Annotated in this window: 43 protein-coding genes (1 of these 43 running past the window's edge); 10 read left to right on the top strand and 33 right to left on the bottom strand. The window is 72.7% G+C overall.

What is annotated here, in order from left to right:
* Window positions 1–173: 173 nt before the first annotated feature.
* A complete protein-coding gene (locus ACZ4A5_RS01435; RefSeq protein WP_467576932.1) occupies window positions 174–3239 on the top strand; it encodes a bifunctional [glutamine synthetase] adenylyltransferase/[glutamine synthetase]-adenylyl-L-tyrosine phosphorylase in 3066 nt (1021 codons plus the stop codon).
* 28 nt (window positions 3240–3267) lie between these two features.
* On the opposite strand, the gene ACZ4A5_RS01430 is transcribed toward ACZ4A5_RS01435, so the two are convergent.
* The 6 genes from ACZ4A5_RS01430 to ACZ4A5_RS01405 all read right to left on the bottom strand — a co-directional run bounded on the left by ACZ4A5_RS01430 (window position 3268) and on the right by ACZ4A5_RS01405 (window position 10364).
* On the bottom strand, window positions 3268–4128 hold the full coding sequence (locus tag ACZ4A5_RS01430) for a phosphatase PAP2 family protein (RefSeq protein ID WP_467576929.1): 861 nt from the start codon (window positions 4126–4128) through the stop codon (window positions 3268–3270).
* A gap of 36 nt (window positions 4129–4164) precedes the next feature.
* The gene (locus ACZ4A5_RS01425; protein WP_467576926.1) at window positions 4165–5298 is read right to left on the bottom strand and encodes a LacI family DNA-binding transcriptional regulator; all 1134 of its coding nucleotides are present in this window, start codon (window positions 5296–5298) and stop codon (window positions 4165–4167) included.
* 25 nt (window positions 5299–5323) lie between these two features.
* Window positions 5324–6979: a glycoside hydrolase family 13 protein gene (locus ACZ4A5_RS01420; RefSeq protein WP_467576923.1), complete on the bottom strand. Its 1656-nt coding sequence runs from the start codon at window positions 6977–6979 to the stop codon at window positions 5324–5326.
* Window positions 6980–7105: 126 nt separating this feature from the next.
* The gene (locus ACZ4A5_RS01415; protein WP_467576920.1) at window positions 7106–7954 is read right to left on the bottom strand and encodes a sugar ABC transporter permease; all 849 of its coding nucleotides are present in this window, start codon (window positions 7952–7954) and stop codon (window positions 7106–7108) included.
* The gene (locus ACZ4A5_RS01410) at window positions 7951–8925 is read right to left on the bottom strand and encodes a carbohydrate ABC transporter permease (RefSeq protein ID WP_467576917.1); all 975 of its coding nucleotides are present in this window, start codon (window positions 8923–8925) and stop codon (window positions 7951–7953) included. The genes ACZ4A5_RS01415 and ACZ4A5_RS01410 overlap by 4 nt, the downstream gene beginning before the upstream one ends.
* Before the next feature lie 134 nt (window positions 8926–9059).
* Window positions 9060–10364, bottom strand: coding sequence for an extracellular solute-binding protein (locus ACZ4A5_RS01405; protein ID WP_467576915.1), 1305 nt, complete (start codon window positions 10362–10364; stop codon window positions 9060–9062).
* Window positions 10365–10687: 323 nt separating this feature from the next.
* On the opposite strand from ACZ4A5_RS01405, the gene ACZ4A5_RS01400 reads away from it, so the two are divergent.
* The 4 genes from ACZ4A5_RS01400 to ACZ4A5_RS01385 all read left to right on the top strand — a co-directional run bounded on the left by ACZ4A5_RS01400 (window position 10688) and on the right by ACZ4A5_RS01385 (window position 16918).
* Complete coding sequence (locus tag ACZ4A5_RS01400; RefSeq protein WP_467576912.1) at window positions 10688–12085, top strand: alpha-amylase; 1398 nt, start codon at window positions 10688–10690, stop codon at window positions 12083–12085.
* 129 nt (window positions 12086–12214) lie between these two features.
* Complete coding sequence (pulA, locus tag ACZ4A5_RS01395) at window positions 12215–14809, top strand: pullulanase-type alpha-1,6-glucosidase (protein WP_467577251.1); 2595 nt, start codon at window positions 12215–12217, stop codon at window positions 14807–14809.
* 437 nt (window positions 14810–15246) lie between these two features.
* On the top strand, window positions 15247–15462 hold the full coding sequence (locus ACZ4A5_RS01390) for a hypothetical protein (protein ID WP_467576909.1): 216 nt from the start codon (window positions 15247–15249) through the stop codon (window positions 15460–15462).
* A gap of 352 nt (window positions 15463–15814) precedes the next feature.
* Window positions 15815–16918: a helix-turn-helix domain-containing protein gene (locus ACZ4A5_RS01385; RefSeq protein ID WP_467576906.1), complete on the top strand. Its 1104-nt coding sequence runs from the start codon at window positions 15815–15817 to the stop codon at window positions 16916–16918.
* Between the two features lie 6 nt (window positions 16919–16924).
* On the opposite strand, the gene ACZ4A5_RS01380 is transcribed toward ACZ4A5_RS01385, so the two are convergent.
* The 11 genes from ACZ4A5_RS01380 to ACZ4A5_RS01330 form a co-directional block, all read right to left on the bottom strand.
* Entirely contained in the window at window positions 16925–17623 is a 699-nt protein-coding gene (locus tag ACZ4A5_RS01380) for a TetR/AcrR family transcriptional regulator (protein ID WP_467576903.1), read from the bottom strand.
* A gap of 89 nt (window positions 17624–17712) precedes the next feature.
* Complete coding sequence (locus ACZ4A5_RS01375; protein ID WP_467576900.1) at window positions 17713–19656, bottom strand: hypothetical protein; 1944 nt, start codon at window positions 19654–19656, stop codon at window positions 17713–17715.
* A 170-nt stretch (window positions 19657–19826) separates the two neighbouring features.
* Window positions 19827–20618 (bottom strand): tyrosine-protein phosphatase, encoded by a 792-nt coding sequence (locus tag ACZ4A5_RS01370; RefSeq protein WP_467576898.1) that lies wholly within the window; start codon window positions 20616–20618, stop codon window positions 19827–19829.
* A gap of 31 nt (window positions 20619–20649) precedes the next feature.
* Entirely contained in the window at window positions 20650–21258 is a 609-nt protein-coding gene (locus tag ACZ4A5_RS01365) for a rhomboid-like protein (RefSeq protein WP_467576896.1), read from the bottom strand.
* A 79-nt stretch (window positions 21259–21337) separates the two neighbouring features.
* Entirely contained in the window at window positions 21338–24457 is a 3120-nt protein-coding gene (locus tag ACZ4A5_RS01360) for an alpha-N-acetylglucosaminidase (RefSeq protein ID WP_467576894.1), read from the bottom strand.
* Window positions 24458–24566: 109 nt separating this feature from the next.
* On the bottom strand, window positions 24567–25226 hold the full coding sequence (locus ACZ4A5_RS01355; RefSeq protein ID WP_467577248.1) for a LuxR C-terminal-related transcriptional regulator: 660 nt from the start codon (window positions 25224–25226) through the stop codon (window positions 24567–24569).
* Window positions 25227–25255: 29 nt separating this feature from the next.
* Window positions 25256–26533 (bottom strand): sensor histidine kinase, encoded by a 1278-nt coding sequence (locus ACZ4A5_RS01350; RefSeq protein WP_467576891.1) that lies wholly within the window; start codon window positions 26531–26533, stop codon window positions 25256–25258.
* Window positions 26534–26750: 217 nt separating this feature from the next.
* On the bottom strand, window positions 26751–27317 hold the full coding sequence (locus tag ACZ4A5_RS01345) for a winged helix-turn-helix domain-containing protein (protein ID WP_467576889.1): 567 nt from the start codon (window positions 27315–27317) through the stop codon (window positions 26751–26753).
* 397 nt (window positions 27318–27714) lie between these two features.
* On the bottom strand, window positions 27715–28680 hold the full coding sequence (locus tag ACZ4A5_RS01340) for a DUF6891 domain-containing protein (RefSeq protein WP_467576886.1): 966 nt from the start codon (window positions 28678–28680) through the stop codon (window positions 27715–27717).
* A gap of 120 nt (window positions 28681–28800) precedes the next feature.
* Entirely contained in the window at window positions 28801–29793 is a 993-nt protein-coding gene (sph, locus tag ACZ4A5_RS01335) for a sphingomyelin phosphodiesterase (protein ID WP_467576883.1), read from the bottom strand.
* Between the two features lie 330 nt (window positions 29794–30123).
* Window positions 30124–30495: an arsenate reductase family protein gene (locus ACZ4A5_RS01330; protein ID WP_467576880.1), complete on the bottom strand. Its 372-nt coding sequence runs from the start codon at window positions 30493–30495 to the stop codon at window positions 30124–30126.
* A 118-nt stretch (window positions 30496–30613) separates the two neighbouring features.
* On the opposite strand from ACZ4A5_RS01330, the gene ACZ4A5_RS01325 reads away from it, so the two are divergent.
* Window positions 30614–30883 carry a hypothetical protein gene (locus ACZ4A5_RS01325; RefSeq protein ID WP_467576877.1) on the top strand — a complete coding sequence of 90 codons (270 nt, stop codon included), beginning with the start codon at window positions 30614–30616 and terminating at the stop codon, window positions 30881–30883.
* Window positions 30884–31002: 119 nt separating this feature from the next.
* Here ACZ4A5_RS01325 and glnA read toward each other — a convergent pair whose 3' ends face one another.
* On the bottom strand, window positions 31003–32412 hold the full coding sequence (gene glnA, locus ACZ4A5_RS01320) for a type I glutamate--ammonia ligase (RefSeq protein ID WP_467576874.1): 1410 nt from the start codon (window positions 32410–32412) through the stop codon (window positions 31003–31005).
* Window positions 32413–32665: 253 nt separating this feature from the next.
* Between glnA and ACZ4A5_RS01315 the strand changes: the two genes are divergently transcribed.
* Complete coding sequence (locus tag ACZ4A5_RS01315) at window positions 32666–33133, top strand: RDD family protein (RefSeq protein WP_467576872.1); 468 nt, start codon at window positions 32666–32668, stop codon at window positions 33131–33133.
* A gap of 130 nt (window positions 33134–33263) precedes the next feature.
* Here ACZ4A5_RS01315 and ACZ4A5_RS01310 read toward each other — a convergent pair whose 3' ends face one another.
* The 4 genes from ACZ4A5_RS01310 to lipB all read right to left on the bottom strand — a co-directional run bounded on the left by ACZ4A5_RS01310 (window position 33264) and on the right by lipB (window position 36332).
* Window positions 33264–33944, bottom strand: coding sequence for a DUF4191 domain-containing protein (locus tag ACZ4A5_RS01310; RefSeq protein WP_398867330.1), 681 nt, complete (start codon window positions 33942–33944; stop codon window positions 33264–33266).
* A 10-nt stretch (window positions 33945–33954) separates the two neighbouring features.
* On the bottom strand, window positions 33955–34203 hold the full coding sequence (locus ACZ4A5_RS01305) for an SCO2195 family GlnR-regulated protein (RefSeq protein ID WP_398867329.1): 249 nt from the start codon (window positions 34201–34203) through the stop codon (window positions 33955–33957).
* 219 nt (window positions 34204–34422) lie between these two features.
* Window positions 34423–35388 (bottom strand): lipoyl synthase, encoded by a 966-nt coding sequence (lipA, locus tag ACZ4A5_RS01300; RefSeq protein WP_467576870.1) that lies wholly within the window; start codon window positions 35386–35388, stop codon window positions 34423–34425.
* A gap of 161 nt (window positions 35389–35549) precedes the next feature.
* Complete coding sequence (gene lipB, locus ACZ4A5_RS01295) at window positions 35550–36332, bottom strand: lipoyl(octanoyl) transferase LipB (protein WP_467576867.1); 783 nt, start codon at window positions 36330–36332, stop codon at window positions 35550–35552.
* 309 nt (window positions 36333–36641) lie between these two features.
* Between lipB and ACZ4A5_RS01290 the strand changes: the two genes are divergently transcribed.
* Complete coding sequence (locus ACZ4A5_RS01290; protein WP_467576863.1) at window positions 36642–38093, top strand: regulator; 1452 nt, start codon at window positions 36642–36644, stop codon at window positions 38091–38093.
* A gap of 255 nt (window positions 38094–38348) precedes the next feature.
* Here the strand turns inward: ACZ4A5_RS01290 and ACZ4A5_RS01285 are convergent, their stop codons facing one another.
* The 3 genes from ACZ4A5_RS01285 to ACZ4A5_RS01275 all read right to left on the bottom strand — a co-directional run bounded on the left by ACZ4A5_RS01285 (window position 38349) and on the right by ACZ4A5_RS01275 (window position 41289).
* A complete protein-coding gene (locus ACZ4A5_RS01285; protein WP_467576860.1) occupies window positions 38349–39674 on the bottom strand; it encodes an NAD(P)/FAD-dependent oxidoreductase in 1326 nt (441 codons plus the stop codon).
* Between the two features lie 172 nt (window positions 39675–39846).
* Complete coding sequence (locus ACZ4A5_RS01280) at window positions 39847–40746, bottom strand: TIGR01777 family oxidoreductase (RefSeq protein ID WP_467576857.1); 900 nt, start codon at window positions 40744–40746, stop codon at window positions 39847–39849.
* Between the two features lie 21 nt (window positions 40747–40767).
* Window positions 40768–41289, bottom strand: a complete 522-nt coding sequence (locus ACZ4A5_RS01275) for a DUF4240 domain-containing protein (RefSeq protein WP_467577245.1) — start codon at window positions 41287–41289, stop codon at window positions 40768–40770.
* Window positions 41290–41475: 186 nt separating this feature from the next.
* On the opposite strand from ACZ4A5_RS01275, the gene ACZ4A5_RS01270 reads away from it, so the two are divergent.
* Complete coding sequence (locus ACZ4A5_RS01270) at window positions 41476–42405, top strand: SDR family oxidoreductase (protein WP_467576855.1); 930 nt, start codon at window positions 41476–41478, stop codon at window positions 42403–42405.
* Between the two features lie 122 nt (window positions 42406–42527).
* Here ACZ4A5_RS01270 and ACZ4A5_RS01265 read toward each other — a convergent pair whose 3' ends face one another.
* The 6 genes from ACZ4A5_RS01265 to ACZ4A5_RS01240 all read right to left on the bottom strand — a co-directional run bounded on the left by ACZ4A5_RS01265 (window position 42528) and on the right by ACZ4A5_RS01240 (window position 50636).
* The gene (locus ACZ4A5_RS01265; RefSeq protein ID WP_467576851.1) at window positions 42528–43514 is read right to left on the bottom strand and encodes a helix-turn-helix transcriptional regulator; all 987 of its coding nucleotides are present in this window, start codon (window positions 43512–43514) and stop codon (window positions 42528–42530) included.
* A gap of 301 nt (window positions 43515–43815) precedes the next feature.
* Complete coding sequence (locus tag ACZ4A5_RS01260; RefSeq protein WP_467576849.1) at window positions 43816–44439, bottom strand: GntR family transcriptional regulator; 624 nt, start codon at window positions 44437–44439, stop codon at window positions 43816–43818.
* A gap of 186 nt (window positions 44440–44625) precedes the next feature.
* Window positions 44626–46413: a 2-oxoglutarate dehydrogenase, E2 component, dihydrolipoamide succinyltransferase gene (sucB, locus tag ACZ4A5_RS01255; protein ID WP_467576845.1), complete on the bottom strand. Its 1788-nt coding sequence runs from the start codon at window positions 46411–46413 to the stop codon at window positions 44626–44628.
* Between the two features lie 49 nt (window positions 46414–46462).
* On the bottom strand, window positions 46463–47851 hold the full coding sequence (gene lpdA, locus ACZ4A5_RS01250; protein ID WP_398867319.1) for a dihydrolipoyl dehydrogenase: 1389 nt from the start codon (window positions 47849–47851) through the stop codon (window positions 46463–46465).
* Window positions 47852–48150: 299 nt separating this feature from the next.
* Window positions 48151–49677, bottom strand: coding sequence for a leucyl aminopeptidase (locus ACZ4A5_RS01245; RefSeq protein WP_467576842.1), 1527 nt, complete (start codon window positions 49675–49677; stop codon window positions 48151–48153).
* Window positions 49678–49838: 161 nt separating this feature from the next.
* Entirely contained in the window at window positions 49839–50636 is a 798-nt protein-coding gene (locus tag ACZ4A5_RS01240; RefSeq protein WP_467576839.1) for an adenosylcobinamide-GDP ribazoletransferase, read from the bottom strand.
* A 71-nt stretch (window positions 50637–50707) separates the two neighbouring features.
* On the opposite strand from ACZ4A5_RS01240, the gene ACZ4A5_RS01235 reads away from it, so the two are divergent.
* Window positions 50708–51445: a hypothetical protein gene (locus ACZ4A5_RS01235; RefSeq protein WP_467576837.1), complete on the top strand. Its 738-nt coding sequence runs from the start codon at window positions 50708–50710 to the stop codon at window positions 51443–51445.
* Here ACZ4A5_RS01235 and ACZ4A5_RS01230 read toward each other — a convergent pair.
* Both ACZ4A5_RS01230 and ACZ4A5_RS01225 read right to left on the bottom strand, forming a co-directional pair.
* The gene (locus ACZ4A5_RS01230) at window positions 51370–52134 is read right to left on the bottom strand and encodes a hypothetical protein (protein WP_467576834.1); all 765 of its coding nucleotides are present in this window, start codon (window positions 52132–52134) and stop codon (window positions 51370–51372) included. The genes ACZ4A5_RS01235 and ACZ4A5_RS01230 overlap by 76 nt on opposite strands.
* On the bottom strand, window positions 52131–52677 hold the 3' portion of the coding sequence (locus ACZ4A5_RS01225) for a phosphatidylglycerol lysyltransferase domain-containing protein (RefSeq protein ID WP_467576831.1). Its footprint extends 1223 nt past the window's final position; only the last 547 of its 1770 coding nucleotides appear in the window; its start codon lies off the right edge, out of view; the stop codon is at window positions 52131–52133. Before ACZ4A5_RS01225 ends, ACZ4A5_RS01230 begins: the two co-directional genes overlap by 4 nt.

The following is a 52677-nucleotide window of genomic DNA, read 5'->3' as shown; positions in this document are numbered from 1 at the left end:
CCAGCCACCCCCCCCCCCCCCCCCCTTCCCTCCCCCCCCCCTCCCCCCCCCCCCCCCCCCCCCCCCCCCCCCCCCCCCCCCCCCCCCCCCCGCGGCCTCGATCGCCGGACGGGCTGACATGCCGTACCGCGGCCGGGAAGCGCAACGGACCAGGCCGGGGAGAGGAAGAGTCCATGACCGTGCCGCAGGGGCGTCGCAGTAGTTCGTACAGCCGGCTGCTGCGCCACGGTTTCACCGACACCGCCGCAGCCGAACGCCTCCTCGACACCCCCGCCCTCGCGGCCGTCCGCTCCGACCCCCTGCTCCTCGACGCGCTCGGCGCCACCGCCGATCCCGACCTCGCCCTCCAGGGGCTCGTACGGCTCGTCGAGGCCACCGGCAGCGCCGAGCGGCAGACGCTGCTGGACACCCTCGTCACCGCCAAGCCCCTGCGCGACCGGCTGCTCGGGGTGCTGGGCGCCTCCGAGGCGCTCGGCGACCACCTCGCCCGGCACCCCGGCGACTGGCACGCCCTCCTCACCTATGAACCGGCCGACCTCAACCCCACGACACCGGAGTTCGAGAAGGCCCTCACCGAGGGGGTGCGCGGTGAGCGGGGCGCGGGGCTCGCGCCCGCCGACGCGCTGCGCGCCGCCTACCGGCGCTGCCTGCTGACCATCGCCGCCAGGGACGTCTGCGGCACCGCCGATATCGCCCAGACCGCGGCCGAGCTCGCCGACCTCGCCACGGCCACCCTCCGCGCCGCCCTGGACATCGCGGCCGAGGAGCGCCCCGAGGACGCCGCGGCCTGCCGGCTCGCCGTCATCGGCATGGGCAAGTGCGGTGGCGGCGAGCTCAATTACGTCTCCGACGTCGACGTCATCTTCGTGGGGGAGCCCCGCGGCGGCACCGCCGAGGGCGCCGCCGTGCAGGCCGCGACCCGGCTCGCCTCGCGGATGATGCGCGTCTGCTCGGACGTCACCCCCGAGGGGACGATCTGGCCCGTCGACGCCAACCTCCGCCCCGAGGGGCGCAACGGCCCGCTGGTGCGCACCCTCTCCAGCCACCTCGCCTACTACCAACGCTGGGCCAAGACCTGGGAGTTCCAGGCCCTCCTCAAGGCCCGCCCCGTCGCCGGTGACGCGGCCCTGGGGCAGGAGTACGTGGACGCCGTCTCCCCGCTCGTCTGGCAGGCCGCCGAGCGGGAGAACTTCGTCGCGGACGTCCAGCAGATGCGCGGCCGCGTCATCGCCTCCATCCCCGCAGGCCAGGTCGACCGCGAGCTCAAGCTCGGGCCCGGTGGCCTGCGCGACGTCGAATTCGCCGTCCAGCTCCTGCAGTTGGTGCACGGACGCAGCGACGCGACGCTGCGCGGCGGCGGCACCCTCGACGCCCTGACCGCGCTCGCGGCGGGCGGCTACGTCGGGCGCACCGACGCCGCCGCGCTCGACGCCGCGTACCGCTTCCTGCGCACCCTCGAACACCACATCCAGCTCTACCGGCTGCGCCGCACCCACCTCATGCCCGAGGAGGAGGCCGACCGGCGCCGCCTCGGCCGCTCCCTCGCCCGCGCCTTCCAGTGGCCGCCCGGCACCGAACCGGTCGCCGAGCTCGCCAAGGTCTGGAAGAAGCACGCCCGCGAGGCCCGCCGGCTGCACGAGAAGCTCTTCTACCGCCCGCTGCTCGACGCCGTCGCCCAACTCGAGCCCGGCGAGATCCGGCTGAGCGCCAAGGCCGCCGGCCACCGCCTGGAGGCCCTCGGCTACGCCGACCCCGCCGCCGCCCTGCGCCACCTGGAGGCGCTCGCCTCCGGGGTGAGCCGCAAGGCCGCGATCCAGCGCACCCTGCTGCCCGTGCTCCTCGGCTGGTTCGCGGACTCCGCCGACCCCGACGCCGGGCTGCTGAACTTCCACAAGGTCTCCGACGCCCTCGGCCGCACCCCCTGGTACCTGCGGCTGCTGCGCGACGAGGGCGCCGCCGCCGAGAACCTCGCCCGGGTGCTCTCCGCCGGCCGCCTCGCCCCCGACCTGCTGCTGCGCGCCCCCGAGGCCGTCGCCCTCCTCGGCGACCCCGAAGGGCTGCGCCCGCGCGGCCGGGAGGCCCTGGAGCAGGAGGTGCTGTCCGCGGTGGGCCGCGCGGAGGGCGCCGAGGCGGCGATCGTGGCCGTGCGCGGGGTGCGCCGCCGCGAGCTCTTCCGCACCGCCGCCGCCGACATCATCGGCGCGTACGGACCCGCCGGGAGCGGCAACGGCACCTCCGTGCACGGCCGCGAGCTCGAGATCAAGGACACCCACCTGCGGGTCGACACCGTCGGCACCGCCGTCTCCGACCTCAACGCCGCCGCCGTCGCCGGTGCGCTGCGCGCCGCCGTGCGCGCCGAGTGGGGCGACACCCTCCCCGCCCGCTTCGCGGTCATCGGCATGGGCCGCTTCGGCGGCCACGAGCAGGGCTACGGCTCGGACGCCGACGTGCTCTTCGTCCACGAGCCCCGCGAGGGCGTCGGCGACGAGGAGGCCGCCCGCGCCGCCGCCGCCGTCGCCAGCGAGATGCGCAGGCTCCTGCAACTGCCCACCACCGACCCGCCGCTGCTCGTCGACGCCGACCTGCGGCCCGAGGGCAAGTCCGGGCCCATCGTGCGCAGCCTCGCCTCCTACGCCGCCTACTACCGCCGCTGGTCGCTGGTGTGGGAGAGCCAGGCCCTGCTGCGCGCCAGGCCGGTCGCCGGTGACGCGGGGCTGGGGGAGCGGTTCGTCGAGCTGATCGACCCGCTGCGCTACCCCGTCGAGGGTCTCGGCGAGGACGCCGTACGCGAGATCCGCAGGCTCAAGGCCCGCATGGAGTCCGAGCGGCTGCCGCGCGGCGCCGACCCCACCACCCACACCAAGCTGGGGCGCGGCGGCCTGTCGGACGTGGAGTGGACCGTGCAGCTCCTTCAGATGCGCCACGGCTGGGCCGAGCCCGGACTGCGCACGACCCGCACCCGCGAGGCCCTTCACGCGGCCTGCGCGGCCGGGCTGCTGAGCGCGGAGGAGGCGGCCATACTGGATGACGCGTGGGTGCTCGCGACGAGCGTCCGCAATGCCGTGATGCTCGTACGCGGCCGGGCCGGCGACACCTTCCCCTCGCACAGCCGCGAGCTGGCCGCCGTCGGCCGCTACCTCGGCTACGAGCCGGGCCACGTGGGGGAGATGCTCGACGACTACCGCCGCGTCACGAGACGGGCCCGGGCAGTCGTCGAGGAGCGCTTCTACGGGTCCTGACGTCTTCCCCGGACCCTGGCGCCGGTACTCAGTCCGACGCCGTGGCCACGTGGCGGGCCAGGCGGTACGGGAACGTGCGGTACCAGCCGTAGGACAGCGCGAAGCCGAACGCCAGGCAGAGCAGGCCGCCCACCGCGTCCAGCCAGAAGTGGTTCGCGGTGGACACGATCACCACCAGCGTCGCCACCGGATACAGCGCGCCCAGCACCCGCACCCACACGGGCCGGGCGAGCATCGCGATGGTGACGCCGCACCACGCCGACCACCCGATGTGCATCGACGGCATCGCCGCGTACTGGTTCGACATGTCGGCCAGATTGCCCGACGCCATCGAGCCCCACGTGTGGTGCACCACGACCGTGTCGATGAAGCCGCCGTTGTTCATCAGCCGTGGCGGGGCCAGCGGATAGAGGTAGTAGCCGAGCAACGCGACGCCGGTGGTGGCGAAGAGGACCAGCCGGGCCGCGGCGTAACGCCCGGGGTGCCAGCGGTAGAGCCACACCAGCACTCCGATGGTGAGCACGAAGTGCAGCGTGGCGTAGTAGTAGTTCATCCCCACGATCAGCCACGTCACGGAATTGACCGCGTGGTTGACGGAGTGCTCGACGGCGATGTGCAGGGAGTGCTCGGTGCGCCAGACCCAGTCGGCGTTGCGCAGCGCCGCCGCCCTTTGCTCGGGCACGGCATTGCGCACGAGCGAATACGTCCAGTAGCTCACCGCGATGAGCAGCACCTCGAACCACAGGCGCGGCCGACGCGGTGAACGCGGTTTCCACGAGCCGGGTTTTCGCTGAGTGGCACGTTCCGCCGACGGCCGGTCCGCTCGCTCCTCGGTGGGTGGCGGGGCGGCCGCGCGGCCTTCCAGTTGCCTTACTGTCGCTTCACCCATAGCCAACCAGTCTGCCAGACGGCCGCCTGAGGCAGATCATCCCCAAGACTGGTCTTCGCCGCTTTGCGCCTGATTCGGCGGCACCGTACGAGCGCCCGTACGCGCGTCTGTGCGGGCCTGTTCGGGCAGGGGCGTGTTCGCTCCGCCACGGGCCGTGCCCGGCGCCGAAGCCGTTGAACCCCGGACCACCAACTCCGGCAGGAACACGAATTCGCTGTGCGGCGCGGGCGTACCGCCGACCTCCTCCAGCAGCGCCCCCACCGCCGCCTGCCCCATCGCCTGCACCGGCTGCCGGATCGTGGTCAGCGGCGGGTCGGTGAAGGCGATGAGGGGCGAGTCGTCGAAGCCGACCACCGAGACGTCCCGCGGGACCTCCAGGCCGCGCCGGCGGGCCGCGCGCACCACGCCCAGCGCCATCATGTCGCTCGCGCACACCACGGCCGTGCAGCCGCGGTCCAGGAGCGCCGAGGCGGCCGCCTGACCGCCCTCCAGGCTGAAGAGCGAGTGCTGCACCGACTCCGCCGCCTCGGCCTCCGCCACCCCCAGCTCCTCCCGCATGGCCGCGAGGAAGCCCTCGATCTTCCGCTGCACCGGCACGTAACGCCGCGGCCCCAGCGCCAGCCCGATCCGCCGGTGGCCCAGTGCGGCCAGATGGGTGACGGCGAGCCGGACCGCGGCCCGGTCGTCGGGGGAGACGAAGGGCGCCCGCACCTTGGCCGAAAAACCGTTGATGAGCACGAACGGCACGCCCTGGGCGCGCAACTGCTCGTAGCGCTGCATATCCGCGGAGGTGTCCGCGTGCAACCCGGAGACGAAGATGATCCCGGCGACCCCCCGGTCCACCAGCATCTCGGTCAGCTCGTCCTCCGTCGAGCCGCCCGGCGTCTGCGTGGCCAGCACCGGCGTATACCCCTGCCGGGTCAGCGCCTGCCCTATGACCTGCGCGAACGCCGGGAAGATGGGGTTGTCCAGCTCCGGGGTGATCAGCCCGACCAGGCCCGCGCTGCGCTGCCGCAGCCGGACGGGCCGCTCGTAGCCCAGCACGTCGAGCGCGGCCAGCACGGACTGGCGGGTGGCGGCGGCCACCCCCGGCTTCCCGTTGAGGACGCGGCTGACGGTTGCTTCGCTGACACCCGCCTGCGCTGCGATATCGGCAAGCCGGGCGGTCACAGGACTGGACCTTACCGGTCGCATCTCAGACTGCCCACCAGACGCAGGAATCGGCGGGGATCCGGACCGTGCCGGCCGCGCTGCGCCCCTCCGGGAAGACGATGGACAGCGCCGACGTCGCCAGCACCGGACGCCCCGGCACCGGCAGCTCCACTTCCTCGCCCAGGGTGTTGAGCGTGCACACGAAGCCGGGCCGCGAGAACGCCAGCACCCCCTCGGGCGCGTCCAGCCAGACCATCTTCCCGTCGCCCAGCCCCGGCAGCTCACGGCGGAGCGTCAGCGCCGAGCGGTACAGCTCCAGCGTCGAGCGCGGGTCGCCCGACTGCGCCGCCACCGACAGCTCCCGCCACCGCTCGGGCTGCGGCAGCCAGCTGCCGCCCGGCCCGAAGCCGTACGGAGCCTCCTCGCCCGACCACGGGATCGGCACCCGGCAGCCGTCCCGGGTGCCGTCCTGGCCGTCGCCCCGGAAGAACGCCGGGTCCTGGCGCACCTCGTCCGGCAGGTCCACGACCTCCGGCAGCCCCAGCTCCTCGCCCTGATAGACATACGCCGAGCCCGGCAGCGCCAGCATCAGCAGCGCCGCCGCCCGCGCCCGCCGCAGGCCCGGCTCACCGGCGCCGTAGCGGGTGGCGTGCCGCACCACGTCGTGGTTGGAGAGCACCCAGGTCGTCGGCGCGCCCACCGACAGCGTGGCGGCCAGCGACTCGTCGATCACCGTGCGCATCGCGTCCGCGTCCCACGCGCACGTCAGGAACTGGAAGTTGAACGCCTGGTGCAGCTCGTCCGGCCGCACATACAGCGCCAGCCGCTCCGAGGTCGGCGCCCACGCCTCGGCCACCCCGATCCGCTCGCCCTCGTAGGAGTCCAGCAGGGCCCGCCACGAGCGGTGGATCTCGTGCACCCCGTCCTGGTCGAAGAACGGCAGCACCTGCGCGCCGATCAGCTTCGCCTGCTCCTTGCGGCCGATGTCCGGCAGCCCCGGAGCCTTGACCATGCCGTGCGCCACGTCGATCCGGAAGCCGTCCACGCCCAGGTCCAGCCAGAACCGCAGCACGGACGCGAACTCCTCCCGGACCTCCTGGTTCTCCCAGTTGAGGTCCGGCTGCTCGGGCGCGAAGAGGTGCAGATACCACTCGCCCGGCGTGCCGTCCGGAAGGCGCGTGCGCGTCCAGGCCGGGCCGCCGAAGACGGACTCCCAGTCGTTGGGCGGGAGTTCACCCGCCACGCCCTTGCCCGGCCGGAAGTGATAGCGCTCGCGGGCCGTCCCCCCCGGACGGTCCGCGAGCGCGGCCCGGAACCACGCGTGCTGCTCGGAGGTGTGGTTGGGCACGATGTCGACGATGACCCGCAGGCCCAGCCGGTGCGCCTCCCGCACCAGGTCGTCGGCGTCCGACAGGTCACCGAACAGCGGGTCCACCGCGCGGTAGTCCGCCACGTCGTAACCGCCGTCCGCCTGCGGCGAGGCGAAGAACGGCGTCAGCCACACCGCGTCCACCCCCAGCTCCGCCAGATACGGCAGCCGCTGCCGGACCCCCCGCAGATCGCCGATGCCGTCACCGTCGCTGTCGGCGAACGAGCGCACGTACACCTGATAGATGACGGCGCTGCGCCACCAGCCCTCCGCGTGCGCGGACGAGGAGTCGGCGGCCGGACGGACGGAGGGCGCGAGATCCTGGGTCATGTACTTCCCTAGGTCGAAAAGTGCGGTCACGGAAACAGGCGGTGCGAAGGGCCGTACGGAGTGGTGCGGGCGGTACGAAGGTGTCAACGCGCGTCCGGCGCGTCCGGTGACGCACCCCGGGCCGGGTCAGCCCTTGGTGCCACCGGCGGTCAGCCCGGCGACCAGGTGCCGCTGGGCGAGGAAGAAGACGGCGGCCGCGGGAACGGTGATCAGGACAGCCGCGGCCGTCATCAGACCCCACTCGGCCTTCTGCTGGCCGACGAAGGTCTGGAGCCCGACCGCGAGGGTGTAGTGCTCCTCGCTGCTCATGAACTGGGTGGCGAAGGCGACTTCGCCCCAGGCGGTGATGAAGGAGTAGAAGGCGGTGACGGCCAGGCCGGGCCGGGCGAGCGGCAGGATCAGCCGCCAGAAGGTGCCGAACGGGCTCAGCCCGTCCACCCGGCCCGCCTCGTCGATCTCGGCGGGAATGGTGTCGAAGTACCCCTTGAGCATCCAGGCGCAGAACGGAACGGACACCGAGCAGTAGGTCACGATCAGACCGGTGTAGGAGTCCAGGAGTCCGAGCTCACCCAGAATGTTGTACAGCGGCACGATCAGCACCGCCATCGGGAACATCTGCACGATCAGGAAGGTCCACATCAGCGGCCTGTGGCCAGGGAAGCGCATCCGCGACACGGCGTAGCCGGCCGTCGCCGCGACGAACACCCCGAGCAGGGTGGCGCCCACCGCCACGATCACCGAATTCCCGAACCAGGTCAGGAACTTGGTGTGCCCCAGGATGTGGGAGTAGTTCGAGAAGCCGAAGCCGACGAGCCGCGTCGGCTCCTGCCAGCCGTCGCGGCCGCGCAGCGAGACGAAGACGACGAACAGCACGGGGAAGACCGCGACCAGGCTCGCGAGGACCAGCGCCGTGTGCAGGGCGGCCGAGGCGCCGCGCGACCGCGAGCCGCGGGCCCGTGGGGTGGTGGAGCTCATCGCGTGGTCTCCTCCTGTCGAGAGAGCATCCGGCGGTAGAAGACGGCGAAGACCAGCAGCAGCGAGAGGATGAGGATGCCGTACGTGGCGGAGCCCGCGTAGTCGCGCACCCCCTGGAAGGCCAGGCGGTAGGCGTAGGTCACCAGGATCTCGCTGTCGGAACTCGCGCCCTGCCCGATCAGCAGATAGATCACCTGGAACATGTTGAACGTCCAGATGACACCCAGCAGGATCACGGTCCCGCTCACCGGCCGCAGGCCCGGCAGCGTCACGTGCCGGAACCGCTGCCAGGGCGAGGCCCCGTCCATCTCGGCGGCCTCGTGCAACTCCCTGGGTATCGCCTGGAGCCCGCCCAGGATCGCCACCATCATGAACGGCACGCCCAGCCATACGTTGACCGCGACGGCCGACACCTTCTGCAGCGTCGAGTCCCCGAGCCAGTCGACGGGGTCCAGGCCGAGCTTGGTCAGGAAGGCGTTGAAGACGCCGTACTTCTCGTTGAACATCAGCCGCCACGAGAACGTCGCGACGAACGCCGGCACCGCCCACGGCAGGATCAGCAGCACGCGGTAGAGCGCCCGGAACCGCATCGGCCGGTTGAGCAGCAGGGCCAGCCCGAGACCGATCGTGTAGTGCAGGAACACGCACGACGCGGTCCAGATCACGGTCCAGCCCAGCCGCGAGTAGAAGTGGCCCTCCTGCCCCGAGAGCACCTTCCAGTAGTTGTCGAGACCGACGGACTTGTACGTCGACGCGATGTGGTTGACGCCGATGGTCCGTCCGACGTTGGCCTCGTTGGCGTCGGTGAAGGACAGATAGATCCCGCGCCCCAGCGGATACCCGACGAGCACCGCCAGCACGACGACCACGGGCAGGACCATGGCCCAGGCGTACCAGTGCGTGTCGAAGGACCGCCGGAGCCGCGTGAACAAGGTCGGAGGGCTACCGGTTTCGGAGACTGCTGCGGTCATGGTGGACGGCTTTCTGACGGGGGCGTGACCGGGGGCGGAGGCGGGCTGGACATGCGGGGGGGGGCTTGCCCCCACGCGGCGGAGCCGCGTATCGGATGCGGCCGGGAAGGGGCGGGCAGGGGAACCCCCGCCCCCTACTGCCGCACCGACCAGTCCTTCAGCAGCGCCCCCTGCCACGCCTTGGCCGTCGCGTCCAGCCCCTCCTTCGGCGACTCCTTCAGCGTCAAGATCTTCGTGTAGTGCTGGAGCCAGTCCGTGAAGAGATCCCCGCCCTGCGGAATCTGCGGCCGCGCGTGCGCCTTGCCCAGCGCCTCGTAGAAGGACTTCCGCACCGGATCCGCCAGCACCTCGGCCGTGTAAGCCGACTTCCGCGTAGGCAGCACCCCGATCGCGGACGACACCGAATCCTGCTGGGCGGCCTCGGTCATGAACCGCGTGAAGAGGTAGGACGCGTCGAAGTTCTTCGCCCCCGCGTAGACGACGAGGTTGTGCCCGCCGACCGGCGCACCCGCCGTGCCCGTGGAGCCCGCCGGGATCGGCGCGATCCCCAGGTTGTCCCTCGACTTGTACGCGTCGCCGCCGAAGATCTCCTTCGTCGCCCACGGCCCGTCGATGAGCATCGCCAGCTTGCCGTTCTTGAAGTCCGTCTTGAGCGCGTTGTAGCCGTCCGTGCCCGCCGGCTTCGGCGCCGCGCCGGACTTCACCAGGTCGACGGCGGTCTCGATGCCCTTGACGGACGCGGCGTCGGAGATGGTGATCTTCTTGTCCGCGACGTCGACCATGTCGCTCTTCTCGCCGTAGAGGAAGGGCAGCGAGTAGTAGCTGTCCGGGCTGAGGCCGATGCCCTCGGCGCCCGTCTTGTCCTTGATCTTCAGGGCGGCTTCCTTGACCGCGGCCCAGTCGGCCGGGGGCTTGTCGATGCCGGCCTTCTGGAAGAGCTCCTTGTTGTAGAGCAGCCCGAGCGTGTCCGTGACCTGGGGGACGCCGTACGTCTTGCCCTGGTACGCGGCGTTCTTCAGCGGCCCGTCGAGGAAGTCCTCGGGCTTGTCCAGCGCGGGCGTGCCGGTGAGGTCCTTGAGGTAGCCGAGCTGGGCGAAGCCCGGGGTCCAGCCGACGTCCGAGCGCAGCACGTCCGGCGCGCCCTTGCCCGTGGACGCCGCGGTCTTGAACTTCTGTTGCGCCTGGTCGAAGGGCACATTGACGTAATCGACCTTGATCTTGGGGTACTTCGCCTCGAAGGCCGACACCAGCTTCTTGAAGGCCGGTGCCTCGTTGGTGGCGTCCGAGGTGTCCCACCAGGTGACCGTCCCGCTCACACTGCCCGGGTCGTTCGCCGCCTTGGATCCGTCGCCGCCGTCGCTGCCGCCGTCACCGCCGCACGCGGTCGCGGTCAGGGCCAGCGCGCCGATGACGGCCGCAACCGATATGCCTCTTCGCATATGGATCTCCTCATCAAGGAGGCCGACCAGTCGCGGACGGCCCGAGCTGTGGAGGAAGTTAACAGGCTGCAATCTCTTGCGAAAGGGTTTGCAAGAACGAAACGGCGAGATTTCCGGGTCGTAACCGGACCGTGTCCCAAGGGTTGACCGGCGGCTACCGGCCTCGTACGGTCTCGTGCGCAGCGGTTGTCGCGGTCGTGCGGACCGGGAGTTGCAGCAAGAAGAGCAAGAACCTTCATCGGCCCGCTGGGTGCGGTGCGTTGCCGTACCAGGCTGTTCTGTCCCGGTTCGTCAGGAACCGGCCACCCCCCTCAGGAGGCGCCATGCCCCCCTTCGTCCTGCCCGGAACCGGCCGCAGAGCACTGCTCGCCGTCGCCGCCCTGGTCGCGGGAACCCTCACCTGCGCCCCGCCCGCGCGGGCGGCGGCCCCCGGTGAACGTGACGTCACCGCCGTGCTCTTCGAGTGGAGTTACGCCTCCGTCGCCAAGGAGTGCAAGGACACCCTCGGCCCGGCCGGCTACGGATACGTCCAGGTCTCCCCGCCCCAGGAGCACGTCCAGGGCCCGCAGTGGTGGACCTCCTACCAGCCCGTCGGCTATCGCGTCGCCGGGCGGCTCGGCGACCGCGCCGCGCTGAAGAACATGGTCGACACCTGCCACGCCGCCGGGGTCAAGGTCGTCGCCGACGCCGTCGTCAACCACATGGCGGCCGGTTCCGGCACGGGCACCGGCGGCACCGCGTATACGAAGTACGGCTACCCGGGCACGTACGAGGACCGGGACTTCCACAGCTGCCGCAAGCCCGTCAGCGACTACCGCGACCGCGGCGACGTCCAGAACTGCGAACTGGTGGGCCTCGCCGACCTCGACACCGGCGCGGAGCGCGTACGCGACCGCGTCGCCGCCTACCTCGACGACCTGCTCTCGCTCGGCGTCGACGGCTTCCGCGTCGACGCCGCCAAGCACATCGCGACCGAGGACCTCGCCGCGATCAAGTCCCGGCTGAGCAGACCCGGCGTCTACTGGAAGCAGGAGACCATCTTCGGCGCGGGCGAGGCGGTCCAGCCGGACGAATACCTGCGCAACGGCGACGTCCAGGAATTCCGCTACGCGCGCGACCTCAAGCGCGTCTTCACCGGCGAGCGGCTCGCCTATCTGAAGAACTTCGGCGAGGGCTGGGGATATCTGCCCGGCGGTCAGGCATCCGTCTTCACCGACAACTGGGACACCGAGCGCAACGGCGACACCCTCAGCTACAAGGACGGGGCGAACTACACCCTCGCCAACGTCTTCATGCTCGCCTGGCCCTACGGTTCCCCCGACGTCCACTCCGGCTACGAGTTCACCGACCGCGACGCCGGTCCGCCCAACGGCGGCTCGGTGGCCGCCTGTTGGCAGAACGGCTGGAAGTGCCAGCACAAATGGCCGGAGATCAAGTCCATGGTGGCCTTCCGCAACGCGACGCGGGGTGCGGCGGTCGGCGACTGGTGGGACAACGGATACCAGGCGATCGCGTTCGGGCGCGGCGAAAAGGGCTATGTGGCCGTCAACCACGAGTCGTTCGCGCTGAGCCGCACCTTCACCTCGTCCCTGCCGGGGGGTGACTACTGCGATGTACAGAGCGGCCGCCGGGTGACCGTCGCCCAGGACGGCACCTTCACCGCCACGCTCGCCCCGAACACGGCACTGGCCCTGCACGTCGGCGCCCGCTCCTGCGCCTGATCCCTGCCGGGCCCTTGCCCGGCGCCCGCCTGGTCCCTGCCTGACCCCCGATCGATTCCCGCCCGGTCTCCGACAGATCCCCGCCCGATCGCCCGGCCCCGCCGACAGTGAAGGAGCCCCATGAGACGCCTGGTCACCGCGGCAGCGGCCCTCGGCTTCCTGCTGCCACTCGCAGCCGCCGCCCCCACCCACGCGAACCCCGCCCCCGCCGCACCCGAAGCCGCCGTGCAGTGGATCGACCGCACCACCGTCGCCTGGCCCAGGAACCTCGGCGACCCCGCCCACCCCCACCGGCTCGTCCACGACACCGGCACCTTCGCCCTCACCCCGCAGCCCGGCGGGCTCACCCCGGGCCAGCGCGCGAAGTACCCCCACCTCGCGGCGTACGACGCCTTCCGCATCGCCCCCGGCGACCGGTCACGCGTCCCCGAAGCGCTCAGAGGCCGACTCGTCGCCGCCACGGACGACATCACCACCGGCGTACAGATCCCCGGCGTCCTCGATGACCTCTACGCCGCGTCGGCCGCCAAGGCCCGGCTCGGCCCGGTCTTCCGCCAGGGCCGCCCCACCCTCTCCCTGTGGGCCCCCACCGCGCGAGCCGTCGCCCTCGAACTCGCGGGCCGCACCGTGCCCATGAGGCGCGACGACACCAGCGGCGTGTGGAGCGTCACCGGCCCCCGCGAGTGGACCGGCAAGCCCTATCGGTACGCGGTCACCGTCTGGGCCCCGACCGTGCGGAAGACGGTCACCAACCTCGTCACCGACCCCTACTCCACCGCCCTCACCGCGGACTCCGCGCGCAGCGTGGTCACCGACCTCGCCGACCCCGCCCTCGCCCCGCCGGGCTGGCGGACGCTCCGCAAGCCCCGCGCCGTGCCGCTGCGCGACGCGCGCATCCAGGAGCTGCACATCCGCGACTTCTCCGTCGCGGACCGCACCTCGGCGCACCCGGGGCAGTACCTCGCCTTCACCGACCGGACCTCGGCCGGCATGCGCCACCTGAAGAGCCTCGCCGAGGCGGGCACCTCCTACGTCCACCTGCTGCCCGCCTTCGACTTCGCCACCGTCCCCGAGAGGCGCGCCGACCAGGCCACGCCCCCCTGCGACCTCACCGCCCTGCCCGCCGACTCCGAGCGGCAGCAGGAGTGCGTGGGGCGGACGGCCGCCCGGGACGCGTACAACTGGGGCTACGACCCGCTGCACTACACCGTCCCCGAGGGCAGCTACGCCTCCGACCCGGACGGCCCGCGCCGCACCCTCGAATTCCGGCGGATGGTCCAGGGCCTGGCCGCCTCCGGGCTGCGCACGGTCATGGATGTCGTCTACAATCACACGGCCGCGTCCGGGCAGGACCCGCGCTCCGTGCTCGACCGCGTCGTCCCCGGCTACTACCAGCGGCTGCTGGACGACGGCACCGTCGCCACCTCCACCTGCTGCGCGAACACCGCGCCCGAACACGCCATGATGGGCAAGCTCGTCGTGGACTCCGTCGTCACCTGGGCCAAGGCGTACAAGGTCGACGGCTTCCGCTTCGACCTCATGGGCCACCACCCCAAGGCGAACATCCTGGCCGTGCGCGAGGCCCTCGACGCGCTCACGCCCGCCAAGGACGGTGTCGACGGCAAGGCGGTCGTCCTCTACGGCGAGGGGTGGAACTTCGGCGAGGTCGCGGACGACGCCCGCTTCGTCCAGGCCACCCAGAGGAACATGGCGGGCACCGGCATAGCGACCTTCTCCGACCGCGCCCGCGACGCCGTCCGCGGCGGCGGCCCCTTCGACCAGGACCCGCGCGTCCAGGGCTTCGCCTCCGGTCTCTACACCGACCCCAACGGCGCGACCCCCGGGACCCCCGAGGAACAGCGCGCCCGTCTCCTGCACGCCCAGGACCTCATCAAGGTGGGCCTGTCCGGCAACCTCGCCGCCTACCGCTTCACGGACTCCACCGGCCGGAGCGTCAGCGGCGCGGACGTCGACTACAACGGCGCGCCCGCCGGCTACGCCGCCGCCCCCGGCGACGCCCTCGCCTACGTGGACGCGCACGACAACGAGACCCTCTACGACGCCCTCGCCTTCAAACTCCCGCAGCGCACCACGCCGTCCGACCGGGCCCGCATGCAGGTCCTCGCCATGGCCACCGCCACGCTGTCCCAGGGCCCGGCGCTCTCCCAGGCCGGTACGGACCTCCTGCGCTCCAAGTCGCTGGACCGCAACTCCTTCGACAGCGGTGACTGGTTCAACGCGATCCACTGGGACCGCGCCCACGGCAACGGCTTCGGCCGCGGCCTGCCCCCGGCCGCGGACAACGCGGCCAAGTGGCCCTACGCCCGCCCCCTCCTCGCCGATCCGGCCCTGCGCCCGGGCCGCGCGCCCGTCGAGGCGGCCTCCGCCGCCTACCGCGACCTGCTGCGGATCCGCACGACGGAGCGGGCGTTCAGCCACACCACGGCCGCCGGGGTCCAGGCGGACCTCTCCTTCCCGCTCTCCGGCAAGGACGAGACACCGGGCGTGATCACGATGCGGCTCGGCAACCTGCTCGTCGTCCTGAACGCCACCCCGGGCCGCCTCACCCAGCGCGTCCCCACCCTCGCCGGAACGCCGTACGCCCTCCACCCGCTCCAGGCCCAAGGGTCGGACCCGGTGGTCAAGTCGGCGTCGTACGACGGCACATCGGGCACCTTCACGGTGCCGGGGCGCACGGTGGCGGTGTTCCGGCGCGCGGGCTGATCGGCGCATGAGTCAGGAGCAGGGTAGTCGTCGGCGGATGCGCTGTGGGCAACTGCCGTTAATTGTCCGGTGTATCCCTGGAGTTGACCGATGAAGTCATGAGGATGAACAGCCTCCTCTTCGGCGGCTCGCCTTGGTTCCATCCTACTTAGGGGTAATAAAAGCCGGTGATTCAGATGCGGTGGGCGACTGCCGCCTTGGTATGCGAGGTTCGGCGGCGTTCGCGATCGAGTGATCTGCGGCCGTTCGGGGCGTCGGCGCATCAATCGAAAGAGTTCTAGACCACTGCCCGTTGACGCCGCCGAAGGGCTTTTCTGTGCGCGCAGTGGAGGGCTCGTGACGCGGGGTAGGCTCTTGCCCAGCTTTCTTCCGAACCTGTGCCGGTTGCTTCCGCGCGGGTCGACCGACCCGGTTCCCCGGAAGGAAGTGAGGTTCAGATGGCTGACTCCGAACGGTCGCAGGACCGGGATGACGATGTCTCCGGCCTGTCGGGCGCAGACGCTCGGAGCCGGAGCGCCGAAGTCCCCTGCTGCCACTGCCACGAGGAGCGGAACCGAGGTGTCGCGTCGTTGTGGAGGCGGAACCGGCTGATCGTCGAAGCGCTGCTTTGGATCATCCGGTTCGTCGTCGACACAGATGGCACCGGCGGGTGAAGGACTGATCCCTCACCCGCCGGCTGATACCCAGCCGGCCGGTGGACCCGTGCTCTGGCTCGCAACCGACGCGGGTCCATCGCGTTGTGCTGGGTACGTATTCGCTTGAGTGCCCCGAATGCGCGTGGCTCAACATGCCCGCACAAGGATGAACTCCGATGCCGACGCTCTCGCCGACCCCCTGACCCTCCCGCTCGTATGCGTCGAACGGAACCAGGATTAGTCCTTTACGGTACCAGGAAAAAAGTCCTGACCAGGGCGAGGAATACACCCGTGCGAGTGCTTGCTGTGGCGGCGAACTGACCCTAAGCGGTAGCTTGGGCAGCCGACTTGACGCCGGAGCCGGGGGGCGATGTCAGTGGCGCGTGGTAGTGCGGACTTCGACGGTGACGCCCTGCGCGTGCTGCGCGCCACCCGGTCCGTCGACGGGCGCCTGCTCAGCGCCGCCGCGCTCGCCGCCCGCGTGGGCACCTCCAAGGCCCGGATACTCTCCTACGAGCACGGCCGCTCGGTCCCGGAGCCCGCCAGGATCGCCCAACTCGCCCATGTCTTCGATGTTTCCCCCGGCCGGTTGTCGGCCTCCGACGCCCGGCACCTGTCCCTGCGGGATCTGCGCGTCCACGCCGGGCTGACCGCCGCGGAGATCGCGAAGAGCCTGGACGTGAGCCGCACGACGTACCGTGACATCGAAAGACTCGCCCGATTACCCGTGCGCGACGACGGCACCCTGCGGCGGCTGCTCGCCGCCCGCCTCGGTGTCCCGCGCGCCGACATCGACCACGCGCTGCACCACCACCCGCTGGCCATCGCCCGACGCGCCCAGATCACCGACCACTTGGCGGAGGTCTTCACATGCGCGCAGGAGCGGGACGCGCCCGCCGCCGTCGCTCCCGACAACCCCCGGATAGTGGCCATAGGGTCACTCGTCCAGCGGGCCCCCACCGTCGTCTGCCGACTGGTCAACCATGAACTGGGCCGCTACCGCTGGCTGCTGAGGGACGCGGCCATGGCCGGGCTCGACGCCGCCTACGCCCAGAGCGAGCGCGCGGCCGAGCAGGCGGGCGCCCGGCAGCGGAGGATCACCGAAATGCTGGAGACGGCCCCCGTGCGCTCCGCCGACAGGCTCAGCGACTTCCTGTCGGTGGCCATGAGCGCGAAGCAGTGGCGCACGATGGTCTCCCTGTCGGACGCGGGCGCGGAAGGCATCGCCCTGCGCCGGGTCTCCGAGGAGGACGAGGTCTGGGACGCCCTGCTCGACCGGTTCTTCGTGAACCTTGTCGTGCGTGCCGACGGCAGCGCCTTCGCGCTCAGCCGGCGTGGCCAGGGCGTGATGCGCGCCCAGTTCCGGATGTACGCCTGCCTCTACCCCAGGGTCGCGACGCCCCTGCGGTTCCGCTCGATGTCGGTGGCGGACCGCTCCGGCAGGAGGCGGGGACGCCGGTCGGCCGGCAAGTGACGCCGCTCAGACCGGCAGCGGGGCCAGTGCGGAGAGGCGGGTGAGGAGGTCCGTGAAGGGGCCGAGGTCCGACTCGTCGGCGAGCATGCGGCGGAGGACCTCCGCCATGTCCTCGTCGTAGGCCGCGCTCACCGCCGTGAGCGCCACGAAGTCGTGGACGAGCTGGCGTTCCAGCTCGGCGCGGGGGATGCGGGGGTCCTCCAGCCAGAGCAGGGCCGTCGTCTCCGTCAGGGAGATCCAGGAGCGGACGGCCAGCTCCAGCCGCGGGGGCGGCGACTGCACGCCGAGGTGGCGCAGCACCTCGGCGTACGCCGCCTGCCGCACTCCGTCGATCACCGCGCACGCCCGGCTGCTCCCGGCCGCCGGGCCGCCGCGCATCAGGGCGGAGAAGCCCGTGCCATGCTCCTCGACGAAGTCGAAGAACCGGTTCATCACCCGCGCGAGCCGCTCGCCCAGCGGGCCCTCGCGCGGCTCGTCGAAGAGCGCCGCGAGCTCGTCCGCCGCCCGGCGCAGCGCCGCCTCGTACAGGCTCTGCTTGCCGGGGAAGTAGTGATAGACGAGCGGCCGGGATATCCCGGCCGCCGCTGCGATCTCGTCGATGGAGACATCGTCCGGGCGGCGATGGCCGAACAGCTCGAGAGCGACCGCGATCAGTTGCTCGCGTCGCTGCTCGACCGCCATCCTGCGCCGTATCCGGTTCGTCATGGCGGTCATACTAATAGCAGCCCGCGGGGGCGGATCACGCCCAGGAGGCAGGCGGGCAGGGGGCGTTCGTCACGTCACCCCTGGACCGGTCACTGGACGGCCGTGAGCCTCTTCCCGTCCGCCAGCCGCGCGGTGAGCGCCGTCCGGGAGCCGGGCTTCGCCGGGACGGCCAGCAGCCGGCCGGCCGCTGTGGTCCGCACCGCGCCGGTCGCGGTGATCGACTGCACGTCGTCGCTGCCGGCCGCGAGCGCGTACCAATTGCCGCCGGGCGACTTCCACAGCACGCCCGCCAGCGCGTGCGGGTCGCGCTCGCCGCACGCGGGGGAGCCCTCGGCGCGGGCGACGGGCGGGCTCGCCGCGCCCGGCCGGGTGCCCGGCGGCTGGAACAGCGCCAGCACCCGGCTGCCCGCGCCGCGCCAGGTCTCGGCCCGGGTGCACAGCCACTGTGCGCTGCCCGCCGCGCCGCCGGGCAGCGGCTGGGTCGCGAAGGACCAGGAGTTCACCGAGCGCACCCCCTGCGCCCGCATGGTCTGCAGATGGCAGGCGGTGTGCGCCCAGTCGGCGCGGGCGGCCGGGCCGGTGACGTCGCGCCGCTCGCCGGGGGCGCCCGTGGTGAGCCGGGCCGGGGTCAGCTCGCCGAGGTCGGTCACCAGGCGCCCGCCCATCTGGAGGGCCGGCCAGCTGTGGCAGTCGTTCGCCGAGGCCGGGCTGATGGTCGGGTCGGTCACCCCGTCCGCGGCCGTGCGCAGGGGCCGCGCGCTGTCACCGGGCTTGAGGAGGTCGCGCACCGAGACCTCGCTCACCCAAGGGGCCGTCAGATAGCGGACGTCGGTGTCGGCCCGGCCGACCACGACCGCGGTCGCCGAATCCTCGTCGGCCGCGTCCGCGCGGGCGAAGTCCAGGGCCGCGCCGCCGGTGTCGCCGTTCTTGGCCTCGGCGTAGCGCACGAGGCGCAGCCCGTCGTGGAAGACCACGACCGCCGCCTGGCCGACCTCGCCCGCGTACAGCAGCTGCGGGGGGCCCGCGGCGGGGCCGGTGGCGGTGCCCGGTGTGGCGGTCACCCGCACGCTGCCGCCCGGCCGCGCCCAGACGGCGAGGGCCCGGCGCAGCAGCGCCTGGTCGTCGGCGCGGCCGCCGCGGGCGGGCCAGACGGCGAAGCCGGGCCGGTCGGCGCGCTTCCACGCGTCGGCGCCCGCCCGGGTCAACTTGGCCGGATCCAGAGCCTGTTGCGCCGAGGCGTTCTGCGCGTACGGGGGAGCGGCGGCGCCGTCCGGGCCCCAGTCGCTGCCCGGCAGCACCAGCAGCGTGCCGCACACGGCGGCCGCCGCGGCCGCCGCGAGGGCCGCCCGGCCGTGCTGGCGGCGGCGCATCAGGTCCGTCGGCCGCGCCTGGAGGGAGCAGGGGTCGAATTCCATCGACTCCAGCAGCGACGCGTCCCGGCTGCCGGGCGGTGTGCGCAGCCCGTCCGCCTCGATGAGCGCGGACGCCGGGTCCGCGACACCCGCGGCCTTGAGCGCCTGCCGGACGTCACGGTCGGACGGCAGCTCCAGGGCGCGCAGCACATACGCGGCCCGGCCGGGCGCGGAGAGGGCGGCGAGGGCCTGGTCCAGGGCGAGTTCGTCGGCGCCGCCGGAGCGGGGGAACAGCCGCAGGCCCCACACCTGCGGCAGCAGCGGGGGGAGCCGGCCGGGCTTGGGGAGCTGCCACCGCCCGCGCGGGCGGCCCGCTTCGAGGGCGGCCCGCAGCACGCGCTGCCGCACATACGCATAGCCCGGGTCGCCCGGGGATCCGGTGCCGCCGCGCGGGGCGGGCACGGCCAGCCCGGCGAGCTCGGCCTCGGTGACCCTGTTGCGGGGCAGGGCGCGCTGCACGAGGGCGTGCGCGGTGAGCACCCGGCGATTGCGGCCCAGGGTGGGCGGCAGCACGAGATATCCGAGCCGTACGAGACGCGGATAGTGCTCGATGAGCGCGGCCTCCGCCTGCTCGACGTCGACGGGCGGGATGGGCCTCGGGGCTGTCGCTTGCTGCTCCACGGTCCGTAGAACGAGTGAATGGTGAGATGGTCACCTCACGCCCGTCGGGTGACCGGGACCGCGTGGTCGGCGCTGGTGGCACAGGCGCGGGCCGGCGTTCCCGCGGCACCGCCGGACGGCGTCCGGCGCGCGGCGGGTTGACGGTCAGGCGGACCGGCGGCCGGCGGCCTTCAGGCCACGTAGCGTGCGCGGATGCGGTCGACCGCCTCGTCCGGGACGCCGAGCCCGTCGCGGACGTACGCCTCCACCCCGCCGTACCCCCGCTCCATCTCCTCCAGCGCCGCCGTGAGATAGGCGGGCCGCACGCCGAGGATCGCGTCGGAGATCTCCGGGTCGCCGCCCGCCTCGGTGAAGCGGTCGATGAGCGGGGCGAAGGCCGCCCGCACGGCCGGGTTGACCGAGAGGTATTCCTCCTGGACGGTGGCCTCGTCCGCGCCGAGGAGCAGCAGGATCACGGTGGCCGCCCAGCCCGTGCGGTCCTTGCCCGCGGTGCAGTGGAAGAGGAGGGGGCCGCAGTCCGGCTCGGCGAGGGCCGACAGCAGGAGGCGGTACGCGCCGCAGGCGGACTCGGAGGTCACGAAGGCGCGGTAGGCGTCGCAGAGCAGCTTCTCGGCCTTGCCGTTGCCGAGGTGCTCGTCCGCGACGGCGGGGTTGCCGAGCACCGAGTCGAGCCTGGCCGGCACGCTGTCGCCGCCCGTCACCCCGGCGGCCATCACGTCCGCGACGATGAGCCGGGCGCCCGCGGGCACCTGGTCGGGGCGCTCGTGCCGCTCGTGCTCGGTGCGCAGGTCCACGACCGTGTGGATGCCGAGGGCCGCGACCGCGGGGTCGAGCTCCGGGTCGAGCCGGTCGAGCTGGCCGGAGCGCAGCAGCAGGCCCGGGCGGACGGCCGAATTGCCGGCGAGCGCGATGCCGCCGAGGTCGCGGAGATTGATGATGGTCGAGGCGTCGAACTGCGGCATGGGCGCGTCTCCCCTTGTCGGATTTCTACCGTTATTGTGCCGAACGGTAGCCGAGGGCGCGCTCGCACCCCAGCCCCAGGGCCACCCCCAGCCCCAGCGCGGTCAGGTGTCCGGCGTCCGTGAACGTCGGCCTCCTGTGCAGCAGGGGCCGCACGCCGAACGCGAGGAGCGCGGCGTACGCGGTCGTGCGCGCGGCGCCCCGTGGAAGCAGTGCGCCGAGCGCGCCGAGGACCGCGTGGTAACCGTAGCTCGGCCCGACGTCGGTGGCCGACCGGGTGCGCGGGGAGGTGCGCAGGGCCCGCAGCCCGCCGTAGACCAGCAGGGTCGCGCCGACGTGCCCCAGGGCGAAGGTGCCCGCCGCCCACCACGCGCCGTACGCGTACTCGGCGTAGCCGAGGACCGCCAGGAGCAGCAGGGCGTAGGGCAGTTCCATCGCGCCCTCCATGAACAGGGCGCTGGTGGCGAGGGTGTCCCAGCGCCCGCTCCGCAGATTGTCGACATTCGTCGAACAGCGCTTCAGCAGGCGTTCCCGGGCGTCCGGGGCGAGCCAGTGGTGGGTGACGGCCGAGGCGAGGGAGAGCGCGCCCACATAGGCGGGGGCGAGGCGGGGGAGGCGTCGGGGCGTGCGTGGTGTGGTCATGCGGCCATGATCGCCGGAGCGGGCCCGCTCCGGCCGGGTTCGGCCGGAACCGGGCCCGTATCCGATGCGGGCCGTACGGTCAGCCGAGCCGCCACCCGCTGAATTCGGCCAGCCCGCGCGCGCCGCTGCCGTCGTTGCCCGCGGTCAGGAAGAGACCCACGTCCTGCGCCCGGGCGGCGCCCGGAACCCGCACCTCCGCGACCGTCCGCCACGACCCGCCCTCGTCCGTGGAGCACTCGCCCCGGAAGAGCCCCGGGGCGATCCTGCCGAGCCTGAGCCACACCGGCGCCCGCACCCCGGTGATGCGCCGGTAGGTGTCGAACGCGCCGGTGCCACCGGCGTCGTACGACAGGACCACGCCCTGCCCCGGCGTCACCGCGAGGTTCACCGCCCCCGGCGACCGCGCCGCCAGGTCGTCGCGCGCGATGATGCCCGTACGCGCCCAACCGCCCGTGTCCGTCTGCGCGTCGACCCGCACGGTCGCCGTGCCGCCGACCCGCAGCTCGCCCGCGCGGTAGAGCGCGCCGAACCGCTCGGTGCCCTTCCACAGGTCCTCGCCGGAGCCGTCGATCGCGAAGCGGTCGTCCTCCAACTGGCCGAAGACGGCGGCGTTCCCGCTGACCGTGCGCCACCCGGCGGCGAGCGGACCGGCCAGGAACAGCACGCCGCTCCGCGCGCTCCGCACCCGCGCCGCGCCCTGCGGGCCGTAGAGCGCGCCCGCCTCGTACGGCAGCCGGAGCAGCGGACGGTCGAGGGGAGCGCTGGGCGCGGTGACGCGCCAGCGGGCCGTGCCCCGGCCGCCGGGCGGCAGGCCGGGCAGGGAAGTGGGGCCCTGCGCCTCGGCCTTGAGGCCCGTCACGGCCAGGTCGACGCGGCCGGTGGCGCGCAGGCCGTTCATGTTGGTGAGGGCGACGGTGACCGTGGCGGTGCCGCCCGGCGGCACGGCGGCCGGGCTCACGGCGGTGGACAGCGCGCCCTGGTACGGGGCGGCGGCCAGGGTGTCCCGTACGCGTACGGCCGTGCCGTAGGTGTCGCCCACCGGCCGCAGCGCGTACGCCGTCCGCGCCCGCGTCCACGGCTCCTCCACCGCGAACCAGTCCACGGCCCGCGGCGGCCGGTCCTCGCGCAGCGCGTCCTCCAGCTCCTCCAGCCAGCGCCGCCAGCGCGGCAGATAGAAGCCGCTCATCAGACCGTGCCAGTCGCGGTTGGCGTAGTCGTGCAGCTTGCCGCCGTCGGACGTGGCCCGCCCGCCCCACAGGGTCAGCAGCGCCCGGCCCGCGCGCACCAGCTCGTCCGCCTCCTGCGGCCCGGTCGCCATGGCCCGCGCGGCGGCGTCCCAGGGCCCGAGCAGGAACGCCCGGTGGGTGCCCGCGATGTCCTCCGCCAGGCCCATCAGCCTCAGCCACAGCGCGGCGAGCGCCCGGAAGGCGGCCAGGTCCCCGCGGTCGTGGGCGGCCCGGAGCTCGGGGAGCAGCTGCCTGCTGCGGTGCGCGAGCGCCTGGCGGGCGACGTCGGCCAGGTCGTAGCGGTAGGTGTCGCGGCCGCGCAGGTCCGCGCCGACGGCCAGCAGGCCGGTGAGCGCGGCGTCGAAGCGGACCGGGTCGTACGACAGGGCGTCCGGCGCGTACTCCCCGGCCCGGTCGGTGGCCAGGTCCGGGCGGGCGGCGAAGAGGCTGTCGTGCGGATCGCTGCGCCCGGGCGCGTGCTGCCGGTACGCGGTGTCGCGCAGCGCCGCCCACGCGTCCCGGGCCGCGGCGTCCCGGCGGCCGTATCGGAAGTCGGCGTACGCGCGGAACCACCGCTCCCGGTCCGGCGCCTCCTCGTGCCACGCCAGCTCCGAGAAGTGCTCGAAGGCGGCGGGGTCGCGGTCGGCGCCCTCGGGCAGATACGCCGTGCCGGCCAGGGCGCTGCCCGGCTTGTCGCGCCACGCGAAGAACTTCGCCTCCCAGACGTCGGTCTTCGCGCCCAGCGTCGTGCGCCCGCCGAAGTTCGGGATGCTGCCGAAGGCGTACGGCGTGCCGCCCCAGTCCTTCTCCCGGTCGGTGATCCCCTCGAAGCGGTCGGAGATGCCGTCGACGATCAGCATCCGCTCGCGGTCCACGGCGTCGAGCAGTTCGGGGAGCGGGTTGCTCTCCCAGCCGAGGATCACCCAGACCGCCTCCGGGTGGGCGGCGCGCAGCGCCTTCTCCACGCCGCGGGCGGCGGCCGCGACGGGGACGCCGCCCGCGGTGCCGCCCTCGTGCAGCAGGTCCATCTTGAAGTGCGCGGCCTCGCCGAACAGTTCGCGCTGGTGGCGGTAGAAGGAGGCCGCGGTGCGGGCGAAGGCGCCGGTGCGCGGGTCGAGCCAGTCGGGGCGCGCGAAGCCGTGCCACACGCCCTGGGGGACGACCCGGGCGTCCGGGTTCCGCTCGGTGAAACCGTCGGGCACCGAGCCGTAATAGCCCGGCAGGACGGGGGCCATGCCCAGCTCGCGCAGCCGGTCGCAGATCCGCCTGCCCAGCGCGGCGCGCCGGGCGATCAGCGCGGGGGAGAGCGGGCCGCCGTACCCGCTCAGGTTCTGCAGCAGCCACCACGGCTGGTGGGAGGGGGCGGGCAGCCAGGCGCGCGCCTCGGCGTCGCTGTAGCCGCTGTCCAGCAGGACGCGGTGGTGGACCGCCTCGTGCCCGGCGATCACCAGCACCTCGTTGCAGCCGTGCAGGGCGAGGATGTCGATCATCCGCTCCCAGTAGGGCCAGTCGGCGTACGGGAAGGTGTAGCCGTCGTTGGTGTCGTTGAGCGCGAAGCGGTGCGGGAGCGCGGTGGAGCGCCGCAGCGGCTCGCTCGGCGCGGGGAGGGCGGCCGGGAGGTCGAGGTGGCGCGCGCTCCAGGTGATGTGGGCCCCGCACACGTATTTGAGGTACCAGTGCACACCGGTCAGCAGCACCGCCGGGCTCGTGCCCGCCACCTCGATCCGGCCCGTCGTGCCGGTCACCTCGAAGCGCTCCCGGCCCGACGGCAGCGGGGTCAGCGTGAACTGCCGCGCGTGGGCGCCCAGCAGGCGCTCCAGCGCGGCACGGGCGGGAGCGGGGTCGAAGGGGGCGGGGAGCCGGGGGACGGAGGCCGCCGCGGGGGAGGAGGTGCCGAGGGCGGCTCCCGCGCCGATCGCTCCGACGGCCCCCAGCACCGCGCGTCTGGACGGCGGCGTCGGCAGCTCGGTCATGGCGCTCCCCACTGTGCGGTACGCGACAACGCGCGTGTGCGAGGCGCACGCTAGCGAGGGCCATCAGGGGGAGCAAGGAGAGCCCGTCGGCGGTTTCGCCGACGGGCGGTCAGGCGGGGCTTTCGCCCCGGTCCAGATAGGCGAGAACCGCCAGCACCCGGCGGTTGTCGTCCTCGGACGGCGGAAGGCCGAGCTTGGCGAAGATGTGCGACGTGTGCTTCGTGACCGCCCGCTCCGTGATGTGCAGCTGCCCGGCGATCGCGGCGTTCGACCGCCCCTGGGCCATCAGCTCGATCACCTCCCGCTCGCGCGGCGTCAGCCGCCCCATCGGCGTGTCCCGCGACCGCCGCGTCAGCAGCTGCGAGATCACCTGCGGATCCATCGCGGTGCCGCCCGCCGCGACCCTCCGTACGGCGTCGACGAACTGCGTCGCGTCGAACACCCGGTCCTTCAGCAGATATCCGATGCCCCCGCTGCCGTCGGCGAGCAGCTCCCGCGCGTACAGCTGCTCCACGTGCTGGGACAGCACCAGCACCGGCAGCCCCGGGGTCTCCCGGCGGGCCGCCAGGGCGCACTGCAGGCCCTCGTCCGTGAACGAGGGCGGCAGCCGTACGTCCACGACCGCGACGTCGGGCCTCAGCTCGGCGAGCGCCCGGCCGAGCTCGGGGCCGCTCTCCACCGCCGCGGCGATCTCGAAGCCGAACGCCTCCAGCATCCGGACCAGCCCGTCCCGCAGCAGGAACAGGTCTTCGGCGAGCACGACGCGCAAGGGGTTCTCCATGGGGTGGTGACGGGGCGTCAGCGCAGGGCGCAGGGGATCTCCATCGTGACCGTCGTGGGCCCGCCCACCGGGCTGCTCACGGCCAGGACGCCGTCGAAGGCGCCGAGGCGGCGCTCGATGCCGAGGAGGCCGGTGCCACCGCCCGAGCGGGCCCCGCCGCCGGAGACCGCCGCGCCGCCGCGGCCGTCGTCGGCCACCGAGATCCGCAGCGCCCCCTCGGCGTGGCGCACGTCGAGCCGCACGCGCTGGGCGCGGGAGTGCTTGGCGGCGTTGGTGAGCACCTCGCTGACCGCGAAGTACGCGGCCGACTCGACCGGCTCCTCGGCCCGCCCCGGCAGCCGGACGTCCACCTCGACGGGCAGCGGCATCCGCAGGGCGAGGGCGCGCAGGGCGTCACCGAGGCCGCGCTCGGCGAGCACGGGCGGGTGGATGCCGCGGACGAGGTCGCGCAGCTCGGCGAGGGCCTCGGCGGAGTCGGCGCGGGCCGCGGCCAGCAGCCGCTTGGCCTGGGCGGGGTCGTGCTCGACCAGCGCCTCGATCGTGCCCAGGCTCATGCCCATCGCCACCAGCCGGGCCTGCGCCCCGTCGTGCAGGTCGCGCTCGATGCGGCGCAGCTTCGCGGCGGAGCTGTCCACCGCGTCGTGCCGGGTCTCGGTGAGGTGCTCGACGCGCAGGGCGAGCTCGCGCTCCGCGGCCGGCCGCAGCAGCGCCTTGGCGAGCCGGAAGTGCGTCCGCAGGAGGTACTGGTTGACGAAGACCCCGAGCACGCCGAACCCGAGACCCACCGCCGCCGCGAGGTTCGCCGTGAACTGGTCGGTGACGGGCACGAACGCGAACCACTGCACGTCATTGACCCGGACGATCGGCTTCCACACCCCGAGGGCCAGGACCAGGCCCCAGAACACATAGAGGATCAGCGTCGCGGGCAGCACGGCGAGCACCGCGCCCGCCGACAGGTCCACGAACAGCCACTGGAGGTCACGCCAGGTCGCCTTGTCCTTGAGCAGCGCCAGGCAGTGCTCCACCTGTCCGGCGAACCCGCCGCGCCGCTCGGGCAGCCTCCGGTACGGGACCGGAATGCGCACCCCCGACCACGCGTCGGCCTGCCGACGGCGCTGATTCGCGTACGACCGCACGGCCGACAGGACGACCGGGGTGGTGAGGAAACCGATGCCCAGCACCATCAGCACCAGCGACACCAGCGTGAACGCGAACAGCAGGGTCGACATCACCAGCCCGACGACCGTCAGCCACAGCCCGCGCACCGCGGCCAGCAGTGCCTTGGCGATCTTCATGCCGGTGTCCCCCGTGTGCGTCGCTCCCGGGACCGCGGCTCGGCCCCGGACCGACTCTAGTCTGCGCCCGCACACGCGATCGGTCACTGGGGTGGGCACCCCGGCCATGGTGTACCTAACCCCCCTGACCTCGGCAGACGCCTTTCCGGGGGCGGTCGCGTGGCACGCGCCGGGTGCCTCGCGCGGTGGCGCGGCAGCCCGGCGCGTGCCGGCCGGATCAGTAGCCGGCGGGAGGCGCGTACTTGTAGCCCACGCGCCGCACCGTCACGATCGAGGCGCGGTGCTCGGCGCCCATCTTGCGGCGGAGACGGGCGACGTGGACGTCGACCGTGCGGCCGTCGCCCACGTGACCGTAACCCCACACCGTGGTCACCAACTGGTCGCGGGTGTGCACCCGGTGGGGGTGTGCGACGAGGTGGGCGAGCAGCTCGAACTCCAGATAGGTCAGGTCCAGCGGCCTGCCCGCGATACGGGCTATCCGCTGCTCCGGGTCGATGCTCACCAGCGCGTCCCCCCGGCCGCCGGCCGCCGGGGTCTCGGCGGCGGGCTGCTCCGCCGGTACGAGCACGAGATAGCCGATCATCGGCGGCTGGCCGGGGAGGCTGGGCACGGTGTGCTGGGGCGCGGGCATCCAGGTCGCCGTGCCGGAGTGCAGCAGCTCGGCGACCGGGGGCACCTCGTCCGGGGCGACGGCCCGCAGTCGGTGCCGGTGCGCCCCGTGGGCGGGGGTGCGGGTGTCCGAGGAGGCCGGGGCGGGCGCGGCGAGGGTACGGAGGTTCGTCATGGAGAGCTCAGCTCTTTCGCGCGGGAGACCGTCGAGGGGACGTGCATGTGCGCGGGCCGTTGGCCGGGACCAGGTGTCCGGCGGCTGACTTCGACGTGGGGGTCAGCGAGGGGAGTGGGCCTGCGCGGAAGTCGCGCGGCAACACACTCGGTCGAAGTCGTGGTGCTGGCGGGAAGGCCAGAAGGGCTCGAGGTCGCTGCGACCCGTCGCGGTGTTCTGGAAGCTGGCCATGCGCCTATTGAAGCATGCCGCGTGACGGGAGAGCAGGGGTTACCGGCGGTTGTTGACGTGGGATGAACGCGATCCGGGGCGGGCGGGCCCCGGAATCCCGCAGGCCCGCCCCCTCCCGGCGCCCCGCCCCGAGCGCTCGGCGGCGTGGGGGCGAGGGCGGTCAGGATCAGCGCAGGCGCCGCCGCCAGTCCAGCCCGGTGAGGGATATCGCCCGCTCCGGATCGCCGTCCCACGACGCCGACAGGCCCGCTTCCGTCAGGGCCGCCACGACGTCCCGGCCCACCTCCGCCACGGCCTCCCGGTCACCGGACGCGTGCGTCCCGTACGACAGCCACATCCCCTGCCCCGCCACCGCGGCCCTCGTGTCCTCGTAGTGGAAGAAGACGAACCCGTGGTCCCCCTCCGCCGCCTCCGCGCCGATCTCCGCGAACCCGCACCGCGAGCAGCAGGTGAAGTGCATCCGGGCCGTGATCCCGGCCGAGTCCAGCGCCGCGAAGGCCGCCGCCACCCGGTCGGCGTCCGTCACCTCGGGCCAGTCGGCCTGCTCGGCCAGCCGCTCGCGCCACAGCCTGCCGACGATCCGCCGCGCGGTGGCCACGGGAAGCGGCGTGGCACCGTCCGCGTAGAAGTAGTCGGAGACCTCGTCCGCTATCTCCTCGGCCGGTTCGAAGCCGCACCGGATCAGCAGCCGGGCCTGCTCCTCGGCCTCCTTCAGCAGCCGGGGCCCGAGCTCGGCCTCCAGCTCCGCCACGGGCACGTCCGCGAAGTCCGCCCCGAGACCGGCGCCGGGCTCCTCCGCGTCCAGCTCGACCCGCTCCCAGGCATACCCCTCCGACCAGCCCTCCGCGCCGAGCGCCCACGCCACGAAGACATCCGCGACCTCGTCCGCGCTCGCCATCCGCACCCCGAAGTGCCGCTCCGCCGAGCCCTCGCGGAACTCCACCTCGTACGGCCCGTCGCCCTCGTGCCACGTCTGGAGATAGTGGTCGCCGCCGCTCTCGTCGGCCGTGCGCTCGGCCACCACGAACCGGTCACCGTCCGCGCCCAGCCGGCCGATCAGGCGGGCCAGCTCCTCGGCGCCGATCTCCGAACGGACCTCTCCTGACTCGGTGTTCACGGTGATGGGCAGCATGGTTCCCCCTCGCTCCGGGGACCGCTCGCGATCAGCGGCCCGCTTGGAGGAATCCTGTCACCCCCCACTGACAACCCGGCGACGGCGGGGTACCGGGCACCCGGCACTCCGCCGTCGGACTCACCCGTTCCCGGCGATCAGCGGGTAGTGGTCCGAGAGATCGGTGTACGTGTAGTCCTTGCCCCAGCTGGAGACCGTCCATGGCGCGGACCGCTCCTTGACCACCGTGTTCCGCCAGTTGCCCGGCCGCGCGTGGCCGTTGCGGTGCAGCACGTAGTCGAGATCCTCGCGGGCCTCGCCGGGATAGCGGTAGGAAGCGATCGAGTTCTCCTCGGTGTCGAAGGAGTACGGATGGCCGGTGCGGGCCACCGCCGGCGCGAGACCGGCGTTCGCGAGCATCGAGGCGTATTCCGGCCCGTGCGAATCCACATTGAGGTCACCGGCGAGCATGACCTGTTCACCGGCCGGAATCCGCTTGGCGTCCAGGAAAGCGCCGATCTGCCGGAACTGCCTGGCGCGGTCCGCCGCCGCCTCGCCCGCCTTGCAGCCGCTGTCGGTCGACTGGGTGTGCGTGCCGACGAGGTGCACCTTGGTGCCGTTCACATTCAACACCACATAGGCGAAGCCCTTGTTGGACCACCAGTCCGAACCGCACGCGTCCTGGTAGATCACCTGCTCCTTGCGCACGATCGGCCATTTGCTGAGCACGGTGACGCCACCGTCCTCCGGCGTGGTGGAGGAGTAATTCCCGCCCGTCGCGTCCCAGCCGTCCTTGCTCCGCCCGACGACCGGCGTCTGATACGGATACCGCGCGGCCGCGTTCGCCTTCAGGGCGTCCGAGGCGCTGTTGTCGAAAGCCTCCTGGAGCACCACGACGTCATTTCCCTGGAAGAAACCGGCTGCGGGAATCGCCTCGGCCCGGTGGTCCTGACCCCAGTTCGGATAGAGGTTCTTGCTCATCAGGAAGGTGTTGTACGTCAGCACCCTCAGCTCCGGAACGGAACCGTCCGCCGATGCGGCCCGAGCCGTTTGCGGCAGTGCCGCGGATATCGCCACCGCGGCGAGGGCGGTGGCGATGATTCTCGCGGACTTCGCGGACTTGATGTGCGGCACTGCGTCTCCCTGGGGGTCGGGGGTGAAACAGACGAACCGTCAACATCAAATCAGCCGGGCTTACTTGGAAGCGGCTTTGAGGTGAACGAATTACTTACGGTAATGGTCGAATGCGTTCAAGGCGCGTGGCGGGGGGGGGGGGGGGGGGGGGGGGGGGGGGGGGGAGGGAGGGGGGGGGGGGGGGGGGACGCTCGGGGGGCCCCCCCCTCCCCCTCACTCTGCCTCTCCCTTCCCTCCCCCCCCCCCCCCCCCCCCTTCCCCCCCCTCCCCCCCCCCCCCCCTTCCCCCCCCCCCCCCCCCCCCCCCCCCCCCCCCCCCCCGGCGACGGGATCAGCGCTTCGCCGACCTGCCCAGCGCCTCCCGCACCGCCTCGTCCGTACGGCCCACCACCGCGGAACCGTCGTCCGCCGTGATGATCGGCCGCTGGATCAGCTTCGGGTGCTCCGTGAGCGCCGCGATCCAGCGGTCCCGCGACCCCGCGTCGCGCGGCCAGTCCTTCACCCCGAGCTCCTTGGCCTCCGCTTCCTGCGTCCGCGTGATGTCCCACGGCTCCAGCCCGAGCCGGCCGAGCACGGCGCCGATCTCCTCGGCGCTCGGTACGTCCTCCAGATAGCGGCGGACGGTGTATTCGGCCCCTTCCGCGTCGAGCAACGACAGCGCGCCACGGCACTTGGAACAGGCGGGATTGATCCAGATCTCCATGCCGGACACCGTACCGCGAGAGCCCTCAAGTGGCGTTTGACCTGGGCCGATTGTCAGTGCCCGGCAGTAAAATAGGAGGTGTTGAGCGAGGGCTCACACACGTGTCAGGAGGATGCCGATGCCCACAGCCGCACCACCTCACCCGAACCTGCCCAGTCTCCCGACCCTGCCGAAGAAGCGCCTGCCCGCCGAGCAGCCCCGCGAGTGGTACGAGACCCACAACCGCCGCCTGAAGGCCATGCGCCTCGCGATCGCCCTGCTCCACTCGGGCGTCTACACCCCCGACAGGGCCGACAACCGCCGCATCCGCACAGCGGCGGCCCAGATAGGCGTCCACGCCCCCTCGGACACGACGTGCGCTCTGGTACGCACACTCATGGCCGGCTGAGGAGGGGGCGCGGAGCGCCGGCCACCTCGAAGACGTAGGCATCCGCGCCCCCGGACAGCGCGAAGGCCGCCGTCTCCGGAAAGGAGACAGCGGCCCTCGTGCGTGACGGCGACGCCGATCTAGAGGTCGAAGTACATCTCGAACTCGTGCGGGTGCGGCCGCAGCTGGATCGGGGCGATTTCCTGGGTGCGCTTGTAGTCGATCCAGGTCTCGATCAGGTCGGAGGTGAAGACGCCGCCCGCCTGGAGGTATTCGTTGTCCGCCTCGAGGGCCTCGAGGACCGCCGGGAGGGACGTGGGGACCTGGGGGACGTTCGCGTGCTCGTCGGGGGCGAGCTCGTAGAGGTCCTTGTCGATCGGCTCGGCCGGCTCGATCTTGTTCTTGACGCCGTCGAGGCCGGCCAGGAGGAGGGCCGAGAAGGCGAGGTAGGGGTTCGAGGACGGGTCCGGCGCGCGGAACTCGACGCGCTTGGCCTTCGGGTTGGAGCCCGTGATCGGGATGCGCATCGCGGCGGAGCGGTTGCGCTGCGAGTAGACCAGGTTGACCGGGGCCTCGAAGCCGGGGACCAGGCGGTGGTAGGAGTTCACCGTCGGGTTGGTGAAGGCCAGCAGCGACGGGGCGTGCTTGAGGATGCCGCCGATGTAGTAGCGGGCGGTGTCCGAGAGGCCCGCGTAGCCCTGCTCGTCGTAGAAGAGCGGCTCGCCGCCGCTCCACAGCGACTGGTGGACGTGCATGCCCGAGCCGTTGTCACCGAAGATCGGCTTCGGCATGAAGGTCGCGGTCTTGCCGTTGCGCCAGGCGACGTTCTTCACGATGTACTTGAAGAGCATCAGGTCGTCGGCCGCGGCGAGCAGCGTGTTGAACTTGTAGTTGATCTCCGCCTGGCCGGCCGTGCCGACCTCGTGGTGCTGGCGCTCGACCTGGAGGCCGGACGCCTCCAGCTCCAGGGAGATCTCGGCGCGCAGGTCGGCGAAGTGGTCGACCGGCGGGGCCGGGAAGTAACCGCCCTTGTAGCGGACCTTGTAGCCGCGGTTGTTGTCCTCCGCACCGGTGTTCCAGGCGCCTGCCTCGGAGTCGATGTGGTAGAAGGACTGGTTCGCGCTGGTCTCGAAGCGGACGCTGTCGAAGACGTAGAACTCCGCCTCCGGGCCGAAGTACGCGGTGTCCGCGATGCCGGTGGAGGCGAGGTACGCCTCGGCCTTCTTGGCGATGTTGCGCGGGTCGCGGCTGTACTGCTCGCCGGTGATCGGGTCGTGGATGAAGAAGTTGATGTTGAGCGTCTTGTCCCGGCGGAAGGGGTCGACGCGCGCCGTCGACAGGTCCGCGCGGAGCGCCATGTCGGACTCGTGGATGGCCTGGAACCCGCGGATCGAGGAGCCGTCGAAGGCGAGCTCCTCGGCCGGGTCGAACGCCGCCGCCGGGATCGTGAAGTGCTGCATCACGCCAGGCAGGTCGCAGAAGCGGACATCGACGAACTTGACGTCCTCGTCCTTGATGAACTTCTTGGCGTCGTCGCCGTTCTGGAACATCCAACTCCTCCTAGCCCGGCCGCGAGCGGTCGGGGTTGCTTCGGTGGCGCGGCCCATATGCGGGTTGGGGCACGTTCATATGCGGGTCCATATGCAGCGCCGCGCTGACGCCGACCCTAGAGAGACGGGATTTCCCAAGCATGACCCATTTGTTTCGCCGAGGTTAACCGGAACGCGCCGCGGAGCAGGGTCGAAACGGTTAATACCGGACCCGGGCGGAAGTGAACGTATGCGGTCGCAGTACCGTTGTCGGGTGGACAACAGGCAAGCAATGGGCTCATGGCTCTCCGGACCGCGCGCGGCCGCCGAGGAGATGGGCGTCGACTTCGGTTACCGCGGGGAGCGCCTCGGACTGCCGGAGAGCGGACCGGGCTCGATCGCACGGCCCGGCCGGCGCATCGCGGCGATCTTCATCGACTGGGCGCTGTGCATGCTCGTCGCCTACGCCTTCCTGGCGGGCGGCAAGGCCCAGCAGACGGGCAACTGGGCGCTGCTGATCTTCTTCGTACTCAGCGTGCTCACTGTCGGTACGGTCGGCTGCACCCCGGGCAAGCGGCTGCTCGGACTGCGCGTGATCAGCGAGAACGGCGGCCGGCTCTCGCTGCCGCGGGTCCTGCTGCGCAGCGTGCTGCTGGCGATCGGCATCCCGGCGATCATCTGGGACCGCGACACCCGCGGCCTGCACGACCGGCTCGCCCGCGCCGTCCAGGTCCGCATCTGAGCGAGCGGGACGCGGGGCCGGAAGAAGGCGGGCAGACGGCGGAAGGCCGGGGCCGCGAGAGACGGAAAGGCGGGGCGGAACCGAGAGGTTCCGCCCCGCCTTCGTCGTCGTACGGGGGTGCGTACGGGCCTCAGCGGCCCTTCGGCATCCGGGTGCCCTTGGGCATCGGCCCCTTCGGGATGGGCATGTTGCTGAGCAGGTCGCCGAGCGCCCGCAGACGGTCGTTGACGACCGTCACCTGGGCGCCGGGCAGCACGCGGGGCAGCTTGAGCAGCGTGGTGCGCAGCTTCTTGATGGGCACCTGGCCCTCGCCGTCGCCCACCACGATGTCGTGCACCGGGACGTCCGCCACGATGCGCGCCATGCGCTTCTTCTCGGCCGCCAGCAGGCCCTTGACCCGGTTGGGGTTGCCCTCGCCGACGAGCACGATGCCCGCCTTGCCCACCGCGCGGTGCACGACGTCCTGGTTGCGGTTCATCGCGACCGCGGGCGTCGTGGTCCAGCCACGGCCGACGTTCTCCAGGACCGCGGCAGCGGCGCCCGGCTGGCCTTCGAGCTGCCCGAAGGCGGCGTGCTCGGCCCGGCGTCCGAAGACGATCGCCATCGCGAGGAAGGCCAGCAGGAAGCCCAGGATGCCCAGGTAGACCGGGTGGTCGATCCAGAAGCCGATGGCGAGGAGCACACCGAAGGTGACGATGCCCACAGCCGCGACGACAAGACCGACCTTCGAGTCGACCTTCTTGGTCATCTTGTAGGTCAGGGCGATCTGCTTCAGTCGCCCGGGGTTCTCGGATGTTTCCTTCCTCGCCATAAAGCGAAGTTTACGTGGCCTGCGGACCTGGGGTGGCCACGGCCTCCAGCAGGTGCTGCGCCTCGCGCCGGGCCTTGGCCCGGCGGCGGTCCTCCAGCACCGCGGTCCAGGCGTTCCGGCGGGCGGTGCGCTGACCGCGGCGCATCAGCAGCCCCTCCAGGGCGCGCAGGGCCCCCGTGACGGACGGGGGCCGCACGGAGAGGGTGGCGGGCAGTGCGGAGGGCGGAGCGAAAGAGGCGCGTACCGGCGCGGCCTGCATGTCATGGTCCCCTCGGAGAGCGGAATGGGATGACTGAGCAGCGGGGGGCTGGCGGTGCGGGTGAGGGAGCACTGCTGCGGTGCGTGCTTCCATCGTCACCGAACGGTGTTACCAATGGATGACCAGTTGGTCAAACACCTATGAAACGTTGACGCGACCGATACCGTGCCCACCTTCAGGTGGCGGTACCGGCCGCGTCGGGGCCCGCGGGCAGGTCGCTCAGAGCGCCTGCGCGGAGGTGGCGGCCGTGCGCCGCTCCATCGCCTGCTGGAAGAGCCGGCCCGCGCGGTACGAGGAGCGGACCAGCGGCCCGGACATCACGCCGGAGTAGCCGATCGCGTCGGCCTCGTCCTTGAGCTCCACGAACTCCTGCGGCTTCACCCAGCGCTCGACGGGGTGGTGGCGCGGGGAGGGGCGCAGGTACTGGGTGATGGTGATCAGCTCACAGCCCGCCTCGTGCAGGTCGCGCAGCGCCTCGCTGACCTCCTCGCGGGTCTCGCCCATGCCCAGGATGAGGTTGGACTTGGTGACCAGACCGGCCTCGCGCGCCTTGGTGATGACCTCGAGGGAGCGCTCGTAGCGGAAGCCGGGGCGGATGCGCTTGAAGATCCGCGGCACCGTCTCGACGTTGTGCGCGAAGACCTCGGGGCGGGAGGCGAAGACCTCCTCCAGCAGCTCCGGCACCGCGTTGAAGTCGGGGGCCAGCAGCTCGACCTTGGTGTGGCCGCCCTCGCGGCCCGCCGTCTGCTGGTGGATCTGGCGCACGGTCTCCGCGTACAGCCAGGCGCCGCCGTCCGGCAGGTCGTCGCGCGCGACGCCGGTGATGGTGGCGTAGTTCAGGTCCATGGTGACCACGGACTCGCCGACGCGGCGCGGCTCGTCACGGTCCAGGGCCTGCGGCTTGCCGGTGTCGATCTGGCAGAAGTCACAGCGCCGGGTGCACTGGTCGCCACCGATGAGGAAGGTCGCCTCGCGGTCCTCCCAGCATTCGTAGATGTTCGGACAGCCGGCCTCCTGGCACACGGTGTGCAGGCCCTCGCTCTTCACGAGGTTCTGCATCTTGGTGTACTCGGGGCCCATCTTCGCCCGGGTCTTGATCCACTCGGGCTTGCGCTCGATGGGGGTCTGGGCGTTCCGGACCTCCAAGCGCAGCATCTTGCGTCCGTCGGGTGCGACAGCGGACACGTCCGGCTCCCTATGGCTTCGATTCTTCGGCGGACACCAGGGTACGCCCGTTAATTCGTACGTGTTTACGCGTATGGGGTGCGCGTGTGGGTTATGGGTGGGACAACCCGTGGGCGGTGGGGGCCATTCCCCCGGGCCGCCGGGGTGCCCCGGGGTAACCGCTAGACCGCCCTCGGCAGGGGCTCCGCCGACTCCAGGACCTCTCGCAGATGCTTCTCCATCACGGGCACCACCTCGCTCACGGGCACCCGGCGTCCCAGCTCGTTGGAGAGCGAGGTCACTCCCGCGTCCCGGATGCCACAGGGCACGATCCGGTCGAACCAGGTGTTGTCGGGGTCACAGTTCAGCGCGAAGCCGTGCATGGTCACGCCCTTGGCGATCCGGATGCCGATCGCCGCGAGCTTGCGGTCCTCGCCGCGCTGGCCGGCGTTCGAGGGGGCGTACTCCGGGCCGTTGAGCCGGGGGTCGAACTCCTCGTCCGCGAGCCGCGGGTCGAAGTCCAGCTTCAGCCCGCCGGTGGCCGGGGCGCCCTCCCGGGCGTCGCCCAGCACCCATACGCCGCTGCGGCCCTCGACCCGGGTCGTCTCCAGGCCGAAGTCCGCGCAGGCGCGGATGAGCGCCTCCTCCAGGCGGCGCACGTGCGCGATGACGTCCACCGGGCGCGGCAGCTTGAGGATCGGATAGCCGACGAGCTGCCCCGGGCCGTGCCAGGTGATCTTTCCGCCCCGGTCGACGTCGACCACGGGGGTGCCGTCCAGGGGGCGCTCGCTGTCCTCCGTGCGCCGTCCCGCGGTGTAGACCGCCGGGTGCTCCAACAGCAGACAGGTGTCCGGGACCTCGTCCGCGAACCTGGCCGCGTGCACCCGCCGCTGCTCCTGCCACGCCTCCTGATACTCGACGGCGTCCGCCCCGAAGCCCAGGTGGACAAAGCGCAGCTCACTCACGGCAGCTCCTCTTCGAACCTTTTCGAACCTTGCAGTGCACCGTGGGTGCCTCCCGCGCGTCTCACGCCGTCTCACGCGATTCCGCACGCTGTCACTCACGCACTTGCCACTGTACGGCGGGCCGCCAGCAGTGCCGCAGGCGGCCGGTCGGCCCGCCCCGGCCCTCATGGGCCCCGGGGGCGCCTTCCATGCGTATTTGATCTGTCCTCACACGATCGGATGAATGCGGGGCGAAGGCGGCGATCGGGGCGTTGCGCGGCCGCTAAGTTCGCGCCGTTCCACAACGCGATCAGGGAGACCGGCAGGCTGATGACGGAACGACCCCCGCAGCGCATCCCCAATCGCCAGCTCGCCGCACTGATCGCGGAGGCTGGCTTCTCCAACGCAGGGCTGGCGCGGCGCGTCGATCAGTTAGGGCTTGAGCACGGCCTCGACCTCCGCTACGACAAGACCTCGGTCACCCGCTGGCTGCGCGGCCAGCAGCCGCGCGGCACCACACCCGCGCTGATCGCCGAGGTCTTCACCCGGCGGCTCGGCCGGCGGCTGTCCGCACAGGATCTCGGGCTGGACGCGTGCGCGCCGGTGTACGCCGGGCTGGAATTCGCCGCTTCGCCGGAAGAGGCCATTGACATCGTCAGCGGCCTGTGGCGGAAGGACTCCGGCAGCCATACCGAGCTCCGGAAGATCGCCTTCACCCCGGCGGGGCTGGTGGTGCCGAGCCGGGACTGGCTGATCGGCCGGGCCGACGAGCGCGTGGCCCGCGGCGCTGCCCCCGTGCCCGTCACGGACGGCGCCGCCCGGGTGCCCGCGCAGTCCCGCGGGCTGCCGCCGCGCCAGCGGCACGCCGAGCGCGGGCCCGGCGGCCGGGTCTCGATGGGCGACATCGCGGCGCTGCGGTCGGTGGGCGAGCTCTTCCGGACGCTCGACCACGCGTACGGCGGCGGGCACGCCCGGCAGGCCCTGGTGCGCTATCTGGAGCACGAGGCCGAGCCGATGCTCCGCGGCACCTACGGCGAGGCGGCCGGGCGGCGGCTCTTCGGCGCCGTCGCCGACCTCACCCGGCTCGCCGGGTGGACGTCGTACGACATCGCCGCCCACGGCCTGGCGCAGCGCTATTTCGTCCAGGCGCTGCGGCTCGCCCAGGCGGCGGGGGACCGGCCCTACGGCAGCTATGTGCTGGTGACCATGAGCCGGCAGGCGGTCTATCTCGGGCACGGCCGGGAGGCGGTGCAGCTGGCCCGGGTCGCCCAGCAGGGCGTGGGCTCGGGGGCGCCGTCCGTGGTGCAGTCACTGCTGCACGCGGTCGAGGCCCGGGGGCACGGTGTGCTCGGCGAGGTGCGGGCCTGCTCGGCGTCGCTCGCGCGGGCGGAGCGGGCGCTGGAGAGCGCGCGGCCGGGCGACGAGGTGCCGTACTGGGCCCGCTTCTTCGACGAGGCGCAGCTGGCCGACGAGTTCGGGCACTGTCACCGCGACCTCCAGCAGTACCGGGCCGCGGCGCAGCACGCGGAGCGGTCCCTGCAACTGCGCAGCGCGGCGTACGCCCGCAGCCGTCTCTTCTGCCGCGTGGTGCTGGCCACGGCGCGGCTGGGGCTGGGCGAGCTGGATCAGGCGTGCGCGCTGGGCGCGGAGGCGGCGGCGCAGGCGGCCGAGATGCGGTCGGTGCGGGCGCTGGAGTATGTCCGGGATTTCGAGCGGCGGTTGGAGCCGTATCGGGACGCGGCCGCGGTTCGGGCTTACCGGGAGAAGGTGGCTCTGCTTTAGCGGTGCCCTCGCTTCACGGGGTCCGGGGCTTGGGTCCTGGGCCCCTTCGCGTTTCCGGGGTCCCGTTCCGCCCACTGGGGTGGGGTCTGGGGCTCGGTGCGCGGCTGCGGGCCGGTGGGGGCTGGTCGCGCAGTTCCCCGCGCCCCTGGGGCCCGGGGCTTCGCCCCTGGGGCCCGGGGCTTCGCCCCTGGGTCCCGTCGGGCCCATGCGGCGGGGCCGCTCAGGAGCACGGCCCCGCCTCGGCCCACGTCACCCCTACGCCGCCTGCAGTTCCTCCGAGTCCTGTGGTGCGCGGATGCCCAAGTCGCGGAGGACGGCGAGTGCCGCCCGGCGGCCGGAGAAGAGGGCGCCCTGGACGGTGCTGGTGTCGCGGTGGTCGCCGCAGACGTAGAGGCCGGACAGCAGGCGGACCGGGCGGCGTACGTCGTGCGGGGCCGGCATGGCCGGGACGGCGTCCGCGTCGTGGTGGGCGGCCAGCAGCTGCCAGTCGGTGGTGGACGTGCCGTAGACGCGGGCGAGTTGGGCGCGGGCCGCGCGGTCCAGTTCGGCGGTGGGCAGCCCGGCCGCGGCGCCGAGCACCGTCGAGGTGATCAGGGCCCGGCCCGCGGGCGCCCGGGTGGGGTCGACCTCGCTGGCCACCATCGTGTGCGCGACCGGCCCGCGGCGGCCTCCCGCGATGATCAGCGACGCCTCGCGCAGCGGGGGTTCCGCGGTGGTGTGATGCAGCACCGTCACCGGGTGGAACCCCGGCATCCGCAGGCCCGGGATCAGCTCCGCCGCGGCCCGGGCCCCCGTGGCCACGACCACCGACCGGCAGCGGAACTCGCCGTGCCCGGCCGTGCTCACGGACGTGGTGCAGGCGGCCTCGGCGCGCACGCCCGTGCGGACCGTGCCGGGCGGCAGCAGCGCGGCGAGCAGCTCGGGCACGGTGTCCGCGCCGCCCTCCGGCAGGCAGAGGCGGCCGCGGGCGTAGCCGCGCAGCACCAGGTCGGCGCAGCGGCTGGACGTCGTGAGGTCCGGGTCGCACAGCAGCGACGCCAGCAGCGGGCGCAGGAAGCCCTCGACCGTGCGGGACGGCAGGCCGCGGCCCGCCAGGGTGTCGGCGGTGGGCCGGTCCGGGCGGGCGAGCACCCGGTGGGCGGGCAGGGCGGCCAGCCGGGCCAGGGCGGTGCCGAGCCGGGCCTGGTCGAGGCCGCCGGCGCGGGAGGCGCGGGCGGCCGTCGCGAAGGCGCGGGCCGTGGTGAACGCGCGCTTGCCCTGGCCCGGTTCACCGGTGCGCTGGTTGCGCCCGTCGGCGTGGACCAGGACCCCGGGGGTGAAGGGGCGCAGGGTGAGCGCGTCCAGGCCCGGGGTGCGGAGCAGTTCGGGGAAGGCGGTGTTGAGCAGCTGTGCCGTGCGGTCCAGCCGGAAGCCGTCGACCTGGCCGGTCGTCATCCGTCCGCCGACATAAGGGGCGGCCTCCAGGACGATGACCGTCACCCCGGCGGCAGTGAGCCGGTGCGCCGCGGAGAGTCCGGCGAGGCCGGCCCCCACGATGACGACGTCGGCGTCGTGTGCGGTGTCGCGTGCGCTGCTGAGCACGTGCCCTCCTGGGGTCAAGTCCGCTCGCTCTGGGGCCTGATGCCCTCAACGGGCAGCGGCAATGCGCGATTTGCCTCGACCGTAGAGAGAAATTCGGTCAACAACAGTCGCGCACGGACAGAGCACGGTCGCACGGTGGTCGCACGTTCCGGAGGGCCGCGGCGGGCCGTGTTCAGGGTGTGTCGGTCAGCGCCGCGCGTACGGCGCTCTCGACGTCCGGGAAGGCGAACGAGAAGCCGGAGTCCAGCAGCCGCCGCGGCAGTACGCGCTGGCTCGCGAGCACGTCACCGGCCATCTCGCCCAGCGCCAGCCTGAGCGCGGGCGCGGGCGCCGTGCACAGCGTCGGCCGGTGCAGCACGCGCCCCATGACCGCGGTCACCTCGCGGTTGGTGACCGGCACGGGCGCCGTGAGGTTCACGGGCCCTGACAGGCTTTCGGTGTCCAGGAGATGGCGCAGGGCGGCGACGTGGTCGTGCAGCGCGATGAAGCTCCAGAACTGGCGGCCGCTGCCCAGCCGCCCGCCGAGGCCGGACCGGAAGAGCGGGAAGAGCTTGGCCCAGGCGCCGCCGTCGCGGGAGACGACGAGCCCGGTGCGCGCGAAGACGGTGCGCACGCCCGCCTCGGCCGCCGCCCCGGCCGCCTCCTCCCACTCCTGGCAGAGGTCGGCGAGGAAGCCGTGGCCGGGCGGGGTGCTCTCGTCGGCCTGCCGGTCGCCCGTGTCGCCGTAGATGCCGATGGCGCTGCCGCTGACCAGCACGCGCGGCGGGGTGTCGAGGGAGGCGAGGGCCTCGGCGAGGGCGGCGGTGCCCAGCACGCGGCTGTCGCGGAGCTTCTTCTTGTAGGCCGCTGTCCAGCGGTGGTCGCCGATGCCGGCCCCCGCGAGGTGCACCACGCCCTCGCACCCGGTGAGCCCGTCGGTGTCCACCCACTGCCGCTCGGGGTCCCACTCCACCTCGGTCGCGGACCGCGGCGGGCGGCGCACGAGGCGCACGGCCTGATGGCCGTCCGCGGTGAGGGAGCGTACGAGTGCCCTGCCGATGAGACCGGTCGAGCCGGTGATCGCGATCCGCATGTACCCATCCTGTCCGGTGGCTCACTGCTCCCTGAAGCGGGACCACAGTCTGGGGAAGCGTTCCGCCAGGACGGACTCGTCCTCCAGGTCGAAAGGCGTGCCCAGGGGTTCGCGCGGCGGGGCGGGCAGCGCGAGGTCCGGCGTCTCGGCGCCGGTCAGCTGTTCGTACGCCTCGTCGGCCGCGTAGCCCAGGTCCTCCCCGTCGCCGTCCACCTCGTCGTCGAAGTCCTCCAGGAGCTCCGCGAGGTGGTCGGGGTCGTGTATGCCGCCCTCGAAGACCTCCCGGCCCTGGCCGATGAGCCAGCAGCGGAAGTAGTCGAAGGCGTCGTCGCTGGCGCCGTTCAGCAGGACGGACGCCGCGCCCCACAGGTCCCACAGATAGGACCGGTTGTAGCGCGCCTCGAAGTGCCGGGCGAAGTCCACCACGTCGTCGGGGTCGAGCTGCATCAGCCGCTCGACCAGCAGATCGGCCTGGTCCTCGGCGTCGCCCTCGGCGGCCTCGCGGGTGGCGTCGATCAGTTCCCAGAACTCCGTCTCGTCCATCACGGCACCAGCATCGGGCCAACCACCGGGCGCCGCACGTGGAGCGGACCGGATGCGGCCGTGTCGTTACCGGCGCGTCGCCCGAAGGGGATCTCACGAATCCCGACAGGAGGTGTCCGGATTGGCTGGCAGGGTCCCCCGTGCGAAGACCGGCAGGACACCGGCACGACGGAAGGACACCAGGACGTGAACACTCGGAGCACACCGGGCGGACCGCTCGCGGGCAAGGTCGCCCTGGTCGCGGGAGCGACGCGGGGAGCGGGCCGGGCCATGGCGGTGGCACTCGGCGAGGCGGGGGCGACCGTCTACGCGACGGGCCGCACGACCCGCGGCCACCGCAGCGAGGTCGGGCGGGCGGAGACCGTCGAGGAGACCGCGGAGCTGGTGACGGCCGCGGGCGGGACCGGCATCGCGGTCCCCACCGACCACCTGGAGCCGGACCGGGTCAAGGCGCTCGTGGAACGCGTCGACCGCGAACAGGGGCGGCTCGATGTGCTCGTCAACGACGTCTGGGGCGGCGACCACCTGCTCGAGTCCGGCACCAAGGTCTGGGACGCCGACCTCGGCAAGGGCCTGCGCATGCTGCGCCTCTCCCTGGAGACGCACGCGATCACCAGCCATCACGCGCTGCCGCTGCTGATCCGGCGGCCCGGGGGACTGGTCGTGGAGATCACCGACGGCACGGAGGAGTTCAACGCCGCCTACCGCGGCAACCTCTTCTACGACCTCGCGAAGTACGGGCCGATCCGGATGGCACGCGGCCTCGCGGAAGAGCTGAAGGAGTACGGCGGGACCGCCCTCTCGCTCACGCCCGGCTTCCTGCGGTCGGAGGCGATGCTCGACCACTTCGGGGTGACCGAGGAGACGTGGCGCGACGCGGTGCGCGAGGATCCGCATTTCGCGATCTCGGAGTCGCCGGCGCTCATCGGGCGGGCGGTCGCGCACCTCGCGGCCGACCCGGACAGGGCCCGCTGGAACGGCGCGTCCCTCTCCAGCGGCGAACTGGCCCGGGAGTACGGGTTCACCGACGTGGACGGATCGCGGCCGGACTGCTTCGCGTACTTCAAGGACGTGGTCCTCGGCGGCAAGGAGGGGCGGGTGGCGGACTACCGCTAGACGCTCCGCCGGAAGCAGTGCCAGGTGCCGTCGGTCGTCCGGGCGCCGTCGTGGCCGGGCGCGCCCACGCGGCGGAGCCGCGCGCCGACGCCTCCCCGCGCCCGCGGTGGGCTCCACCCCGCTCAGGACGCGCCCTCCGGCCCGTACAGCTCCGCGCCGCGCGCCGCCGCCGAGGCGAACCGTTCACGCAGCGGCCCGGGAGCCAGCACCTCGGCCTCCGGGCCCAGGGCGAGCAGCTGCTCGTAGGCCACCTCCAGCGACTCCACGCCCAGGGTGACCGTGATCCGGCCCCGCTCGTCCGGCGGGCCCGCGGCCTCGACCGCCTCGCGGGCCGCCGTGCGGTCGGTGACGTGGGGGAGGCGGCGGGCGCCCTCGGGGGTGAGGCGGAGCACGGCGCGCTCGCGCAGCAGGGACCGGGTGAACTCCGCCGCCCGCTCCTCCCAGAAGACCGGCAGGTCGAAGGCGTCGGAGCGGAGGAACCGTTCCTCCCCGGCCGTCACCGCGGTGAAGCGGTCCACGCGGTAGACGCGGAATTCCCGCGTGTCCACCGCGCGGGCCGCGAGATACCAGACCCCGGCCTTCAGGACGAGGCCGTACGGGTCGAGGTCGCGCTCCACCTCGGCGTCGCGCCTGAGGTAGCGGGCCGTCAGCCGGCGGTCGTCCCACACCGCGTCGGCGATCGCGGGCAGCAGCTCGGGCGGTTCGGCCGGCTGCCACCAGCCGGGGGCGTCCAGGTGGAAGCGCTGGGCCGCGCTCGCGGAGGCATCGTTCAGCTCGGGCCGGAGCGCGGCGGAGACCTTGAGCCGGGCGGCGGAGGCGGCGTCGGCGAGGCCCATCTCGCGCAGCGCGGAGGGCACGCCGGAGAGGAACAGCGCCTCGGCTTCCGTGCGCCCGAGACCGGTCAGCCGGGTGCGGTAACCGCCGATGAGGCGGTAGCCGCCGGACCGGCCGCGGTCGGCGTAGACGGGGACGCCCGCTTCGGACAGGGCGAGGACGTCCCGGGCGACCGTACGCTCCGAGACCTCCAGCTGCCGCGCCAGCTCGGACCCCGTCATCGACGTCCGGGACTGGAGGAGCAGCACCAATTTGATCAGCCTGGCCGCGCGCATGCGTTCATCATGCCCAGCGGCACCGGCCTTACGGTTTCCACCGGCCTTACGGTTTCCGGTGGCCTGGCGGTTGCGGCGACGACAGGACTCCGCGCGTCGGCCAGGGCATGGAAGGCGCGCGGAGTCCTGCCCTCACCGTCGAGCCTCGCCGTGTCACAGGACAGGGCGCCATGGCGGGGCTCGCACCGGAAGGACCGGATGACCGGGACGCGATGCGTCCCGCGGAGACGATACGCCTCTGATCGATGATCGATCAATGCCGGGCGTGGAAAAACTTTCCCGCGCAGCGGAGACCGGGGGGTCAGATCCGTGGCGCGCAGCTCAGGACGTGGGTCTTCAGCAGCTCGCCGATCTCCGGATCGCGCCGCTTGAACGCCTCCACGATCTCCGCGTGGTCCTCGGCGTACGACCGCGGCTCCGGGCTCAGCCAGCGGATCGACAGGGTCGTCCACACCTCGATGCCCAGCGACTCCCAGGTGTGCAGCAGGACGGCGTTCCCGGCCGCCCTGACGATCTCCCGGTGGAAGGCCACCGTGTGCCGCACCTGCGCCTCGCCGTCGCCCGAGCGGTCCGCGGCGTAGAGCGCCTCCACCTCCGGCCGCAGCGTCGCGTCGTCCTCGGCGAGCACGGGCGCCGCCAGCTCGGCCGCGAGCCGCTCCAGGCCCGCCCGCACCGGGTAGCTCTCCTTGAGGTCGGTGGCGGTGAGGCCGCGGACGCGTACGCCCTTGTTGGGCACCGACTCGATCAGCCGCAGCGACTCCAGCTCGCGCAGGGCCTCCCGGACGGGCGTCTGGCTCACCGCCAGCTCGGCGGCGATCCGGCGCTCCACGATCCGCTCGCCCGGTTGCCAGCGGCCGCTGATGATTCCCTCGAGGATGTGCTCGCGGATCTGCTCACGCAGCGAATGCACGACGGGTGTGGCCATGGGGGCTCCTTAGGGGCGGGCCCGGATCGGACCGGACGCCATTATTCCCGGGAGGTGGACGCCGCTCGCGGCCCGGCTGGTTTCGGGAGCGTAAAGCCGCGGGACGGCGAAGGGCGCGGCCCCGGCCCGTACCGCAGTACGGGACCGGGGCCGCGCCCTTCAGGCTGCCCTGGGGGAGGCGAGGATCTACAGACCGATCTCGGTCTCGAACTCGGCGGCCTCCAGGATCTCCTTGACGGCCGACAGGTAACGGGCCGCGTCGGCGCCGTCCACCAGGCGGTGGTCGTAGGAGAGCGACAGGTAGGTCATGTCGCGGACGGCGATGACCGTGCCCTCGGGGGTCTCGACGACCACCGGGCGCTTGACGGTCGCGCCGATGCCCAGGATGCCGACCTGGTTCGGGGGCACGATGACCGTGTCGAACAGCGCACCGCGCGAGCCGGTGTTGCTGATCGTGAAGGTCGCGCCGGCGAGGTCGTCCGGCGTGATCTTGTTGGAGCGGACCTTGCCGGCCAGCTCCGCGGTCTTCTTGGCGATGCCCGCGATGTTGAGGTCACCCGCACCCTTGATGACCGGGGTCATCAGGCCCTTCTCCGAGTCGACGGCGATGCCGACGTTCTCGGAGTCGAAGTAGGTGATGGTGCCCTCTTCCTCGTTGATCCGGGCGTTGACGACCGGGTGGGCCTTCAGCGCCTGGACGGCGGCCTTGACGAAGAACGGCATCGGGGAGAGCTTGACGCCCTCACGCTGCGCGAACGCGTCCTTGGCCTTGCCGCGCATCTTCATGATCTTGGTGATGTCCACCTCGACCACGGAGGTGAGCTGCGCCTGGCCGTGCAGCGCCTTCATCATGTTGTCGCCGATGACCTTGCGCATGCGGGTCATCTTGACCGTCTGGCCACGCAGCGGCGACGGGGCCGCGGCGGCGGCCTTCGGCGCGGCGGCGGGGGCGGCGGCCGGGGCCGGCGCGGCCTTGGCGGCCTCGGCGGCGGCGATGACGTCCTGCTTGCGGATGCGGCCACCGACACCGGTGCCCTGGACGGCCGCGAGGTTCACGCCGTTCTCGGCGGCGAGCTTGCGCACCAGCGGGGTGACGTAAGCGCCGTCGGTCGCGGCAGCGGCGGCCGGGGCCGGGGTGACGGGCGCGGCCACCGGAGCGGGCGCGGCCGGGGCCGGAGCGGCAGCCGGAGCCGGAGCGGCGGCGGGAGCCGGGGCGGCCGGAGCCGGAGCCGGGGCAGCGGCCGGAGCCGGGGCAGCCGGAGCGGCGGGGGCCTCGGCGGCGGGGGCCGGGGCGGCGGCGGGGGCCGGCGCGGCCGGAGCCGGAGCGGCGGCCGGAGCGGCACCCGCGGCACCGATGACGGCGAGCTTGGCGCCGACCTCGGCGGTCTCGTCCTCACCGACGACGATCTCCAGCAGGACGCCGGCGACCGGGGCGGGAATCTCGGTGTCGACCTTGTCGGTGGAGACCTCGAGCAGCGGCTCGTCGACCTCGACCGTCTCGCCGACCTCCTTGAGCCAGCGGGTGACGGTGCCCTCGGTCACGGACTCGCCCAGGGCGGGGAGCACGACCGGGGTGCCCTCGGCGGCACCGGCGGGGGCGGCCGCGGGGGCCTCCTCGGCCGGGGCGGCGGCGGGGGCGGGGGCGGCAGGGGCCTCGGCGACCGGGGCGGGAGCCTCGGCCGGAGCGGCGGGGGCCTCGGCGGCGGCCGGGGCCGGAGCCTCGGCCGGGGCACCGGTGCCGTCGTCGATGATGGCCAGCTCGGCGCCGACCTCGACCGTCTCGTCCTCGGCGACCTTGATGGAGGCCAGGATGCCGGACGCGGGCGCCGGGATCTCGGTGTCGACCTTGTCGGTGGAGACCTCGAGCAGCGGCTCGTCGGCCTCGACACGCTCACCCTCGGCCTTGAGCCAGCGGGTGACGGTGCCCTCGGACACGCTCTCGCCGAGCGCCGGCAGTGTTACGGAAACCGCCATGGTTGCGGTTGCTCCTTACGAGTAGTGCGGATGATGGTGCGCTCGGGAATTAGTCGTGCGCGTGCAGCGGCTTGCCGGCCAGGGCCAGGTGGGCCTCGCCGAGAGCCTCGTTCTGCGTCGGGTGCGCGTGGATGAGCTGCGCGACCTCGGCCGGCAGCGCCTCCCAGTTGTAGACCAGCTGGGCCTCGCCGACCTGCTCACCCATACGGTCACCGACCATGTGGACGCCGACGACGGCACCGTCCTTGACCTGGACGAGCTTGATCTCGCCCGCGGTCTTGAGGATCTTGCTCTTGCCGTTGCCCGCGAGGTTGTACTTCAGAGCGACGACCTTGTCCGCGCCGTAGATCTCCTTGGCCTTGGCCTCGGTGATGCCCACGGAGGCGACCTCGGGGTGGCAGTACGTCACCCGGGGCACGCCGTCGTAGTCGATCGGCACGGGCTTGAGACCGGCCAGTCGCTCCGCCACCAGGATGCCCTCGGCGAAGCCGACGTGCGCGAGCTGGAGCGTCGGGACGAGGTCACCGACGGCCGAGATCGTCGGCACGTTGGTCTGCATGTACTCGTCGACCAGGACGTAGCCGCGGTCCATCGCGACGCCCTGCTCCTCATAGCCCAGGCCCTGCGAGACCGGGCCGCGGCCGATGGCGACGAGCAGGATCTCGGCCTCGAACTCCTTGCCGTCCGCAAGGGTGACCTTCACGCCGTCGGCGGTGTACTCCGCCTTCTGGAAGAAGGTGCCGAGGTTGAACTTGATGCCGCGCTTGCGGAAGGCGCGCTCCAGCAGCTTGGAGCTGTTCTCGTCCTCGACCGGGACGAGGTGCTTGAGGCCCTCGACGATCGTGACGTCGGTCCCGAAGGACTTCCACGCGGACGCGAACTCGACGCCGATGACGCCGCCGCCCAGGACGATCGCGGACTTCGGCACGCGGTCCAGGGTCAGGCCGTGGTCCGAGGAGATGATGCGGTTGCCGTCGATCTCCAGGCCCGGCAGCGACTTCGGCACGGAGCCGGTCGCCAGCAGGATGTGGCGGCCCTGGATGCGCTGGCCGTTCACGTCGACGGAGGTCGGGGAGGACAGGCGGCCCTCGCCCTCGATGTAGGTCACCTTGCGGGAGGCGACCAGACCCTGGAGGCCCTTGTACAGGCCGGCGATCACGTCGTCCTTGTACTTGTGGACGCCCGCGATGTCGATGCCCTCGAAGGTGGCCTTGACACCGAACTGCGCGGCCTCGCGGGCCTGGTCGGCGATCTCACCGGCGTGCAGCAGCGCCTTGGTGGGGATGCAGCCGTTGTGCAGGCAGGTGCCGCCGAGCTTGTTCTTCTCGATCAGAGCGACGTCCAGACCCAGCTGCGCTCCGCGCAGGGCAGCGGCGTAACCGCCGCTACCGCCTCCGAGGATCACTAGGTCGAAAACGGTGCTGGCGTCGTTCGCCACGTCACGTCCTCCATGCATGGAATACGCCGGAGCCGGTCGTCTCTGACCGGGCGGCGGCTGTTGTTCGGCCGCTTTTGCTTCGGCCCTGGGTCAATGGGGCCCTGTCCTGCCGAGACAACATCTTCGCACTTGTTGACGGACGGCGGGACGCCGGGCGGGGGCTCCGGGGAGACTGATGCGTCACCTTCGGGGGTTACTCGCGCGTACGAGGTGTGGATTTCGTTACGGGCGAACGAATGCCGGACGGCCCCGGGCGAAACGCTCGGGGCCGCACATTTCGCACGCGAGTCCGATCCGGCTCAGCCGAGGTCGCCGTCGGCGATGTGCTCCGCCAGGCGGACCAGGGTGCGAACCCCGGAGCCCGTGCCGCCCTTCGGGGTGTAGCCGAAGGGGGCGCTCTCGTGGTACGCGGGACCGGCGATGTCCAGGTGGGCCCACGGGATGCCCTCGCCCACGAACTCCTTCAGGAAGAGGCCCGCGGACAGGCCGCCGCCCATCCGCTCGCCGATGTTGGCGAAGTCGGCGACGGGCGAGTCCATGGCCTTGCGCAGCTCGGCCGGGAGCGGCATCGGCCACGCCTGCTCGCCGCTCTCCTCGGCGATCTCGTAGACCGAGGTGCGGAACGCGTCGTCGTTGGCCATGACGCCGAACGTGCGATTGCCGAGCGCGGACACCATGGCACCCGTCAGGGTGGCGACGTCCACGAGCGCGTCGGGGTTCTCCTCCGAGGCGCGGGCCAGGGCGTCGCCCATGACCAGGCGGCCCTCGGCGTCGGTGTTGAGGACCTCGCAGGTCTTGCCGCCGTACATCCGCAGCACGTCACCCGGGCGGGCGGCGGTGCCGGACGGCATGTTCTCGGCGAGCGCCAGCCAGCCGGTCACGTTGACCCGCAGGCCGAGCCGCGCGGCGGTGACGACCGCGGCGAACACGGCGGCGGCGCCGGCCATGTCGCACTTCATCGTCTCGTTGTGGCCGGCCGGCTTGAGCGAGATGCCGCCCGAGTCGTAGGTGATGCCCTTGCCGACCAGCGCGAGCGTCTTCTCGGCCTTGGGGTGGGTGTAGCCGAGGCGCACCAGCCGCGGCGGGTTGGCGGAGCCCTGGCCGACGCCCATGATGCCGCCGAAGCCGCCCTTGAGCAGCGCCTTCTCGTCCAGCACCTCGACCTTGAAGCCGTGCTCCTTGCCCGCGGCCTGGGCCGTTGTGGCGAAGGACTTCGGGGTGAGGTCGTTCGGCGGGAGGTTGACCAGGTCGCGGGCCCGGTTCATCTCCTCGGCCAGCGCGGCCGCCCGCTCGGCGGCCGCCTTGAACGCCTTGTCGCGGGGCTTGGCGCCCAGCAGCGCGACCTCGCCGAGCGGGGCGTTCTTGCCGGACTTGTCGGCGTTCTTCTTGCCGCCGTCGACCGGCACGAAGGAGTACGCGCCGAGCAGCGCGCCCTCGGCGACGGCCGCGGCCGCCTCGGCGTCCTCCACCGGCAGGGCGAACCCGGCCTTCTTGACGCCCGTCAGCGCGCGGGCCGCGGAGCCGGCGGCGCGGCGGAGGGCCTCGTGGCCGAAGCCCTCGTCCTTGGCCGGGGCGTCGCCCAGCCCCACCGCCAGCACGAGCGGGGCCTTGAGCCCGGACGGCGCGGGGAGCTTGGTCGTCTCGCCCTCGCCGCCGGTGGCGCCGAGGGTGTCCAGGACGGCGGCGAGCTTGCCGTCGAACGCCTTGTCCACGGTTTCGGCGCCGGACGCGACGACCGGGCCCTTGGGGCCCTTCGCCACGCCGATGACGATGGCGTCCGCGCGGAGCGTCGCCGCACTGGATGTGCTGAGAGTCAGAGCAGACACGGTGGTGGGGTCCCTACTTCCGTTTGAGTTTTCGGCCGATGGGTGGGCCGGCCGCACCCTGCGCATCGTATGCGTCTCGCGGGCGATGCCGGGGTGCGGCCTCCCGGTGGGATCCTTCTTCGGCCGCGACCGCCGCCGGGCGCGCGGGCGCCGCCCGGCGGTCAGCCCATGGTCAGGACGACCAGAGCCGCCGTCGCCGAGGTCTCCGCGAGGGCCCCGAAAACATCGCCCGTCACTCCGCCGAAGCGGCGTACGCAGTGCCGTAGCAGCAGCTCACCCGCCATGAGGGCGAGCGCCACCGCGACCCCCGCGCGCAGCGCTCCGCATGGCCCGGCCTGCCACCCCGCGGCCGCGGCCGCGCAGCTCACCAGCGCCGCCACCGCCACCGCGGACCGGGTCCGTACGACGCCAGCCACGGCCGCGCCCAGTCCCTCGGGCCGTGCCGCCGGGACGCCGGTCCGACAGGCGAGGGTCAGCGAGCAGCGGGCGGCGAGGGCGGCCGTGGCGGCCGCGAGCGCGCCGCGGGCCGGGGACGCGGCGTAGAGCGAGGCGAGCGCCGCCACCTGGCCGAGGAGGGCCAGCAGCAGGGTGACGACGCCGAAGGGCCCGATGTCGGAGCGCTTCATGACGCGCAGCGCGTCCTGTGCGGGCTTGCCGCTGCCCAGGCCGTCGGCGACGTCCGCGAGGCCGTCCAGGTGGAGGGCGCGGGTGAGGACGGCGGGCACCGCGACCGTGGCCACGGCCGCGACCGGCGCGCCCGTGCCGAGCAGCAGGAACAGCAGCCCCGCCGCACCCGCGGCGACGCCCACGGCCAGCCCCGCCAGCGGCGCCGCGAGCATGCCGCCGCGCGCCGCCGCCCGGTCCCAGCGGGAGACCCGCACGGGCAGGACGGTCAGGGTGCCGAAGGCGAACCGGAGCGCCTCGCCGGGGGTCGCGTGAGCTGAAGTCGTGTCGGTCATCGCGGGCACCCTATCCCGCCCCCTGAGCGCAGTAGGTTTGCTGGTGAGAGGCGTTCGGGAGCGGGAGATCCATGGGGCACTGGTGGGCGCGCAACATTGTCGAACCGGGCAAGTTGCCCCTGCTGCTCGCGCTGACCGCCTTCGTCATGACGTTCCTGGTGACCCGGGTGATCACCCGGCTGATCCGGGCGGGCCGGGGCCCCTTCCGCAACATCAGCCCCGGCGGTCTGCATGTGCACCATGTGGTGCCCGGCATCGTCCTGATGGTCGTCGGCGGCTTCGGAGCGGTCGCGGAGGGCCGGCACGGCTTCGGCGCCTCGGTCTCCGCCGTCCTCTTCGGCACCGGCGCCGGGCTGGTGCTGGACGAGTTCGCGCTCGTCCTGCACCTGGACGACGTCTACTGGACGGAGCAGGGCCGCAAGAGCGTCGAGGTCGTGGTGATGACGGCGGCCCTGGTCGGGCTGGTGCTCTCCGGCTTCCTGCCGTTCGGCGTCAACGAGCTGACCCCGGACGAGCTCCAGAACCGCAGCATCGTGATCACCAACTTCGTGACCAACTTCGTGATCGCCCTCTTCGCCCTCGCCAAGGGCAAGCCGCGGATCGCCGTGATCGGCTGTGTGGTGCCGCTGGTGGCCCTGGTCGGCGCGGTGCGGCTGGCCCGGCCCGGGTCACCGTGGGCCCGGCGCTTCTACCGCCACCGCCCACGGGCCCGCCGCAGGGCCCGGGTGCGCGCCTACCGCCACGACGCGCGGTGGGCCGCCGTGCGCAACCGTCTCCACGATCTGCTCGCGGGCGCCCCGGACCGCTGACCGACGGCCTCCTCGTACGCGTCCGCGCCCGGCTTGCGCCGCCTGCGCACCTCGTCGGCGACGCACAGCACGAGCATCGCCAGGACCGCCGCTATGTGCTCCTTGCCCGCCAGGTTGGGCTTGATCAGGGCCTCCCCGACCATGGCCAGCACCACCGTGGCGCAGGTGAACCAGGCCCGGTAGCGCCAGGAGACGTACACCGCGAGCCCGACCACCGCGGCCGAGGGCCCGGTGTCGATGATCTTGGCCGCGTCGGGCGGCAGGCCGAGGACGGAGTCCGGGCCGATGTGGATGGCCAGCCGCGCGTACATCGTCCCGGCGAGCGTGGCGACGTACGCGATGGCGAGTGTGCGCCACTTGCCCAGGCAGATCTCCGCGATGCCGAAGACCAGCAGGATCTGGGCCAGCGCGCCCCACACCGGCAGGTCCAGCGCGGGGACGAACAGCGACAGCGGGGTTCGCAGCAGCGCCAGCCACCAGGGCAGCCGCGCCTGCACGGAGCCCAGCTTCTGCACCGGCTGGAAGCCCCAGGACTGGTTCTGCACCAGCTGGAAGACCGAGGTCAGGACCACGGCCGTGAGCGTCATCGGGACCGCGCGCAGCTTCCCGCGCGCCAGGGCCCGCCGGACGGTGCCGACGAGCGGTCCCCATTCGGTATACGCGGCGCGACGCAGCGCCGCGCGGTTCATCGCGAGCTCTCCAGGTGCTTGCGGTTGAGCCACTTCGGCAGCCCCGGAGCCTCCAGGAAGCCCTCGGCCCGGGCGCTCGCGATCCCGATCCGCAGCAGATCGCTGCTCTTCTCGAACAGCATGAAACGAGGTTCCCAGATGGGGCGGTACTTCGCATTTGCTCGGTAGAGCGACTCGATCTGCCACCAGCGGGAGAAGAAGCTCAGCAGCGAGCGCCAGATCCGCAGCACCGGGCCCGCGCCCAGCCGCGAGCCCCGCTCGAAGACGGACCGGAACATCGCGAAGTTCAGCGACACCTGGGTGATGCCGAGCCCCTTGGCCTGCTGGAGCAGCTCGATGACCATGAACTCCATCAGGCCGTTCTCGGAGTCCCGGTCCCGCCGCATCAGGTCCAGCGACAGGCCCTTGGGGCCCCACGGCACGAAGCTCAGCAGCGCCCGCAGCTCGCCGTTCCCGTCGTGGCACTCCAGCATCACGCAGCGGCCGTCACCGGGGTCGCCGAGCCGGCCCAGCGCCATGGAGAAGCCGCGCTCGGTGGCCCCG

The sequence above is a fragment of the Streptomyces sp. NPDC025618 genome (assembly GCF_055558795.1).
This window is presented reverse-complemented; position numbering and strand designations above follow the sequence as displayed.

Coding starts and splice junctions, on each gene's coding strand:
- ACZ4A5_RS01435 (WP_467576932.1), top strand. CDS start 174: ATGACCGTGCCGCAGGGGCGTCGCAGTAGTTCGTACAGCCGGCTGCTG.
- ACZ4A5_RS01430 (WP_467576929.1), bottom strand. CDS start 4,128: ATGGGTGAAGCGACAGTAAGGCAACTGGAAGGCCGCGCGGCCGCCCCG.
- ACZ4A5_RS01420 (WP_467576923.1), bottom strand. CDS start 6,979: ATGACCCAGGATCTCGCGCCCTCCGTCCGTCCGGCCGCCGACTCCTCG.
- ACZ4A5_RS01415 (WP_467576920.1), bottom strand. CDS start 7,954: ATGAGCTCCACCACCCCACGGGCCCGCGGCTCGCGGTCGCGCGGCGCC.
- ACZ4A5_RS01410 (WP_467576917.1), bottom strand. CDS start 8,925: ATGACCGCAGCAGTCTCCGAAACCGGTAGCCCTCCGACCTTGTTCACG.
- ACZ4A5_RS01405 (WP_467576915.1), bottom strand. CDS start 10,364: ATGCGAAGAGGCATATCGGTTGCGGCCGTCATCGGCGCGCTGGCCCTG.
- ACZ4A5_RS01400 (WP_467576912.1), top strand. CDS start 10,688: ATGCCCCCCTTCGTCCTGCCCGGAACCGGCCGCAGAGCACTGCTCGCC.
- ACZ4A5_RS01390 (WP_467576909.1), top strand. CDS start 15,247: ATGGCTGACTCCGAACGGTCGCAGGACCGGGATGACGATGTCTCCGGC.
- ACZ4A5_RS01385 (WP_467576906.1), top strand. CDS start 15,815: ATGTCAGTGGCGCGTGGTAGTGCGGACTTCGACGGTGACGCCCTGCGC.
- ACZ4A5_RS01380 (WP_467576903.1), bottom strand. CDS start 17,623: ATGACGAACCGGATACGGCGCAGGATGGCGGTCGAGCAGCGACGCGAG.
- ACZ4A5_RS01370 (WP_467576898.1), bottom strand. CDS start 20,618: ATGCCGCAGTTCGACGCCTCGACCATCATCAATCTCCGCGACCTCGGC.
- ACZ4A5_RS01365 (WP_467576896.1), bottom strand. CDS start 21,258: ATGACCACACCACGCACGCCCCGACGCCTCCCCCGCCTCGCCCCCGCC.
- ACZ4A5_RS01360 (WP_467576894.1), bottom strand. CDS start 24,457: ATGACCGAGCTGCCGACGCCGCCGTCCAGACGCGCGGTGCTGGGGGCC.
- ACZ4A5_RS01350 (WP_467576891.1), bottom strand. CDS start 26,533: ATGAAGATCGCCAAGGCACTGCTGGCCGCGGTGCGCGGGCTGTGGCTG.
- ACZ4A5_RS01345 (WP_467576889.1), bottom strand. CDS start 27,317: ATGACGAACCTCCGTACCCTCGCCGCGCCCGCCCCGGCCTCCTCGGAC.
- ACZ4A5_RS01340 (WP_467576886.1), bottom strand. CDS start 28,680: ATGCTGCCCATCACCGTGAACACCGAGTCAGGAGAGGTCCGTTCGGAG.
- ACZ4A5_RS01330 (WP_467576880.1), bottom strand. CDS start 30,495: ATGGAGATCTGGATCAATCCCGCCTGTTCCAAGTGCCGTGGCGCGCTG.
- ACZ4A5_RS01325 (WP_467576877.1), top strand. CDS start 30,614: ATGCCCACAGCCGCACCACCTCACCCGAACCTGCCCAGTCTCCCGACC.
- glnA (WP_467576874.1), bottom strand. CDS start 32,412: ATGTTCCAGAACGGCGACGACGCCAAGAAGTTCATCAAGGACGAGGAC.
- ACZ4A5_RS01310 (WP_398867330.1), bottom strand. CDS start 33,944: ATGGCGAGGAAGGAAACATCCGAGAACCCCGGGCGACTGAAGCAGATC.
- ACZ4A5_RS01305 (WP_398867329.1), bottom strand. CDS start 34,203: ATGCAGGCCGCGCCGGTACGCGCCTCTTTCGCTCCGCCCTCCGCACTG.
- ACZ4A5_RS01290 (WP_467576863.1), top strand. CDS start 36,642: ATGACGGAACGACCCCCGCAGCGCATCCCCAATCGCCAGCTCGCCGCA.
- ACZ4A5_RS01280 (WP_467576857.1), bottom strand. CDS start 40,746: ATGCGGATCGCGATCACCGGCTCGACCGGTCTCATCGGCAGGGCACTC.
- ACZ4A5_RS01275 (WP_467577245.1), bottom strand. CDS start 41,289: ATGGACGAGACGGAGTTCTGGGAACTGATCGACGCCACCCGCGAGGCC.
- ACZ4A5_RS01265 (WP_467576851.1), bottom strand. CDS start 43,514: ATGCGCGCGGCCAGGCTGATCAAATTGGTGCTGCTCCTCCAGTCCCGG.
- ACZ4A5_RS01260 (WP_467576849.1), bottom strand. CDS start 44,439: ATGGCCACACCCGTCGTGCATTCGCTGCGTGAGCAGATCCGCGAGCAC.
- sucB (WP_467576845.1), bottom strand. CDS start 46,413: ATGGCGGTTTCCGTAACACTGCCGGCGCTCGGCGAGAGCGTGTCCGAG.
- ACZ4A5_RS01240 (WP_467576839.1), bottom strand. CDS start 50,636: ATGACCGACACGACTTCAGCTCACGCGACCCCCGGCGAGGCGCTCCGG.
- ACZ4A5_RS01235 (WP_467576837.1), top strand. CDS start 50,708: ATGGGGCACTGGTGGGCGCGCAACATTGTCGAACCGGGCAAGTTGCCC.
- ACZ4A5_RS01230 (WP_467576834.1), bottom strand. CDS start 52,134: ATGAACCGCGCGGCGCTGCGTCGCGCCGCGTATACCGAATGGGGACCG.